General features: G+C 61.6%; 39 protein-coding genes and 3 tRNA genes (1 of these 42 only partly in view). 16 read left to right on the top strand and 26 right to left on the bottom strand.

Annotated elements, in window-relative coordinates; genetic code table 11:
* The 5 genes from QRN22_RS02540 to QRN22_RS02520 form a co-directional block, all read right to left on the bottom strand.
* A partial coding sequence (locus QRN22_RS02540) for a transposase (RefSeq protein WP_285401186.1) occupies positions 1-145 on the bottom strand: 145 nt, incomplete at its 3' end.
* An 84-nt stretch (positions 146-229) separates the two neighbouring features.
* A complete protein-coding gene (locus QRN22_RS02535; RefSeq protein WP_042554674.1) occupies positions 230-859 on the bottom strand; it encodes an ABC-type transport auxiliary lipoprotein family protein in 630 nt (209 codons plus the stop codon).
* Complete coding sequence (locus QRN22_RS02530; RefSeq protein WP_042554675.1) at positions 856-1,773, bottom strand: MlaD family protein; 918 nt, start codon at positions 1,771-1,773, stop codon at positions 856-858. Before QRN22_RS02530 ends, QRN22_RS02535 begins: the two co-directional genes overlap by 4 nt.
* Entirely contained in the window at positions 1,774-2,556 is a 783-nt protein-coding gene (locus QRN22_RS02525; protein WP_042554676.1) for an ABC transporter ATP-binding protein, read from the bottom strand. It lies immediately after the preceding gene.
* Positions 2,553-3,683: an MlaE family ABC transporter permease gene (locus QRN22_RS02520; protein WP_042554677.1), complete on the bottom strand. Its 1,131-nt coding sequence runs from the start codon at positions 3,681-3,683 to the stop codon at positions 2,553-2,555. Before QRN22_RS02520 ends, QRN22_RS02525 begins: the two co-directional genes overlap by 4 nt.
* A 265-nt stretch (positions 3,684-3,948) precedes the next feature.
* On the opposite strand from QRN22_RS02520, the gene QRN22_RS02515 reads away from it, so the two are divergent.
* Both QRN22_RS02515 and QRN22_RS02510 read left to right on the top strand, forming a co-directional pair.
* The gene (locus QRN22_RS02515) at positions 3,949-4,551 is read left to right on the top strand and encodes a nitroreductase family protein (protein WP_042554678.1); all 603 of its coding nucleotides are present in this window, start codon (positions 3,949-3,951) and stop codon (positions 4,549-4,551) included.
* Positions 4,552-4,667: 116 nt separating this feature from the next.
* Entirely contained in the window at positions 4,668-5,090 is a 423-nt protein-coding gene (locus QRN22_RS02510) for an HPF/RaiA family ribosome-associated protein (RefSeq protein ID WP_042554679.1), read from the top strand.
* Between the two features lie 110 nt (positions 5,091-5,200).
* Here the strand turns inward: QRN22_RS02510 and QRN22_RS02505 are convergent, their stop codons facing one another.
* A complete protein-coding gene (locus QRN22_RS02505) occupies positions 5,201-5,704 on the bottom strand; it encodes a hypothetical protein (RefSeq protein WP_042554680.1) in 504 nt (167 codons plus the stop codon).
* Positions 5,705-6,134: 430 nt separating this feature from the next.
* On the opposite strand from QRN22_RS02505, the gene QRN22_RS02500 reads away from it, so the two are divergent.
* Together QRN22_RS02500 and QRN22_RS02495 are read left to right on the top strand one after the other, a co-directional pair.
* Positions 6,135-7,298: an iron-containing alcohol dehydrogenase gene (locus QRN22_RS02500; protein WP_042554972.1), complete on the top strand. Its 1,164-nt coding sequence runs from the start codon at positions 6,135-6,137 to the stop codon at positions 7,296-7,298.
* 81 nt (positions 7,299-7,379) lie between these two features.
* Complete coding sequence (locus QRN22_RS02495) at positions 7,380-7,814, top strand: acyl-CoA thioesterase (protein WP_042554681.1); 435 nt, start codon at positions 7,380-7,382, stop codon at positions 7,812-7,814.
* Between the two features lie 40 nt (positions 7,815-7,854).
* On the opposite strand, the gene QRN22_RS02490 is transcribed toward QRN22_RS02495, so the two are convergent.
* The 6 genes from QRN22_RS02490 to QRN22_RS02465 all read right to left on the bottom strand — a co-directional run bounded on the left by QRN22_RS02490 (position 7,855) and on the right by QRN22_RS02465 (position 15,494).
* Positions 7,855-8,289 (bottom strand): glycine zipper domain-containing protein, encoded by a 435-nt coding sequence (locus tag QRN22_RS02490; protein ID WP_042554682.1) that lies wholly within the window; start codon positions 8,287-8,289, stop codon positions 7,855-7,857.
* A gap of 205 nt (positions 8,290-8,494) precedes the next feature.
* Positions 8,495-9,214 (bottom strand): TorF family putative porin, encoded by a 720-nt coding sequence (locus QRN22_RS02485; protein ID WP_042554683.1) that lies wholly within the window; start codon positions 9,212-9,214, stop codon positions 8,495-8,497.
* 311 nt (positions 9,215-9,525) lie between these two features.
* Positions 9,526-11,847: an FdhF/YdeP family oxidoreductase gene (locus QRN22_RS02480; RefSeq protein WP_042554684.1), complete on the bottom strand. Its 2,322-nt coding sequence runs from the start codon at positions 11,845-11,847 to the stop codon at positions 9,526-9,528.
* Entirely contained in the window at positions 11,844-12,695 is an 852-nt protein-coding gene (gene fdhD / locus QRN22_RS02475) for a formate dehydrogenase accessory sulfurtransferase FdhD (protein WP_042554685.1), read from the bottom strand. The genes QRN22_RS02480 and fdhD overlap by 4 nt, the downstream gene beginning before the upstream one ends.
* 150 nt (positions 12,696-12,845) lie before the next feature.
* Complete coding sequence (locus QRN22_RS02470; RefSeq protein WP_042554686.1) at positions 12,846-13,190, bottom strand: PilZ domain-containing protein; 345 nt, start codon at positions 13,188-13,190, stop codon at positions 12,846-12,848.
* A gap of 9 nt (positions 13,191-13,199) precedes the next feature.
* Positions 13,200-15,494, bottom strand: coding sequence for a DUF1631 domain-containing protein (locus QRN22_RS02465; protein ID WP_042554687.1), 2,295 nt, complete (start codon positions 15,492-15,494; stop codon positions 13,200-13,202).
* 209 nt (positions 15,495-15,703) lie between these two features.
* Between QRN22_RS02465 and QRN22_RS02460 the strand changes: the two genes are divergently transcribed.
* The 3 genes from QRN22_RS02460 (at position 15,704) to QRN22_RS02450 (ending at position 15,946) form a co-directional block, all read left to right on the top strand.
* Positions 15,704-15,779: transfer RNA gene (locus QRN22_RS02460), tRNA-Asn, on the top strand.
* Positions 15,780-15,788: 9 nt separating this feature from the next.
* Positions 15,789-15,865, top strand: a tRNA-Pro gene (locus QRN22_RS02455).
* Positions 15,866-15,870: 5 nt separating this feature from the next.
* Positions 15,871-15,946: transfer RNA gene (locus QRN22_RS02450), tRNA-Lys, on the top strand.
* A gap of 182 nt (positions 15,947-16,128) precedes the next feature.
* On the opposite strand, the gene QRN22_RS02445 is transcribed toward QRN22_RS02450, so the two are convergent.
* The 8 genes from QRN22_RS02445 to pilB all read right to left on the bottom strand — a co-directional run bounded on the left by QRN22_RS02445 (position 16,129) and on the right by pilB (position 23,341).
* Positions 16,129-17,427 (bottom strand): NAD(P)/FAD-dependent oxidoreductase, encoded by a 1,299-nt coding sequence (locus tag QRN22_RS02445; protein ID WP_042554688.1) that lies wholly within the window; start codon positions 17,425-17,427, stop codon positions 16,129-16,131.
* A gap of 83 nt (positions 17,428-17,510) precedes the next feature.
* On the bottom strand, positions 17,511-17,597 hold the full coding sequence (locus QRN22_RS26430; protein WP_350310361.1) for a hypothetical protein: 87 nt from the start codon (positions 17,595-17,597) through the stop codon (positions 17,511-17,513).
* Between the two features lie 85 nt (positions 17,598-17,682).
* Positions 17,683-18,189: an MOSC domain-containing protein gene (locus tag QRN22_RS02440; protein WP_042554689.1), complete on the bottom strand. Its 507-nt coding sequence runs from the start codon at positions 18,187-18,189 to the stop codon at positions 17,683-17,685.
* Positions 18,190-18,352: 163 nt separating this feature from the next.
* A complete protein-coding gene (gene yacG / locus QRN22_RS02435; RefSeq protein WP_042554690.1) occupies positions 18,353-18,553 on the bottom strand; it encodes a DNA gyrase inhibitor YacG in 201 nt (66 codons plus the stop codon).
* Positions 18,550-19,158 (bottom strand): dephospho-CoA kinase, encoded by a 609-nt coding sequence (coaE, locus tag QRN22_RS02430; protein WP_042554691.1) that lies wholly within the window; start codon positions 19,156-19,158, stop codon positions 18,550-18,552. The genes yacG and coaE overlap by 4 nt, the downstream gene beginning before the upstream one ends.
* 380 nt (positions 19,159-19,538) lie before the next feature.
* Positions 19,539-20,411, bottom strand: coding sequence for a prepilin peptidase (locus QRN22_RS02425; protein WP_042554692.1), 873 nt, complete (start codon positions 20,409-20,411; stop codon positions 19,539-19,541).
* 3 nt (positions 20,412-20,414) lie between these two features.
* Positions 20,415-21,635: a type II secretion system F family protein gene (locus tag QRN22_RS02420; protein WP_042554693.1), complete on the bottom strand. Its 1,221-nt coding sequence runs from the start codon at positions 21,633-21,635 to the stop codon at positions 20,415-20,417.
* Between the two features lie 2 nt (positions 21,636-21,637).
* Positions 21,638-23,341 carry a type IV-A pilus assembly ATPase PilB gene (pilB, locus tag QRN22_RS02415; RefSeq protein ID WP_042554694.1) on the bottom strand — a complete coding sequence of 568 codons (1,704 nt, stop codon included), beginning with the start codon at positions 23,339-23,341 and terminating at the stop codon, positions 21,638-21,640.
* 260 nt (positions 23,342-23,601) lie between these two features.
* On the opposite strand from pilB, the gene QRN22_RS02410 reads away from it, so the two are divergent.
* A complete protein-coding gene (locus QRN22_RS02410; RefSeq protein WP_042554695.1) occupies positions 23,602-24,048 on the top strand; it encodes a pilin in 447 nt (148 codons plus the stop codon).
* A gap of 161 nt (positions 24,049-24,209) precedes the next feature.
* A complete protein-coding gene (locus QRN22_RS02405) occupies positions 24,210-25,598 on the top strand; it encodes an O-antigen ligase family protein (protein ID WP_082045824.1) in 1,389 nt (462 codons plus the stop codon).
* An 830-nt stretch (positions 25,599-26,428) separates the two neighbouring features.
* Here the strand turns inward: QRN22_RS02405 and QRN22_RS02400 are convergent.
* Positions 26,429-28,012 carry a peptide chain release factor 3 gene (locus tag QRN22_RS02400; RefSeq protein ID WP_042554696.1) on the bottom strand — a complete coding sequence of 528 codons (1,584 nt, stop codon included), beginning with the start codon at positions 28,010-28,012 and terminating at the stop codon, positions 26,429-26,431.
* A 176-nt stretch (positions 28,013-28,188) separates the two neighbouring features.
* Here QRN22_RS02400 and QRN22_RS02395 point away from each other — a divergent pair, with 176 nt between their 5' ends.
* The 5 genes from QRN22_RS02395 to QRN22_RS02375 all read left to right on the top strand — a co-directional run bounded on the left by QRN22_RS02395 (position 28,189) and on the right by QRN22_RS02375 (position 31,944).
* Entirely contained in the window at positions 28,189-28,626 is a 438-nt protein-coding gene (locus tag QRN22_RS02395) for a DUF192 domain-containing protein (RefSeq protein WP_052493819.1), read from the top strand.
* Positions 28,627-29,008: 382 nt separating this feature from the next.
* A complete protein-coding gene (ribA, locus tag QRN22_RS02390) occupies positions 29,009-29,626 on the top strand; it encodes a GTP cyclohydrolase II (RefSeq protein WP_042554697.1) in 618 nt (205 codons plus the stop codon).
* Positions 29,623-30,039 carry a hypothetical protein gene (locus QRN22_RS02385; protein ID WP_042554698.1) on the top strand — a complete coding sequence of 139 codons (417 nt, stop codon included), beginning with the start codon at positions 29,623-29,625 and terminating at the stop codon, positions 30,037-30,039. Before ribA ends, QRN22_RS02385 begins: the two co-directional genes overlap by 4 nt.
* Positions 30,039-30,836 carry a helical backbone metal receptor gene (locus tag QRN22_RS02380; RefSeq protein ID WP_042554699.1) on the top strand — a complete coding sequence of 266 codons (798 nt, stop codon included), beginning with the start codon at positions 30,039-30,041 and terminating at the stop codon, positions 30,834-30,836. Before QRN22_RS02385 ends, QRN22_RS02380 begins: the two co-directional genes overlap by 1 nt.
* A 97-nt stretch (positions 30,837-30,933) precedes the next feature.
* A complete protein-coding gene (locus tag QRN22_RS02375; RefSeq protein WP_042554700.1) occupies positions 30,934-31,944 on the top strand; it encodes an AI-2E family transporter in 1,011 nt (336 codons plus the stop codon).
* 189 nt (positions 31,945-32,133) lie between these two features.
* On the opposite strand, the gene QRN22_RS26515 is transcribed toward QRN22_RS02375, so the two are convergent.
* The 4 genes from QRN22_RS26515 to QRN22_RS02355 form a co-directional block, all read right to left on the bottom strand.
* Positions 32,134-32,850: a methyl-accepting chemotaxis protein gene (locus QRN22_RS26515; RefSeq protein ID WP_231570191.1), complete on the bottom strand. Its 717-nt coding sequence runs from the start codon at positions 32,848-32,850 to the stop codon at positions 32,134-32,136.
* A 1,619-nt stretch (positions 32,851-34,469) separates the two neighbouring features.
* Positions 34,470-36,356: a 1-deoxy-D-xylulose-5-phosphate synthase gene (dxs, locus tag QRN22_RS02365; RefSeq protein ID WP_042554702.1), complete on the bottom strand. Its 1,887-nt coding sequence runs from the start codon at positions 36,354-36,356 to the stop codon at positions 34,470-34,472.
* A gap of 125 nt (positions 36,357-36,481) precedes the next feature.
* The gene (gene ispA / locus QRN22_RS02360; protein WP_042554703.1) at positions 36,482-37,369 is read right to left on the bottom strand and encodes a (2E,6E)-farnesyl diphosphate synthase; all 888 of its coding nucleotides are present in this window, start codon (positions 37,367-37,369) and stop codon (positions 36,482-36,484) included.
* Positions 37,366-37,608 carry an exodeoxyribonuclease VII small subunit gene (locus tag QRN22_RS02355; protein WP_042554704.1) on the bottom strand — a complete coding sequence of 81 codons (243 nt, stop codon included), beginning with the start codon at positions 37,606-37,608 and terminating at the stop codon, positions 37,366-37,368. The genes ispA and QRN22_RS02355 overlap by 4 nt, the downstream gene beginning before the upstream one ends.
* 140 nt (positions 37,609-37,748) lie before the next feature.
* Here QRN22_RS02355 and QRN22_RS02350 point away from each other — a divergent pair, with 140 nt between their 5' ends.
* Positions 37,749-39,701, top strand: a complete 1,953-nt coding sequence (locus tag QRN22_RS02350) for a DNA topoisomerase III (RefSeq protein WP_042554705.1) — start codon at positions 37,749-37,751, stop codon at positions 39,699-39,701.
* Positions 39,702-40,396: 695 nt separating this feature from the next.
* Positions 40,397-41,809 carry an amino acid permease gene (locus QRN22_RS02345; protein WP_042554706.1) on the top strand — a complete coding sequence of 471 codons (1,413 nt, stop codon included), beginning with the start codon at positions 40,397-40,399 and terminating at the stop codon, positions 41,807-41,809.
* Positions 41,810-41,880: 71 nt separating this feature from the next.
* Here QRN22_RS02345 and QRN22_RS02340 read toward each other — a convergent pair whose 3' ends face one another.
* Positions 41,881-42,160 carry the 3' end of a gamma-aminobutyric acid-binding protein gene (locus QRN22_RS02340; RefSeq protein WP_042554707.1) on the bottom strand. The gene runs 773 nt beyond the window's last position, so only the last 280 of its 1,053 coding nucleotides appear in the window; its start codon lies beyond the right edge, outside the window; its stop codon occupies positions 41,881-41,883.

Genomic DNA, 42,160 nt, shown 5'->3' with positions numbered 1-42,160 from the left:
GCTCCTGGCGCAACTGACTGACCCAGCGGCGAAGTGCGGTGGGCCCGATATCCAGATTGGCGCAGACCTGGGGCACTGATTGCCCTTCGTCCAGCACCATGCTGGCCGCCTTGATCTTGAAATCGTTCGAGTAGGAGTTACGCATAACAAAACACCCCCTGTTGTGGACGCCATCATAGCGCCCGATTGAGGTGTCCAGATTTATTAAGCCAGTTCAGAGCCGCTCCATTCAGGGCTTGCCGCTACCTGGCGCATTGCGCCGCCCTTGTTCCACCACCCAGTCGATGACCTGCTGCGAGAGCTGGTCGTTGGCGGCGCCGAATGTCTTCACCACCGATGGCACGGCGGTGTCGTTGGCGATATGCCGTACTTCGAAGCGGCGGCTGGCGAGGATGCGCTGATTGCCTGCCTGCACCAGGCGGGCGTCGAGCAGGATGTGCACTTCCGGCCGACCGTTGCGGTACTCGCTCTGGAAGGCGCGCAGGTCGCTACTCAGTTCAAGATCGGCCTGCAGGCGGCTGTCGTCGCTGCTGACGGCACCGATACGACCGTCATCGAGAAACGCACCAATCAGCCGATCACGAAACAGGGCGGGAGCACGATCGCTCCAGCGCGCCCCCTGGTAGGCGCTGATCAGGTCGCCGTCCGGCAGCACGGCAATTCGTGGGCTGTCGAGCAACTGGCTGCTCTGCGGTCGGTTGACCCGTAGCGACCAGTTTTCTCGCGGCACATCCGCGGCGCGTACGGGCAGATTGCTGGGCAGCAGGTAGACGCTCAGCGTCTCGCCCGCGGGAAGAATCGAGCAGGCGCTGAGCAGACCGGTCAGCAACAGAGCGCCAGCGGTGGCGAGTGCTTTCATGGTTGGAACTCCTTGATGCTGTCGCTGCGCAGCAGGTAGCCGGCGGGGTCCTCTTCCAGGCGCCGAGAGAACGAGCGCAGAGAGCCGAGCGTGTCACGCAGTTCGTTGATGGCCGGGCCCAGCTCACCGATGCCCTGCATGCCGCCGTCGAGTGCGGCACGGTTATCCTGCAGCAACTGCTCGATATTGTTGCTGGTGCGCTCGAGCGAGGTCACCAGGCGTTCGGCACTGTCCAGGGTGTTCTGCGCCGGGCCGGAGAACAGCTGGTTGGCGTTGTTCATCAGGGCTGCGGCTTCGCGTCCGGCTGCGCTCATCTGAGTCAGTGCCTCGCGCAGCTCGTCACGCTGTTCGGAAACGCTGGCAGTGATCTGCTCGAGATTGCGCAGGGTCTTGGCGATGTTCTGGGTGTTCTCGCGGGAGAACATGGCGTTGGCGCGGTCGAGCAGGCGAGTGACGCTGACCATCAGGTCTTCGCCATTGGCCATCAGCCGTGACAGCGGCGAGCGGTCGGCGATGATCACCGGCGTTGCACCATTGCCGGCTTTCAACGGCGGGCTTTCGGGTGAGCCACCATGCAGCTGGATCACCGCGCCACCGGTGATATTGGTGATGGTCAAGCGCGCGCGGGTGTCTTCCTTGATCGGTGTGGAACTGGTGATGCGGATGTTCGCGTGCACCTTGCGCGGATCCTGCGGGTCGAGGGTCAGGCTGGTGACGTCACCTACGCGAATGCCGCTGTATTGCACGGCGCTGCCCTGGGACAGGCCGCTGACCGCCTCGGTGAAGACCACTTCGTAGTAGTTGAACTGCTTGTCCGCGCTGGACTTGCCCAGCCACAGGGCGAACAGCAGGATGGCGCTGACGATCGCCACCGTGAACATGCCTATCAATACGTGGTGGGCACGCGGTTCCATTCAAACACTCCTAGGCACAGCGGCCTGCTCGGCGGCGCGTCCGCGCGGTCCGTGAAAATAGTCGTGAATCCAGGCATCGTCGGTGGCGGCGACCACTTCCAGTCTGTCAGCCACCAGCACGCGTTTCTGCGACAGCACCGCCACCCGGTCACAGAGGGTGTAGAGCGTATCCAGATCGTGGGTAACCAGAAAAACGCTGAGGCCCAGGGCATCACGCAGGGTGCGTATCAACTGGTCGAAAGCCGCGGCGCCAATCGGGTCGAGGCCCGCCGTCGGTTCATCGAGAAACAGAATGTCCGGCTCCAGTGCCAGGGCGCGGGCCAGGGCTGCACGCTTGATCATGCCGCCCGACAACTCGGTCGGGTATTTGTCGCCCGCATGGCTGGGCAGGCCAACCAGCGCCACCTTGGATTCGGCCAGGCGCTCGGCACTGGCACGGGTGAGCCCGGCATGTTCGATCAGCGGCAGGGCGATGTTCTCCAGGACGGTGAGCGAGGAAAACAGCGCGCCACGCTGATAGAGCACGCCGAAGCGCCGCTCCAGTTCGGAGCGACGTTGTGCCGACAGCGTCAGCAGGTCTTCGCCGAATACCCGCACCGTGCCCGCGTTGGGCTGACGCAGGCCGACGATGGTGCGCAGCAGCACGGACTTGCCGGTACCCGAACCGCCCACCACGCCAAGCACTTCGCCGCGGTACAGATCGAGATCCAGATGCTGGTGAACCACCTGCGGGCCGAACTGATTGGTCAGGTCGCGTACCTGGATGATCGCTCTCTCGCTCACCAGCCCATCTCCATCAGAAACAGGGCGGCCACGGCGTCCACCACGATCACCACGAAGATCGATTGCACCACGCTGGAGGTGGTGCGTTCCCCCACCGAGCGGGCGCTGCCGGTGACCTTGAAGCCCTCCAGGCAACCGATCACGGCAATCAGAAAAGCGAAGATAGGTGCCTTGAGCATGCCCACCAGGAAGTGATTGATCGGGATGTTCTCCTGCAGCAGGTAGAGGAACATCGGCGGCGAGATATCCAGCGTCAGCATGCACACCATGGCGCCACCAACCATGCCACATACCATGGCGACGAACGTCAGCAGCGGCAGGGCGATGAGCATGGCGAACACCCGCGGCAGCACCAGCAGCTCCATCGGGTTGAGACCCAAAGTGCGGATCGCGTCGATTTCCTCGTTGGCCTTCATCGAGCCGATCTGCGCGGTGAAGGCACTGGCAGTGCGGCCGGCCATGAGAATGGCGGTGAGCAGTACGCCGAATTCACGCAGGAATGAGAACGCCACGAGGTCGACCGTGTAGATGGTCGCCCCGAAGTCGGCGAGGATGGTCGCGCCGAGGAAGGCCACCACGGCGCCGACCAGAAAGGTCAGCAAGGCAACGATGGGCACCGCGTTGAGGCCGATCTGTTCCAGGTGTGAAGCCAGGGACGTCAGCCGCCAGCGGCGCGGGTTGAACAGAATCAGCAGCATGCTGCTGAGGGTGAGGCCGACGAAGCCCAGCAGGCCGACCGCCTTGTGCCAGACCCCTTCCACCACTTCACCGATATGGCCGAAGAACTCCCGGTAGGTCGAGCGGGCGGGATGCTCGGCGGCCTGCTGATCCGTCTGCATGGCGGCGGCGACGGTCTGCAGCAAGGCGCGGCGTTCGTCGCTGAGCGTTGCCGTGAGCAGTAGCTCCATCAGCCGTTCGGCACCGAGCAACTCGACCAGCAGGCTGGCGCCAGCGGTATCCAGCGCGTCCAGTTCGCTGATGTCGGCATGCAGATCATCGGTGCGCTCGCGCCTGATCGCATCCACCTGAGGGAGCAGTGCACCATAGTGTGCGAGCGTCCAGTCTCCACCCACCTTCAGCGCAGCGGCGTCGGCAGTGGCAAGGGAGATGTAGGGCGGGTTGGTCATGGTCGACAGCTTAACGCTCGAACGTTCGTGTGGGACATCCGTAATAGAGCCTCGAGGGTCCCTTGTAAACCCTGGCTTGCATGCACGATTCGCAAGGCGCGTGGCAAACCCGCGCTGGTGCGGGCTATGGGTAATCGACTGACCAGGGCGGACGGGGTTCGAATAAATCGTTGCAGGCGATGAATCGAATCGCAAAAGCCCGATGGTTTTGCCAGGCAACAGACCCTAGCATTGATTCTTTCCGTCAGCGATTCAGGAGTTTCCCATGCATATCGACGAAGCCATTCGCAGCCGCCGCGCCATCAAGGGCTACGACGCAGGGTTCACCCTCAGCAGTGAAGAGAAGAACGAGTTGCTGCAATTGGCACTGCTCGCGCCGTCAGCGTTCAACCTGCAGCATGTGCGGCTGGTCGAGGTCAGTGATCCGGCCTTGCGTCAGCAGATTCGCGAAGCTGGCTGGGGGCAGGCGCAGATGACCGATGCCTCGATGCTCGTGGTGATCTGTGCGCAGGTCGATAGCTGGGAGCAGAATGTCGGTCGAGTGTGGGAGGGGGCGCCGGTTGAAGTGCAGCAGTACATGGCGGGTGCCATCGACACCTACTACCGTGACAAGCCTCAGGTGCAGCGTGACGAGACCATGCGCAGTTGTGGCCTGATGGCGCAGACCCTGATGCTGGCCGCTCGTGGCAAGGGCCTGGACTCCTGTCCCATGGATGGTTTCGATTTCGATGCCGTGGCCAAGCTGATCAATCTGCCGGAAAATCACGTGATCGGCCTGATGGTCGCGGTGGGCAGGAAAGCTGTCGATGCCAAGCCGCGGATCGGCAAGCTGCCATTCGACGAGGTGGTGATCCGCGACCGGTTCTGATCATCCTTCGCTTTCTTGGCGCGTGCTGCGTATCTTGGCCGAGGGGGTAATCAGCAGGAACCTAGTCCTGATCCGTTGCCTCCAAGCTTGTAGACCCGTCAAAAGCGAGGAATACCATGCAAGTTCAAGTGAACAGCAACCATATCGAAGGCAGTGCCCGACTCCAGGAATGGGTCGGCGCATCGGTGGCGGATCGTCTGGAGCGTTACGAGGAGTTCCTGTCGCGTGTCGAAGTGCACATCAGCGACGAGAATGGCAGCAAGAGCGGTGCCGATGACAAGCGCTGCCAGATCGAAGCCAGGCCCAAGGGCCATCAGCCGCTTTCGGTCACTCACAAAGCCGAGTCACTGGATCAGGCGGTGGAGGGCGCTGCCGAGAAGATGCGCCACGCGCTGGAGCATCTGGTCGGCAAGCTGGAAAGCAAAGCGGTCGGTACCGGACATCTCGAGCAGGAACTGGATGTCAGCGAGCCGGAAAATTCCGATGCGCTGCTGCAAGAAGAGTTTCTGGAACGTCAGGAGGCGCTCGGCAAGGAATGATTTCTCGATGCGCTTACTCGTTCGGGTGAGCGCATGTTCCCAACTCGTGCATGAAACCGGCCGCCATGGGGCGTCGTTATCGCGACGTCCCATGGCGGCCGGTTCGTTTGTCAGGCCACCAGGCTGCGTCCGATGAAGTCCGGTGACTCGGTCTGCCGATACGTCGAGATGGCTTGCTCGGCCAATCGCGGGCTGACCTGGTAGGCATTGGTGACCGCTGGATTGGTTTCCAGTTGTACCCGCTGCCTTGCCAGGTTCTCCGCCGACAGCGGGTTGAGGTTGTCCTGACGCTGCTCCTGCAAGGTCTCCAGGCGCTGCTCACGCAATTGCTCATCGAAAGCGTTCGCCGCATCTTCACGTTCGAGACGCAACTGCAGCGCTCGCTCTTCTCTCTCCTCCTGCAAGGCGATGCGCTGCTCACGTGCCTCACGCAGCTGCTCCTGGCGATCCTGCTCTAAACGCTGACGTTCGAGCAGGCGCTCCTGCGCTTCATTGAGACGCTGAGCGGATGGCGTCACCCGCTCCAGTTGGTTGGTCTGCAGGCCATTGCCCGACGACGTAACGGGGCGGTAGCTGTACTGGCCGATATTCATGCCGTCGATAGAAAGGGGCATGAGTCACCTCATCTTTCGCTTCGATGCTTTCAGTCTAAGCCTGGTATCACGCACCCCTTAGGCGGATGTGTCATAAACCCAAGAACCGGATGGACTAGCACTTTTTCGGTGGCTGAATGTCCGGCAGTCGCGTCGATCTGCGTCATCTGCGCGCAAAGGTGCATGGTTGCTCGCCTGCGCGGTCAGAGGCCAAATGCCCGAGCGAAGCGCCTGGCGGCGGGGAAGGGCGTTGCGGAGCATGCTGTATTTCCCCAAGAACGCGACGAATGGCAGGAGTTATCGGCTTTTCCGGGCAGATGTCGTTTGACGGCCTACTATGAACAGCAGGGGCCGTTGCCTGATCGTGGTGATCTGCGAGTTCGTACGATTCGTAAAAAAGCATGGCCTGCCGCGCAATCATCCAAGCGCTCCACTGGAAGAGGAAAGCGTCATGCAGCCATTCAGTTTCGCTACGGCCGCCCATCTCATCTGCGAACCGGGAGCCGTGCAGCGGCTCGTGCCCTTGTGCCGAGCATGGGGAGCGCGTTCGGTGGTGTTGGTCACCGATGCCGGTGTCGCTCGGCTCGATTTTGTCGAAGAAGTACGGGCTGCCTTTGCTGCCGGTGATATCGCCCTGCACCTATTCGATGGGGTGACGGCGGGAGCACCGGAGAGCGTGGTAAACGCCGCGGCACACTTCGCGAAGAACGTGCAGGCCGGCCTGATCATTGGATTCGGCGGCGGAAGCTCTCTGGACGTTGCCAAGCTGGTTGCCTTGCTGGCCCACCCGCAATGCAGGCAATCGCTTGATGATCTGTATGGGCTCGACAAGGCCATGGGGCAGCGCCTGCCGTTGATTCAGGTACCGACCACTGCAGGCAGTGGCTCCGAAGTCACGCCCATTGCGGTGGTCACTACGGCTCATGCGACGCGTATCGCGGTGGTGTCGGCTCGTTTGCTGCCGGACCTGGCGCTGCTGGATGCTGATCTCACCCTGCAATTGCCAGCGCCTGTAACCGCCGCCTGCGGCATGCTCGCCATGGGCCACGCTGTCGAGGCGTACACCGGCGCGCGGCGCAAGAATCCGCTGTCCGACATGCTCGCTCGCGAGGCGTTGCGCTTGCTCGGCGCCAATCTGGACGAAGCGGTGCACAACGGCAGTAACCGCGAGGCACGTCAGGCCATGCTGCTTGGCGCCTGTCTCGCCGGTCAGGCCTATGCCAACGCGCCTCTGGCGGCAGTGCATGCCCTGGCCTATCCCCTCGGCGGGCATTGTCAGGTGCCTCACGGGGTGAGTACGGCGGTGCTGTTGCCGCATGTATTGGGCTTCAATGCAGCCGTCGCCGCACCGCTTTATGAAGAGCTGGCGCCGCTGTTGCTCGGCGAGCGTTTGCGCGCGGGCGATGCCACGGATCATACCGAGCAGTTCATCATCGAACTGGCCGACCTCAGCGAGCGTAGTGGTCTGCCTGGGCGCCTGCGTGACATCGGTGTCGACCAGGCGCTGCTGCCACGTCTGGCCACCGATGCCATGCTGCACGAGCGTCTGCTGGCCAATAATCCTCGGGAGATGACCCAGGCCCATGCGCTGGCGATCTATCAGGTCGCCTACTGATCGAACGGCTGCTCGCGGGTTGTCAGTGGTGGCGGAGGCCGGCACCATGCCGGCTTATCCTCCACGCAAGGTGTCGTCCCCATGCAGCAGCCGCAGCATCTGCGCGAGCACTACCGTCATTTCCTGCCGATCACTACGCGCTGGCATGACAACGACCTATACGGGCACGTCAATAACGTCACCTACTACAGCTATTTCGATAGTGCGGTGAATACCTATCTGATCGAGGTGGGCGGCCTGGACATCCACCGTGGCGAGGTCGTCGGCTTCGTGGTCAGCTCCAGTTGCGACTACTTCGCTTCGATTGCCTTTCCCGAGCGCATCGAAATCGGCTTGCGTGTCGGCAATCTGGGCAATAGCTCGGTGCAGTACGAGCTGGCGGTGTTCAAGGAAGGGGAGCAGCAGGCCTGTGCGGCCGGGCGCTTCGTGCATGTGTTCGTCGACCGGTCGAGCAACCGACCGGTTGCCATTCCGCAAACGCTACGACTGGCGATGGACGCGTTGCGAGTCCGTTGAACGACCAAGGGCGCTGACGGCGCCCTTGGTTGTATGGATATTAGCGATGACGATGTTTGTGATGGCGTTTGTAGTGCTTCTTGCCATGGCGATGGCCGTTATCGCGGTAGCGGGATTCGTTACGGTTGCTGTCGGCCACCTCGTTGGCCAGAGCGCCACCGGCAGCGCCACCCAGACCTGCGCCAATGGTCGATGCGGTGCTGCCACCGAACTGGCTGCCCAGTACCGACCCGCCTGCTGCACCCAGGCCGCCGCCCAATGCGGCTTCCGTTTTGTTGCGTGAGCTGATGGCGCCACCTGCTGCGCCGCCCAGGCCAGCGCCGATCGCGGCGCCTGTGCTGCCACCCAGATGCTGACCGACGATATTGCCGAGTGCGCCACCGACGCCGCTGCCAATGGCGGTCTTGGTGGTATCGGCGTTGGCCAGGGGAGAAACCAGTGCACTGAAAGCCAATGCGGTAAGGAATGTACGCATCGCGCAACCCTCGAAAAATACCCTTGCGGGCGTAGTCATGGCATGGCCATGGATCATGCGGTCGGCGGTGCTGTACCGGCGACACAAGCTTAGAGCCTGATCTGCAAGGAAATTCCCGAGAGGGGAGATTAAAGATACACGAATGAATGTATCTAAATGTGTGCGACGTTGGGCTTGCCCAGGCGGCGCGTGGCTTTGTCCGTATTCAGAACAGCGAACGGGAGGCCTTGATCAGGAACCAGCCCTCGCACTCGGTATTGTGGCCCGAATAGGCCGAACAGGCGTCGCCGCTCAGGCTGGAGTCCGAATAGGAAAAATCGAAGTCGATGCCTTTCCAGGGCCGAGACAGGCTCAGGGACCAGTCGTTGAACGAACTCACCTGGCCGCCGCCGGAAACCGTCTTGGGGTTGTCGAGCAAGTGATTGCCGTAGCGCACCACGACGGCCATGCCCAGCAAGTGGATGCGGCCCAGGTCGGCCAGAACCGTACTGTTGAAACGGCTGGGGTCATTGCTGAAGGAGAAGCCGAAGCGTCGTGTGTCATAGGTCAGGCCCGCGTAGACGTCCTGACTGTCGAGGTAGGTGTAACCCGGATGGCTGTAACGAATGGTGCCGACTTCATAGCCAAGTGAGTCGACGAATTGCTGGCGATAGCCGACATAGCTGTTGAGCTCCATGCGACTGCCTGGACTGATACCCAGATTGGGCGACCACTGTCCCAGATACCAGCCGCTTGGATGGCTCAAGTCGAGGCCACCGTGAAAGGCGCCGCCGCTCTCTGGCTTGACCAGCCCCTGCGCCATGCTGCGGCTCGGCGTAGTCCCCAGGTTGAGCTCGTAGTCACCCAGCTCGCGCTCCATGATCGCCGCCTGGGCGTGGATGCTCAGCAGAGCCGCCCCAAGCAGGACGGCAGATGAAAACCGCATGGTATTCCCTCCCGTTGCAGGCCAATGACCCAAGTGCCAGGCAGTCGGCCTGGTGGTCATTCGCACGGTTGTCGCTCGTCTGGCAGAAACCCGAAGGGCCACATCGTGGCTTGGGTTGGAAACTACGCGCTTCGGTCGAGCGCTCAAGCGGGCACGTTAACCGAGGGCGGTAACGGCAAAGGGACATCAGAGCTTATTTTTGGCGATAAGTGCCACTGTTTCCGACGAGCTGCATGCATCGGGCATGCCGTACGCAGCCAGTCACCCTCCCGCTCCAGCCATGCGCCGGAGCGGGAGGGCGGTGCCAAGGCTTACAGAATACGCGCGGTTTCCTGCGCCGCGTGCAGGCGAATGGCGACGAACTTGGAGGTCGGCGTGTGGCTGCCCAGGCCGACGCTTTCCAGCGGCACCAACGGGTTGGCTTCCGGGTAGTAGGCGGCCGCCTGGCCTGCCGGGATGTCGAATGCCAGCAGCGTGAAGCCGACGACCTTGCGCTCGATGCCATCGTCCCATAGCGACGTGATGTCGACTTTCTGGCCGTGCTTGTAGCCCAGTCGCGTCAGGTCGGCCTCGTTGACGAACAGCACGTCACGCTGACCACGGACGCCGCGGTAGCGGTCGTCGAGGCCATAGATGGTGGTGTTGTACTGATCGTGAGAGCGCATGGTCTGCAGGATCAGATCCGGCGTCTGGCCGCTGTTGCGGACCTGTGCTGGCAGCAGATCGGCGAGCAGGGCGTTGGCCTTGAAGTTGGCCTTGCCGGTGGTGGTTTTCCACTGGCGGGCCCCAGCCGAGTTACCCAGGTAGAAGCCGCCCGGGTGCTGTACGCGGTTGTTGAAGTCCTGGAAGCCGGGGATGGTGTCGGCAATCAGCTCACGGATGCGGCTGTAGTCGGCGATCATCGCATCCCAGTCCACCGGGTGATTGCCCAGGGTGGCCTTGGCGATACCGGCAACGATGGCCGGTTCGGAACGCATTTCCTTCGACAGCGGATCGAGCTGGCCGTTGGAGGCGTGGATCATGCTGAACGAATCCTCCACGGTCACCGCTTGCGGGCCGTTGGCCTGAACGTCGATGTCGGTACGGCCGAGGCACGGCAGGATCAGTGCGTCGGTACCGGTGGTCAGGTGGCTGCGGTTGAGCTTGGTGCTGATCTGCACGGTCAGCTCGCAGTTCTGCAGTGCCTGATGCGTGCGTGGGCTGTCAGGCGTGGCCTGGGCGAAGTTGCCACCCAGGGCGATGAACACCTTGGCCTGGCCATCGACCATGGCGTTGATCGCTTCCACGGTATTGTGACCGTTTTCGCGGGGCACCTTGAACTGGAAGCGCTTCTCGATGTTGTCGAGCAGCAGCACCGGTGGGCGATCATTGATGCCCATGGTGCGGTCACCCTGCACGTTGCTGTGGCCACGTACCGGGCACAGGCCCGCGCCAGGGCGGCCAAGGTTGCCGCGCAGCAGTTGCAGGTTGACGATTTCCTGGATGGTCGCCACCGAGTGCAAGTGCTGGGTGATACCCATCGCCCAGCACATGATCACCTTGTCGGCGCGGCGGTACATCAGGGCGGCCTGCTCGATGTCTTCCAGGGTCAGGCCGGACTGCTCGACCAGCGATTCCCAGGAGGTTTCATCGAGCACCGCCAGGTAGGCATCGACGCCATCGGTATGTTCGGCGATGAAGGCGTGGTCGAAGACCGGCTTGTCACCCTTGGCGACCGCTTCGCGCTCCCACTGCAGCAGGAATTTGGCGATACCCCGCAGCGCCGCCATGTCGCCGCCGAGAGCCGGGCGGAAGAATGCGGTGTTCAGCGGCTCGGAACCGTTGGTAAGCATTTCCAGGGCATGTTGTGGGTGCTGGAAACGCTCCAGGCCACGCTCTTTCAGCGGGTTGAAGGCCACCACCTGGGCGCCACGTTTCACCGCCTCACGCAGCGGCTCGAGCATGCGCGGGTGGTTGGTGCCCGGATTCTGGCCGAGCACGAAGATGGCATCGGCGTGTTCGAAGTCCGCGAAGGTCACGCTGCCCTTGCCAATGCCGACGCTCTGGATCAGCGCGACACCGCTGGCTTCGTGGCACATGTTCGAGCAGTCGGGGAAGTTGTTGGTGCCGAACGCGCGAACGAACAACTGATACAGGAACGCCGCTTCGTTGCTGGCCCGGCCGGAGGTGTAGAACTCGGCCTGGTTCGGGCTTTCGAGGTTCTTCAGGTGTTTGGCGATCAGGCTGAAAGCGTCGTCCCAGGAGGTCGGCACGTAGCGATCGGTGCTTGCGTCGTAACGCATCGGCTCGGTCAGTCGGCCCTGATACTCGAGCCAGTAGTCGCTCTGTTCACGCAACTGGCTGACGCTGTACTTGGCGAAGAACTTCGCGTCGACGCGGCGTTTGGTGGCTTCCCAGTTGACTGCCTTGGCACCGTTCTCGCAGAACTTGATGCGGCCGTCTTCCGGGGAGTCGCCCCAGGCACAGCCCGGGCAGTCGAAGCCGCCGTTCTGGTTGGTCTTGAGCAGCGCACGCAGGTTCTTGAACGGCTGTTTGCTGTCCAGCCAGAACTGGGTGACGCTGATCAGCGCACCCCAACCGGCGGCAGCGCCTTTATAGGGTTTGTAACGCGGGTTAACGGGTTGCAGGCTCATGGCTGTTCTTCTCTTGCAGGCGGCGCGGGGCTGTAGACCCGGGGCGCGCTGTGGTGGGGCAGATGGATCAGGTTGAGGTTGTGCCGGCGCGCCCACTGCACGGTGAGGGCGGTCGGTGCCGAAAGGCTGACCAGATTGCCGAGGCCGGCTCTGACCGCCTTGTGAATCAATTCCAGGCTGCAACGGCTGGTTACCACCGCAAAGCCCTGGCGAACATCGAGGTGTTCGCGCAGCAGGGCGCCGATCAGCTTGTCCAGCGCGTTGTGCCGGCCGATGTCTTCACGGCAGGCGCGTATCTCGCCACTGCCATCGACATACAGGGCGGCATGCAGGGCACCACTGCGGCGGGCCAGGTCCTGAACGGCGGCGATCCGCTCGCGCAGGTTGACCAGGTGAGCGGGGTCGGGCAGCTCGGCCTTGGCCAGGGTGGTCAATTGCGGCAGGGCCTGGTCGAGGGCTTCCACGCCGCACAGGCCGCAGCCACTGCTTCCGGCCAGCTGCCGACGCTGTTGCTTCATTGCCCAGAATGCGCGGCTGCTTATTTCTACTTCGGCATTGATCGCCGCGCCGATATGACGCAAACGAATGTCATAAATATCGTCGATGGAGTCGACCACTGCACTGCTGAGGCTGAAACCGGCGATGAAGTCCTCCACTGCTGTGGGCGACACCATCATCACGGCATAACTGATGCCGTTGTAGCTGATGGCCAGCGCACTCTCCTGAGCCAGGACGGCGCAGTCGCCGGTCTCTGGGTTGCCGAGCTCCGCGTAGGCGTAGCTCTCCGGCTGCGCGGCAGCTGGTGCGATAACGTCGGAAGTGCTGGATATCTCGGCTGACCGGGGCACGGCAAGCTCCCCTGCGGCGGATTGACACAGAGAAGCGTAGGCCCTTGGCCAGTATGCGTCTAATCGCTGTTGCCGATGTCTTGATCGATGCTGTCTATCGGTCAGGCGGGTCGGGCTCTGCAATCGGGCTTTCCGGCCCGGGTCGGAAGATCAGGTATGAGCCTGGAAGTGCCGCAGGACGGCGTTCAGCGCCTCGGTGTTGTGCTGATCGATATCGATGATGCGGTAACCCGCCCAGCATTGCTGGCCTGGCTCGCCCTCGCGGCTCCACAGGCAGTCTCCGATGAAGTGCAGCTCGCCCACGCCGTTGAGCGGCGTCTGGCACACCAGCTGGCATTCCACCAGGGTATCGGCAGGCTGAGACGTTGGGCTGCAGAGCATGAGTCCATCGCTGGAAATGTCGGCGACACGGCCGAGGTAGCGGCCGCTGTGCTGTTCGAAAACTTCAAGCAGTGACGTGGCCTGGTAACGGGCATGCTGACGACGATCATCCATACACGAACCTCATTGATTGCGGCCGGTGAGTTGCTGCAGAACGCGATAAACGGCGGTCAACGCACGATCGACCATGGGCGCCGCGCGGTCCGGTTTGCTGAGGCGTGCCGTACCCTGTTCCATTTCCAGGGCCAACTGGCTGATCGACTTGACCGCGGCACGCTGTCCGTTGAGGTCGACGAACATGTAGTTGTGGGTCGTGGGGCTGTACCAGGACAGCTTCAGCGTCTGCCGTCTATCGCCTTCGATGAATTCGAACCAGGTGCCGAACTCGATTTTTTCCAGATCACCCACCAGGCGCATGCCACCCTGCGACAGTGGTGCGTTGGCCAGGGTCGGGTCGAGGAGCGCGGCATCGTCTCCCAGCATCGCGCCTAACTGACTTGGGCTGGGCGGCAACGCAAGCCCTGAGGCGATCCCCGGTTGGCCCGCTTGCACGGCGTGCTGGCAGGCGACCAGGTCCTGCAACAGGCGGCGGATATCGTCTTCGTGATAGCCGCCCAGCAGCATCAGGCCTTTGCGTAGCGCTTCGAGCATCTCGACGCGTACCCGCTGCAGGTGGTCCCGTTGCGCCGCATCGAGTGGCGTACCGCTCCAGGCCAGTTGCTCGGCGGCTTCGCTGGCGCGCTGCCACTCGCTGCTGGTTGGGCCGTGGCGCAGTTGAATGAATACCAGCACGTCGATCCAGGTGCGTTCGAGGAAGTGGCGAATGATCGGCGGCGGCGAGCGTTTGGCCAGGCTTTGCGCGATGACCTGAGCGGCGGTGTGTCGTGCGCCAAGTAGCTTGTCGCGGCCCTTGGCGGTTTCCACGGCACGGCGTTCCTGCAGGTCGACGCGTTGCTTGAGCGTGCCCGTGAACTCGCTGAACTCGCTGAACAACTCGTCGAATAGGTGCAGGTCGCCCGTGAAGTGCTGAATCACCTGCTTCACCACCCAGTGCACCTTGGCCAGCAGGCCATGGGTTTCATCCACTGCGCCGTAGAGCACGCCAGCCTTGGCCATGGCGTTGATCAGCTTGCGCGCCGGGTGGTGCTGGCGGGTGAACAGTGCCTTGTCCAGCAATGCCACTTTCAAGTACGGCGTATGCAGGTGGGAGAGCGCGACCTTGTAGGGCTGAGGCAGATTGTCGTCATCGAGAATGAAATCGAACAGCATGCCGACCAGGTCGATGACATCGGTTTCACGATTGCCCAGGCGGTGCTGCTGCGGATCCTCGCTGTGGCTGGCCAGTTGTCGTTGCAGGTCAGCCTTCAGCCCGGCGACCTGCAGGGGGTGTTCCAGGCGCAGGGCCAGTTCGCTGGCGGAGGTCTGCTGCATGCGATTGAGCGCCGCCAGTAACTCACCCGCATCGTAGGTACGCCTCGCCCCCTCTGGCGCGAAACTGGCCATGCTGGGCGTGCCGCTGAGCAGGCTGAGTGCGCTCTGGTGCTTGCGGTACTCGGCGAGCAGGGCGCTGACACCGTCGACCAGCTGATTCAGGTCGGCAGGCGGCGCGGCATCCAGATCGGGCAGCGCGGGCTCATCGGTCACGTTGCTGCGGGTCTGCTGCCGTGCCGCCTCGGGCTGCGCAGGCGCACGAGCTGTCTGCGCCGAGCGCGTGGCGGTGTATTTCAGGTTGGGCAGCACGCCGGCATCTATGAGGCGCTGATTGAGCGCGTCATACAGCTTGTCCAGTTCGTGCATGAGTTGTTTATCGAACAGGCCATACAGCACCAGCTTTATCTGTAGCGTCAGCCCACAGGGAGCCAGTGCGCCCAGAAAAGCCTGGGCGATGGTTTTCGGCGCGATCGGGTTGCTGCCTTCCGGCAGCGGCTGGCCGTTATTGAGCAGGGCCAGGCGCTGCTCCAGCGCGAACAATGCCTGGGCGCAGCGGGCCTGAACGCGGCTGGCCATATTGGTCACCTGAAGGATCTCTTCGTAATCCTCGGTCTGTACCAGGGCCATGTCCTCGGCATGCATATCAGTGGGCGATGTCGTGGTTGCTACCCGCTTGCCGTCGAGAAAGTCGGCAATGCCCTGAGAGATGCTGAGGTGATAGTGGCGTTCGATCTGCGGGCGCAGTTTGCGGATGCTGCGCATGTTGTCGAAGAACAATGCCTGCACCTGATTGTTCTCGGCTTTCTCCGCGCACTGGAAAAGGGTGTCATCGACCTGGGCGAAGGTGCGCTGCAGATTATCCGCCAGATGATTGAGCACCATCTTGCGGCAGCTCTGCCCCAGCTCACTGAAGCGGGGTTGGATGCCTCGGCTTGCCAGTGTGCGCGAGCCGTTTGGTGGTGTCGGCGGCGTGCCCTGAGTGGTCATCTGTAATCCTGATTGAAACCTCACCGTGGTGCTTCGAACAGTGCAGGTATGCGGTGAAGGTATAGCAATTGGCCATTCTTTCGCAAAGCATTGTCATAAAAGCAATTTAGGGGGTTGACATGTGTTCGCGGAACCGTAAAATGGCGCGCCTCTGCAGCGGCAAATGGCGAAAGCCAAAAGCTAGTAACAGAGACTGAAAGAAGCATAGTTCCGCGATAGCTCAGTCGGTAGAGCAAATGACTGTTAATCATTGGGTCCCTGGTTCGAGTCCAGGTCGCGGAGCCAATCTTTCTTCGGGGTGTAGCGCAGTCCGGTAGCGCGCCTGCTTTGGGAGCAGGATGTCAGGAGTTCGAATCCCCTCACCCCGACCATTTTTGGGTCGTTAGCTCAGTTGGTAGAGCAGTTGGCTTTTAACCAATTGGTCGTAGGTTCGAATCCTACACGACCCACCATTTCAAGCACTGCTTGAGAGTAAAAAACCCGCCTAGAGCGGGTTTTTTGCTTTCTGGCGGCAGCGTCCTGCTCCCCGTATGGTGGATGGGGGCGTAGCTGACGCTTTTTCCATCCACCATTGCGCTTGCAGAGTGGTGGACGGGTCAAGCGCCGTCCACCTTACGACAGGCTGTCCTTGGAATCAGTGCAGCTTGAGTCGCGGATCGGTGCTGCGGCCGATACGGTCGCTGAGCATCAGCAGCAACGTGCGGAATGGGCCATAAAGCGCCATCTGGTGCATGCGATACAGCGACACGTAGAACATCCGCGCAAGCCACCCCTCCAGCTTCACGCTGCCCATCAGGTTACCCATCAGATTGCCGACGGCGCTAAAGCTCGACAGCGAGATCAGCGAGCCGTAATCCTTGTAGGCGTATGTCGGCAGCGGCTGATTCTGAAGGCGCAGCGCAAGCGATTTGACCAGCAACGAGGCTTGCTGGTGAGCGGCCTGCGCGCGAGGCGGTACATTGCGTTCGCTGCCATCGCCCATCGGGCAGGCTGCGCAGTCGCCGAAGGCGAAGATGTTCTCGTCGCGCGTGGTCTGCAGGGTCGATGTGACGACCAGTTGATTGATGCGATTGCTCTCCAGGCCATCCAGATCCTTGAGAAACGCTGGCGCACGGATGCCCGCTGCCCACACCTTGAGGCTGGCCGGAATCTGTTCGCCGTTGGCGGTCAGCAGGCCGTCAGCCGTGACCTCCTTCACCGCGGCATTGGTCATCACGTTCACGCCGAGCTTCTGCAGGGTACGGTGCACGGGTGCGCTGATGCGCTCCGGCAGCGCTGGCAGCACGCGTGGGCCTGCCTCGATCAGGGTGATGCGCATGTTTTCGGGGCGGATACGATCCAGGCCGTAGGCCGCCAGTTCGTGGGCAGCGTGGTGCAGCTCCGCAGCCAGTTCCACGCCGGTGGCGCCGGCGCCGACGATGGCAACGCTGATCTGGTCGTTGTCGCCATTGCCTGCATGGGCGCGCAGATAATGGCTGAGCATCTTGCGGTGGAAGCGCTCGGCCTGTTCACGGGTATCCAGGAAGATGCAGTGGTTGGCCGCTCCCTCCGTGCCGAAGTCATTGGTCGTGCTGCCTACCGCGATCACCAGCGAGTCGTAGGCGAGTTCGCGTGCGGGCACCAGTTCGCGGTTGTCTTCATCCAGAGTCGCCGCAAGCTGGATGGTCTTGCGTTCGCGATCCAGGCCGCTCATGCGGCCAAGCTGGAATTCGAAATGGTTCCATTTGGCCTGGGCAACGTAGTTGAGCTCGTTCTCCGTGGAGTTCAGCGAGCCAGCAGCCACTTCATGCAGCAGCGGTTTCCAGATGTGGGTCAGGTTGGCGTCGGCCAGCGTGATATGCGCTTTGCCACGTTTGCCGAGGGTTCTCCCCAGGCGGGTGGCGAGTTCCAGGCCGCCGGCACCACCGCCGACAATTACGATTCGATGGGTCATCGATACTTCTCACAAGGCTAAAAAATCGGTGTCGAGTCCGGGCGAGCGAAGGCTCATAGCACCAGGCGACTCGGGAGGGCGGCTCAGCAGGGCAGGTCGAGCCGACGTGCGCAGCGATGCCGAGGGGCACTCAGGTATTCATCGACTCGACGTTGATCACCAAGGTTCAATCGACAGGGCAGTCACCGCTCCCACAATGCGCTCAGTCTAGCAGGGTGCCACTGTGCACGGAGCGCGACATGGAGTGCTCTGGCGCTACTCGAATCGCTCCAGAGGCTCGACCTCGAGCGAGTCGCTCAGGCGGATGACGCCGCCCTGCAGCACTCGTGCGGTTATGCCGCCGTGGCCGCGCACTGCCTGAAACGTTCCCAGGCCCAGGCGCTCCTCGAGGCGTGCGCAGGGTTGGCACCAGCCAGTGGTTTCCAGAATGGCCTGGCCGATCCGAAAGCGGCGACCCTTGAGGCTGAACAGGTTGATGCCGCTGATGGCGATATTGCGCCGCAGATCTTCCGGTCTTATCGCGCGTTCGGGATCGCGCCCCAGCAGGGCGCTGACCACGGCCAGGTGCTCCCACTGGATCAGCGTGACCTGCCGCGCGTTACGTGGCCCGGGGCGCGCATGATCTCCGGTGAGGCCGGCTTCACGGCGCGCTTCCACTGCGTCCAGGGCGAGCATCTCGCCACGTGACTGCGGACGCACGCCGATCCAGCGCACCTGCCCTTGCTGCGGCACCGTGGCGAGGAGGGTTTGCAGAGGGCTCATGGTGTTCCCGTGGGGTTTCACTAGCGGTTTCCTCAACCGATGGGCGGGCCTCTCCGGTCGCCGCAACGATCATCGATCACGCTGACGAAAATCGCCGGCCTGGAAGTCGGACCGCCCTTCATCTGGCAGGCGGTTGCAAGTGGTCCGAAGCAATCGGCAGCTGTCAGTGCCGGCTAGGCGGCAGATCTTCGGAGAAAAGGTCATCTTCCAGTTCGTTACCCGGAATCGCGTGCTCTTCCGAGGCCCAGGCGCCGAGATCGATCAGCTTGCAGCGCTCGGAGCAGAACGGCCGGCTCGGGCTCTGCGGGCCCCATTCAACGGGGGCGGCGCAGGTCGGGCAGGCGACGAGGGTAGGTGTGCTCATGGTTGGCCTCCATTCAAGGTCAGGTAAAAGGCATGCAGGCGCTCGACTTCGCTTCGCGCCCAGGCCAGGTCGCGATCATTGGTCAGCACGTCATCGGCATGGCGCAAGCGCTCTTCGCGGGTCGCCTGAACGGCCAGAATCGCCTGCACCTGTTCAGCTGACAGCCGATCGCGGCGCATGGTGCGCTCGATCTGCAGCCGCTCGGGGACGTCGATCACCAGCACGCGTTGCGTCAGTTTGTACTGCCCGGATTCGATCAGCAGTGGCGACACCAGGATCGCATAGGGCGATTTCGCATTGGCCAGGAACTGCGCAACCTCCTCAGCGATCAACGGGTGCAGCAGACTCTCCAGCCAGCGGCGCTGCGCGGGATCCGCGAAGATCCGTGCGCGCAGGGCCGAACGGTTCAACTGGCCATCGGCCTGCAGAACCTGTGCACCAAAGTGCTCTGCAATGGCGGCCAGGGCGGGGCGGCCAGGCTCCACCACCCAGCGCGCGGCCTGGTCGGCATCGATCAGGTCCACGCCCAGTGCGACGAAATGCTCGGCAACCGCGCTCTTGCCACTGCCAATGCCGCCGGTAAGGCCGAGCGTCCAGGGTTTCATGGTGCGCGCGCGCCCCTCATTCGAAATCAGGGGCGAATTGTAAAGGAGCGACCCTGCGTGTGGCGAATCAGCACCGCGTGTTGGCAAGCGCCCCGATTGCAGGAGCGCTGCCCTTGGCGAGAAAAGATCGAAGGCTTGGCGCGCTATCCGAGACGGTATTCGCTGCGAAGCGAGGCGATTGCATCGCTGTCCGCACCATCGATTTTGCCCGTCCTATTCGCCGCAGGGGCGCGGCTCCCACAGAATCGCAACACGCCACCAGAAGTGTAGGAGCGCCGCCCTCGGCGCGAAGCGTATGAAGGTTCACCGCGCTATCGGCGATGCCAGGCCATTCACCGCAGCGGCCCGCAGCCTGGTTTGCTCGAAGCAATGCCCGGGCGTTAGTTGAAGCCTGCAAACTGCAAATAACCGTCGGTGATCTGCTTGCCCCACAGCAGCGCGATAAAGCCTGCAATGGCCAGATAGGGCCCGAATGGAATCGGCGTGCTGGTATTGGCATCACGCATTCGCAGCATGATCACGCCGAGTACCGCACCGACCACTGAGGACAGCAGGATGGTCAGCGGCAGAATCTGCCAGCCGCCCCAGGCGCCGAGCATCGCCAGCAGCTTGAAGTCGCCATAACCCATGCCTTCCTTGCCGGTGACCAGCTTGAACAGCCAGAACACCGACCAGAGGCTCAGGTAACCGGCGACCGCACCCCACAGGGCTTCTTCGAGGCTGGTGAACAAGCCGAAGTGGTTAGCGATCAGGCCCAACCACAACAGCGGCAGCACCAGCGAATCCGGCAATAGCTGGTGATCAGCATCGATCAGGCTCATCGCCAGCAGCCCCCAGGCCAGCACCAGCATGCCAGCGCCCTGCCAACCGAAGCCGAAATGCCAGGCGACATACGCCGACAACAGCCCGCAGATTAGCTCGGCCAGCGGATAGCGCAGGCTTATCTTCGCCTTGCAGCCAGAGCACTTGCCACGCAGAAAAAGGTAACTGACAACTGGGATGTTCTCCCACGGGCGGATTTCATGCTTGCAGTGCGGGCAACTGGAGTGGGGAAGTACCAGATTGTAAGTCTCACCCTCGGGCTCTGCCGGCAGCTCCAGCACCTCACGCGCCTGAATGCGCCAGTCGCGAAACATCATCTTGGGCAGGCGGTGAATCACGACGTTGAGGAAGCTGCCGACCAGCAAACCGACAACGAGCGCGCAGAAAACGAAGGCCGGCGTATTGCCGGCCAGGAAGTCGATTACGGTCATGGATTAGACAACGGAGCCCAGTTGGAAGATTGGGAGGTACATGGCGATGATCAGGCCGCCTACCAGCACGCCAAGTACAGCCATAATCATCGGCTCCATCAAAGCGGTCAGGCCATCTACGGCATTATCTACTTCTGCTTCATAATAGCTGGCCACCTTATCGAGCATCGTGTCTAGAGCTCCAGACTCTTCACCGATTGCTGTCATCTGTACAGCCATTGCAGGAAAGGTATTCGTAGAACGCATTGAGAAGTTCAGTTGCATACCGCTGGTTACATCCTGCTTTACTTTGTAGACAGCGTTGCGGAAAACCACGTTGCCAGTTGCACCTGCAACCGAGTCCAAGGCTTCAACCAGAGGTACACCTGCAGCAAAAGTAGTAGAAAGCGTACGTGCATAGCGCGCCACTGATGATTTATAGATGATATTGCCGACAATGGGCGCCTTTAGAACTGCACGGTCCAGGCCATCACGGAATTTTTCCGATCGTTGCTTAGCTTGTATAAACGCGTACCCTGCCGCGACCATCACAATCACAAATATGAACCACCATTCTTGTAGCGACTCCGATATCCCTATAACGAATAACGTGAATGCAGGTAGTTCTGCACCAAAGCTAGAGAAAACCTCCTGAAATTGCGGAACTACTTTGATAAGCAAGATGCATGTCACAATTACTGCGACCACTACTACCGCTATCGGATAGTTCATCGCCTTTTTGATTTTGGCCTTCAGGGCTTCGGTTTTTTCTTTATAGGTTGCTACTCGATCCAATAGCGTTTCGAGGGCGCCTGATTGCTCTCCTGCTTCGACCAAGTTGCAGAATAGATCATCGAAATATTGAGGTTTGGTACGCAGTGCTGAGGCAAAGCTATTACCTGCTGCTACATGTTGCTTGATTTCATCAACCAGCTTGCGCATGTTCTGGTTTTCCAGTCCGTCCGTGATGATGTCAAAGGACTGCAGCAGTGGCACACCCGCTTTCATCATGGTCGCCATCTGCCGTGCGAACAGGGCAATGTCCATGGGCTTGATTTTTTTGCCCGCGCCGAACGGCGAAATGCTTTTTTTTCGCACTTTGGTCGGGTTGATACCTTGCTTGCGCAGCTGTGCCTTGACCAGAGCGGGGTTTTGCCCGCTGAGTTCACCCTTGACCACCGCGCCCTTTCGATCCTTGCCTTCCCAGACGAATGTGCTGGTCTTCGCTGCCTTTGCTGCTGCCATGGTTAATCCTTGGTCACGCGGTTGACTTCTTCAAGGCTGGTTACGCCTTGCATGGCCTTCAGCAGTGCCGAAGTACGCAGGTCGTTGAAGCCGTCTTTTCGCATCTGTATGGAAATATCGATGGAGTTGCCTTCCTCCATGATAATCCGCTGCAGGCTTGGCGTGTTTTTAACCACTTCATAAATACCGACACGGCCTTTGTAACCGTTCTTGCAATTTTCACAGCCAACCGGGCCGTAAATCTTGAAGGTACCGAGCTTCTCCTGGGGGAAACCTTCCTCTAGCAACGCCTCGTCAGGAATCGGCATTTCCTTTTTGCAGCTATTGCAGAGCTTACGCGCCAGGCGCTGGGCAATGATCAGGTTCACCGAAGTGGCGATGTTGAAGGAGGGCACGCCCATATTGCGCAAGCGGGTCAAGGTTTCCGCTGCGCTGTTGGTGTGCAGGGTCGACATCACCATATGGCCGGTCTGCGCGGCCTTGATGGCGATTGAGGCCGTGTCCAGGTCGCGAATCTCGCCGACCATGATGATGTCGGGGTCTTGGCGCAGGAATGCACGCAGGGCCTGTGTGAAGTCCATACCCTGCTTGGGGTTGACGTTGACCTGGTTGATGCCTTCTAGGTTTATCTCCACCGGGTCTTCCGCTGTAGAAATATTCACGTCCGGGGTGTTGAGGATGTTAAGGCCGGTGTAGAGAGAGACCGTTTTGCCCGATCCCGTTGGGCCTGTCACCAGAATCATTCCCTGTGGTTGTTTGAGCGCCGCCATGTACAGATCTTTCTGGCTTTCCTCATAGCCAAGGGCATCGATTCCCATTTGCGCGCTGGAAGAATCAAGAATTCGCATCACGATCTTTTCACCCCACAGGGTGGGTAGGGTGTTGACGCGGAAGTCGATGGACTTGCTCTTGGATATCTTCATCTTGATGCGGCCATCCTGAGGCTTGCGTCGCTCGGAAATATCCAGCCCGGCCATGACTTTCAAACGTGCAGAGATACGCGGCGCCAATTGAATCGGCGGGCGTGCCGTTTCGTGCAGAATGCCGTCGGTACGAAAGCGCACGCGGTACGACTTTTCGTAAGGTTCGAAGTGCAGGTCGGACGAGCCACCTTTTATCGCATCGAGCAGCATCTTGTTGACGAAACGCACCACCGGCGCGTCGTCGGCATCCTGACCGACGCTATCGCCTTTCTTGTCATCATCGACCGACTCGGTTTCCAGGCCGTCGAGGTCAACGTCGTCCATATCTTCCAGACCGGTATGACCCGTATCGAAAAACTTATCGATGGCATCGCCCAGCTTATCGTCTTCCACCAGCAAGGCTTCGGTGGAAAGGCCGGTGCTGAACTGAATGTCCGTAACTGCCTGGTGATTGGAGGGGTCTGAGATACCAACGAATAGCTTGTTGCCTCGACGCCATAAAGGCAGGGTACGGTGTTGGCGCACCAGTTTTTCACTGACCAAGTCCTTAGGCTGGCTTTCCTTATCCAGCGCATTGAGGTCGAAGTAGGCCACGCCAAATTGATCAGCGGCGAGCTCAGCCAGATCCCGGCTTTTTACAAGTTTGTTCTGCGCCAGGTAGGTGACCAGCGACAATTTATTACGCTTGGCCTGTGCTTGCGCCTGCTGAGCGGCCTTCTCGTCCAGCAGCTCAGCGAGTACCACCTGCTTGGCTAGGCCGGAAAGGGGAATATTGTCACTCATGGGCACCTCACGCATATCGAATGGGTGCGTTATAGCGCAGATGGCAGTTGCTGCCAAATAGCCGGTATCCAAGTGACGAAAAGTGTCACAAGTTGCGGAGAATCGCGATGTGGGTACATGACATTGCTAGCGCAGGAAATTGCGCTTTGTGAGCAAATTCGCAGGTTTCACCGTGTTCTTGAGGGTTTTCTGTGTTGGCACGCCTTCTGCTTAATGACCAATAGGCTTGTCTGCCTGACACTTAATGACTGGAGAGTTACATGAAAGCTCAAATGCAAAAGGGTTTCACACTGATTGAATTGATGATTGTTGTTGCTATCATCGGTATTCTGGCGGCAATTGCTATTCCTCAGTATCAAAACTATATCGCGCGCTCTCAATTCTCTGAGGCCCACACTCTTCTCGGTGGTGCTCGCACTGCCGTTCAAGAGAAAGTTGATCAAGGGCAGGCTATTGTCGCATCAACCGGCAACCCTAATGCTACCACTAACTCCCTCGGCGTTCAGCTGACTGGTAAGTATGGTGCTGTAGTTGCGCCGGCGGCTGCCGCTAACGCAGCTAACTATACCCTGACCTATACTTTTGCGGGTGCTAATACTAACCTCAATGCCAAAACTGTTACCTACACATACACCGCTTCTACAGGTAGCTGGGCTTGTGTGACAACTGTGGCCGCTCAGTACGCCACTAACTGCACTAGCTCTTAATCTCTATGCTGTAATGGCCCCGCAAATGCGGGGCTTTTTTTATGTGACAAGTTTCGTTGAGGTGTTTGCGTTTACTGTATTTTTGGTGCCGTGTTAAATTTCTGGCGTGTGATTGATTACTGTTTAGCGCTTTTGGGTGGTGTACGAAGGGGTTAGTGCTCATGTTGTATGAGAGACGGGGGCTTTTGGAAAGCTCCTTTATTTTGTGTCTTTTTATTTTTTCAATTAGTGCGCTTTTTAATTTTGGCTTCTATGGTTGGCATGATCAGCAGCGTGTCGCACAGCTGTTTTTTTTACTTGCTATTATTCCGGCAGTGTGTTGTTCGGCTCAGCGCAGGTTGCCTGGGTATGCATTGAGTCTTATTATTGTTATTGCTGTTTTTGGCTTGATATCCTCTGCTCGTGCGAGTTGGCCAGAATGGGCGCTTAAGGAGTGGGGACGATGCCTCGCATTGTTTATTGCATTCGTTGTAATCAGTGGGCTTGCGCAGCGTAGCTCTGTCAGGGTTGCTATATTCGGTTGCATGGTGTTTGTCGGTATTGTTCAGGTTTTTCAATTCTTGGTCAGCTATGTGTCTGCCTTTATTAGCGGTATCAATATTTTGCATGCTGATGTTTTAGTTGGTGGCTTTTCGAATCCGAGATTTTTTGGTCAGTTTCAAGTTGTTCTTTTGCCTGTGTTGGCTTTTTTAATTGCACGCTTTTTTTCGCGATGCCGCTACAAAGTGGCCGCTATTCTTATGGTTGTACTAGTGCTTCACTGGTGTGTCTCTTATGTCTTAGGTGGGCGTGGTATGTGGGCGGCAACTGTATTCAGCCATATTTTTGTTTTTATTTTTTTTCGAAGATTCTGGGTGTTTTTATTGGTTCAGGCTTTTGCTGCATTATTAGGTTTTTTCGTTTTCGTAGTTCTTTTTTTTACGATCCCCTCTTGGTTCGATATAGTTCCTTGGTTACATGACGGACTGCGTGCCGGTCTGTCCAGTCGTGATTTGATTTGGATGCTTTCTTGGGAAATTGCTGTCGACAATGTGTGGCTAGGTATTGGGCCTATGCATTTTTCAGCTACATATAATCCCGTTGCAGCTCACCCTCACCAAGTTTTACTCCAATGGTTATCCGAGTGGGGCGTATTTTCAACGGTTTTAGCTTTTTTCCTAGTGGGTCGTGGGCTTTTTGCAGGGGGGCGCGTGCTGCGTAGCGAAAAATTTGAGTATGAGGACGTAGGACTATGGACTGCGCTGGTTAGTGGCCTTTTATTGGCCCAAGTGGACGGAGTCTTTGTAATGCCTTATACCGAAATGTGGCTGGCCATATTGGCAGGTGTAGCGTTCTCGCGCTGGGCCAGCCCTTTGGTGGCTGGGATTAGGCAGCGCTTTGTGCTTTCTATATTGAGCATTCCAGTAGTTATCGTTCTGGTAATGGTTCTTGTAAGGGAAGCGCCAGTACTGCCCGCAACCGAAGAGTCTTATTTGAGAGAAAATCCTGTCGGATGGGCTCCTCGATTTTGGGAGCAAGGCTGGATTCCAATGCAACGATATGGTGAGTAAATTTGTGATTGGAATGGCGAAACAATAACCTGCCATTCATTTCGTATTTGCTTTATCCGCCGTTGCAACTGAACGCCCCGCCTTGTATGGGGCGTTTTGCTGTCTGGGTTTCACGTTGCTGCGAATAATGCGGCGGATTATGCCTTCGACTAGGCTGCGCGCCCCGATACGGCCTACGTTTTGGCGGCGCGCGACATTTGCCTGATTCACTCGTCTATGCTTGGTTTTTTCATTGGGAAAGGTGGCCTGGATGCCAAGCTATCGTCGCGCCTTTGCCCCTGGGACAATATGGTTTTTTACCGTCAATCTGCTGGAGCGTCGGGGTGACGATTTGCTGGTGAGGCATATCGACCCACTCCGTGACTCGGTGCGCAAGGTCCGTCCATCAGCATCCGTTCGTAATCGATGCCTGGGGGGGATTGCTGAATCATATGCACTGCGTCTGGACGTTACCGGCCAATTATGCGATTTACCCACTGCGCTGTCTGTTGATCAAAACCTTCTTCTGTCGTGGTTTGTCGGTGAGCGAAGACCGGTTCCTGGTTTGTTTCCGCCGAGGCGAGCGGGGCATCTGGTAGCGGCGTTATTGGGGGCATCAGATTCGGGATGATGAAGACTTTCGTCGGCATGGCGGAGCACTGGTAGGACGGATTAGCCTAAGGCGTAATCCGTCGTTTGCCGGGAATCTGCCGTATTTGTTGCTGTAACTGAACGCCCCATCCTGCGTGGGCGTTCAGCTTTCTGAGCTTCGCGTCGTTACGAATTTCGCGGCGGATTACGCCTTCGGCTAATACGCTCTACACTCCGTGTATCACCGAAGGCACATCCAATCAATGATGCTCGCGTGTCGCGCGGAATTTCACATCCGGCCAGCGCTCTTCCATCAGGCTCAGGTTGACGCGAGTCGGCGCCAGGTAGGTGAGGTGGCCGCCGCCGTCGAGGGCGAGGTTTTCCACGGCCTTGTTGGAGAATTCCTCGAGCTTCTTCTTGTCGCTGCAGTCGATCCAGCGCGCAGACCAGACGGTGATCGGCTCGTAGCCGCACTCGACCTTGTATTCCTCCTTCAGGCGGCTGGCGACCACGTCGAACTGCAGCACACCGACGGCGCCGAGGATGATGTCGTTGCTGCGCTCGGGGAAGAACACCTGGGTGGCGCCTTCTTCGGCGAGCTGTTGCAGGCCCTGACGCAGTTGCTTGGACTTGAGTGGGTCCTTCAGGCGCACACGGCGAAACAGTTCCGGAGCGAAGTGCGGGATGCCGGTGAAGCCCAGTGCCTCGCCTTCGCTGAAAGTGTCGCCGATCTGGATGGTGCCGTGGTTGTGCAGGCCGATGATGTCGCCAGCCCAGGCCTCTTCGAGCATTTCCCGCTCGGAAGAGAAGAAGGTCAGGGCGTCGCCGATGCGCACGTCCTTGCCGGTACGCACGTGGCGCATCTTCATGCCTTTCTCGTACTTGCCCGAGCAGATGCGCATGAAGGCGATGCGGTCGCGGTGCTTGGGGTCCATGTTCGCCTGGATCTTGAACACGAAACCGGTGAATTTCTCTTCCACCGGCTCCACCGTGCGCTCGTGGGCGACGCGGGCCAGCGGGCGCGGCGCCCAGTCGACCACGGCGTCGAGCACATGGTCGACGCCGAAGTTGCCCAGCGCGGTACCGAAGAATACCGGGGTCAGCTGGCCGCTGAGGAACTCTTCCTGGTTGAACTCGTGACAGGCGCCCTGCACCAGTTCGAGTTGCTCGACGAAGCGATCGTACTCGTCACCCAGATGAGCGCGGGCTTCGTCGGAGTCGAGTTTTTCGATGATCTTGGTCGCGGTGCGCTCGTGGCCATGGCCCGGCGTGTAGACGATGATGTAGTCGTCGGCGAGGTGGTAAACGCCTTTGAAGTCGCGGTAGCAACCGATCGGCCAGGTAATCGGCGCAGCCTTGATCTTCAACACCGCCTCGATCTCGTCGAGCAGCTCGATCGGGTCACGGATGTCACGGTCGAGCTTGTTGATGAAGCTGACGATCGGCGTGTCGCGCAGTCGGCAGACGTCCATCAGGGCGATGGTGCGCGGCTCCACGCCTTTACCGCCGTCGAGCACCATAAGCGCCGAGTCCACCGCCGTCAGGGTACGGTAGGTGTCCTCGGAGAAGTCTTCGTGGCCGGGGGTGTCGAGCAGGTTGACCATGTGCTCGCGGTAGGGGAACTGCATCACCGAGGTGGTGATGGAAATCCCGCGCTGCTTCTCCATCTCCATCCAGTCGGAGGTCGCATGGCGGTCCGATTTACGCGACTTGACCGTACCGGCCACGGCGATTGCCTGCCCCATCAGCAGCAGCTTCTCGGTGATGGTGGTTTTACCGGCGTCGGGGTGCGAGATGATGGCGAAAGTACGGCGCTTGGCGACTTCGGCGGCCTGAGTGGTCATGGATGCGTGCCTGCTTGAAAGCGTTGGCGGGCCCGTGGGCCCGGAAAAATGCGCGATTATAGCGGTAAATGCTGCGGCGCTGGGGCATCTCCTGTCAGCCACGGATCGCCTCCCGGGTGTCGAGAGGTAGTCGTTGTCGGTAGGATCACACCCCTTGTTCAGGTTAGAGGTCTCTCATGGCCGTCTTGTTTTTGCGCAGCATCATGGTTGGCGCCCTCGTGCTTGTCTCCTCGGCGGCCCTTGCGCAGTTACCCGAGTGTCGCGTCGACTTCCCCAATGGCTCCACGCTGGGCTTGCCGCTCGCTGCCACGGCCGAGGCGCGTACGCTGGGGTTGTCCGCCCGTGACGACATCGGCAGCGGCATGCTCTTCGCCTGGCCGGAGGAAGGGATTCGCGAGCTGTGGATGAAAGACACCCGCGTGGCACTCTCGGCGGCCTTCATCGATGCTCGCGGCATGGTGCGCAGAGTGGTCGATATGCAGCCCTACAGCCTGCAGCGGCATGGCTCGAAGGAGCCGGTGCGCTACATCGTCGAGGTGGGCAAGGGCGGCTTCGATGCACTTGGTGTTGTGGTTGGGAGTCGCGTCAGGATCGACTGCGCAGATTCCGGATAAAGGCAGCCTAACGTGTAGGAGTCGCGCCCTCGCGGCGAATCGTGCGGGCAACGCCGATGTAGCGGCAAGGCTGCAATCGTTTCGCGCCGAGGGCGACGCTCCTACGTGAACGGTGCCACACGTCCATCTCGCGCTCTCAATGTTGTGGGAACCGCGCCCCCGCGGCGAATCGTGCGGGCAACGCCGATGTAGCGGCAAGGCTGCAATCGTTTCGCGCCGAGGGCGCGCTCCTGCACGGGAGGCCAATTCCATTGGGCGCCTTCGAAGGGAGGCGATCCGTGCAAGGAGCCGCGCTGATAATTCGGCTGACGGTCCCGTAGGTGCTGCTGTTACACTATCACCCCTCGCAAATCCGCATCCTTTCCGATACCAGGAGCATCCGGTGCCTGTCGTGTTCGTCGCCGCCTCCCAACTGCCGACCCCGTTCGGCGTGTTCACCATGCATGGCTTTCTCGAAGAGGCCACCGGCAAGGAGCATGTCGCTCTGACCTTCGGCGATGTGGCCGATGGCGATCCGGTGCTGGGGCGCCTGCATTCCGAGTGCCTGACCGGCGATGCGTTGTTCAGCCTGCGCTGTGATTGCGGCTTCCAGCTGGAAGGTGCGCTGCGCGCCATCTCCGAAGAGGGCCGCGGCGTGTTGCTCTACCTGCGCCAGGAAGGCCGCGGGATCGGGCTGCTCAACAAGATCCGTGCTTACGAGCTGCAGGACGCCGGCGCCGATACCGTCGAAGCCAACGAGCGTCTGGGGTTCGGCGCGGACATGCGCGACTACGCGATCTGCCTGCCGATGCTGCAGCACCTGAAGATCTCCTCGCTCAAGCTGATGACCAACAACCCGCGCAAGGTCAAGGCGCTGGGCGACATGGGCATTCCAGTGGCCAATCGCGTGCCGCTGCAACTGGGCCAGAACCCGCACAACAGCAAATATCTGGCCACCAAGGCCGGCAAGCTCGGGCATATGCTCGGCAAGCTGCACCAGGGTGAGGTCGAGCGGCCTTGACCCGTGCCGCGGTCAAACGCCGGTTGGCCCTGCTCTGGTGGCGGCAACTGGCACTGACCCTGGCTCCGCTGTTACTGATCAATCTGGTTTTCGGCGCGGGCCGCCAACCTGGCGTGCTGGCCATGCCGCTGTTCGTCGCGGGATTGGCTTCGCTGTTCGTCAGCCTGCCGCTGTTCGGTGGCTACAAGCGCGCGCTGTTCGCTGCCGCCAAGGCGCTGGACACGCCCGACGAGCCCGCGGCCTGGCTGACCCTGGCCGAGCGCCGTCGTGCCGCTTTTCTGGGCGCCGGGCTGCCGGCCTGGATCGCCGCCCTCGCGGTATTCGCAGGGCTGGAGGCCGTGCCGCTGGTATTGTTGGCGCTGGCCAGCGTGGTGCTGCTCTACCTCTATCGAATCCCCCGGCAACTGGGCTGATGCTACGTCTCTGGTTGGCGCTGCTGGTGCTGCAGATGGCGCCGCTGTCGGCTGCCGAGCGCGTGGTCAGCCTGGCGCCCTCGCTGAGTGAAATCGTCCTCGAGCTGGACTCCGCCGACCTGTTGGTCGGCGTGCTCGACGGCGGCGAGCGCCCTGCAGCACTGGAGCATCTGCCTTCCGTGGGGCGCTATGGCCAACTCGAACTGGAAACCCTGCTGGCCCTGCAACCCGATCTGCTGCTGTTGTGGCCAGGCAGTGTCAGCGCCGCGCAGCGCGCGCAACTGAAGACCTTCGGCATCCCCATGCTGGTGCTCGAGCCTCATTCGCTGGACGAACTGGCTCGGCAGTTCGTGCAGATCGGCGAGCGCCTGGGGCGGGCGGAGCAGGGGCAGCGTCTGCATCAACGCTTCGTCGCCGGGCTCGCCGAGCTGCGAGAGCGCTACCGGCGTGAGCGCCCCGTGTCAGTGTTCTATCAGGTGTGGGATGCGCCGCTGTATACCCTCGGGGGCGGGCAGATCATCAGCGATGCGCTGCAGGCCTGTGGTGCGCGCAACGTGTTTGCCGATCTGCAACTGCCGGCCCCGCAGGTGAGCGTCGAGGCCGTATTGCAGCGCGACCCGGCGTTGATCATCGCCGGCGACCGCAGGCAACTGCAGGCCTGGCAGCGCTGGCCGCAGCTCTCGGCCGTGCAGCGCGAGCAATTGCTGGTGTTGCCGGACAAAGGCCTGGAGCGCCCCAGTTTCCAGATGCTCGACGCCACGGCCAGGCTCTGCGAGCTGCTGGCCCCCACTCGGTGATGGCCGTCACAGCGCAGCGCTCGCCGGCAAGCGATGACGCTGGTAAAGCGCGCCGGCAACTGGCAGATTGGATGCCTTCCTGTTTGTTGCAGATGTTATGAAAGCCCCTGTCTCCCCCTGGTTTTCCCCCGCCAGCGCATTGATCGTTGGCGCCGCGCTACTGCTGGTCTTCCCGTTGAAACTGCTGCCGAGCCTGCTGGCCGGTCTGCTGGTGTTCGAACTGGTCAACCGTCTGGCTCGCCATATGCAGCGGCTGTTCGCCGGGCATCTCGGACGGCTGCTGGCGGTGGGCCTGCTCAGCGTGCTGGTGATCGGCGTGCTCGGCATGGTGTTCGCCGGTGGTTTTTCTCTGGTGATGCACGAGCTGAACAACCCGGGGCGGCTGATGGGCAAGTTGCTCGGAGTGATCGACCGGGCCCGTGACCAGTTGCCGGAAGCGCTGGTGGCGTATCTGCCGGCCAACGTCGACGATATCCGCATCGCGCTGCACGACTGGCTGCGCGGGCACATCAGCGAACTGCAACTGCTCGGCAAGGGCGCGGTGCACATGTTCGTCACCGTCCTGATCGGCATGATCCTGGGTGCGGTGATCGCCCTGCAGAACGTGCCCGAGCCCGGTCAACTGAGGCCGCTGGCCGGGGCGTTGCTGACCCGTGTGGGGCATTTCGTCGATGCGTTCCGCAACGTGGTGTTCGCGCAGATCAAGATCTCCCTGCTCAACACCACCTTCACCGGCATTTTCCTGATGGGCGTGCTGCCGCTGTTCGACGTGCACCTGCCGCTGACCAAGACGCTGATCCTCATCACCTTCGTGGCCGGTCTGCTGCCGGTGGTCGGCAACCTGATCTCCAATGCGGCGATCTTCGTGGTCGGCCTGTCGCTGTCGATCTGGGTGGCCCTGGGGGCACTGGCCTACCTGATCGTCATCCACAAGGTCGAATACTTCCTCAATGCCCGCATCGTCGGTGGCCAGATCAAGGCGCGTGCCTGGGAACTGCTGCTGGTCATGCTGGTGTTCGAAGCCGCATTCGGCATCGCCGGTCTGGTCGCCGCGCCGGTCTACTACGCCTACCTGAAGAGCGAGCTCAAGGCTCAGGGCTGGGTCTGATTGGCCCGTCGATGGTGCCCCGGCTCGAGCTTGGAGATATCGGGAGATAGCACCCCGGGTATCGCTTCGCACAGCCCAGGCTGCGACCTCTCGAAACGATTAGCCGGCACGTCCACTGTTCGCATGACGTTGTAGGAGCCCGCTTGCGGGCGAATCTGCGATTCGTGAGTTAGCTCGATAGCCAGAGCGCTAATGCGCAATCGCGTTGAGCGCAACCGCACCGGCCTGGCCGAGGCTCGACGCGCCGTGGGAGGCATTGCTGCCGAGGCTTTCCTGACGACTGAGGCGGCTGGCGGTCTTGTGCAGGTCGAGCACCAGCTGCGCCAGTGACTGTGCCGCCTGCAGGGTTTCGTCGGCGCTCTGGCTGCTGCGCTCTGCGGCTCCGGTGATTGCCTGAGCCTGTCCGTTGACGGCCTGCACCTGATTGAGTTGCGATTTCATGGCCTGGCTGATCTGGTCGAGGCGCCCCTGCATGCCAGCCACCTCCTGCTGAATGCGTTCGAGTGCATCCGTGGCCTCGCTCGAGCGCGTCACGCTGCGTTGCGCCGCTTCCTGGCAGCTCTGCATGGCGGCCTGAGTATCGAGCGTCTGCTGGCGCACGCTGCCTAGGGTGGTGGCGATCTCTGCGGTGGCCTGGGCGGTCCGCCTGGCCAGGTTGCGCACTTCGTCGGCAACCACCGCGAAGCCACGTCCGCTGTCGCCTGCCCGGGCCGCCTCGATGGCGGCATTGAGGGCAAGCAGGTTGGTCTGCTCGGCAATGCTGCGGATCGCTTCGGTGATGTGCTGGATTTGCTCGGTCTTCTGGCTCAGGGCCTCGAGGGCCTGGCTCGACTGTTCGATGCGGCTGGCCAGTTGCGCGACGTCCTCGGCGTTCTGTTGCACGGCCGCACCACCTTTGCGGGTCATGGCCAGCGCCTGGCGCGAGGCGCTTTCGCTGTCGACGATATGTTGAGTGGCCTCGCCGATGCTGTGGTTGACGTCGAGCATCGCGCGCGCTGTGGATACCGCCGCCGCCTGGCCCTGGGCCGCGCACAGGCTGGCGTTGGCGGAGGTTCGGGACAGCCCTGTCGAGGTCTGCTGCAGGGCGCTGCCGGCCGTGACGATGCCCTGCATGGTGTGATCCATCTTGTCGACGAAACTGTTCACCCAGCCGGCCAGCGCCCCTGCCTCGTCACTGGAAAAACGCTCCAGCGCCAGCCGGTTGCTCAGCGGTGCGCCACATTCCGCGGTATCCAGGAAGAAGTCCGAAAGCGACTGCAGCGTGCGGGTGCGGCGGCGCAGGCTGAACGCCCAGAACGCGAACAGCAGCACGCCGGCTGCCGCGAAGGTCAGCGGCGCTGCGTGCCCTGGCAGATGCCGTTCCAGCGCCCATTGCAGACCGCCCAACAGGAACAGGCCGCCGAGCAACTGGCTGGACAGCGAATAGCTCAGGCTTCGCTGACGGTAAACCTCCTCCAGATCGCCCTCGCACATCATGCCCCAGGTATCCGGTGAACCGGGCAGGCGCAGCGTCAGGCCGGCGCCGATCACCGGCACATGGCGGTAATCGGGGTAGCCCGGGTAGAGCACGAACAGATTGCTGCCATGGCGAATGGTTTCACGCACGCCGGGGTGCAGTTCGCCGCTCGCTGGCGCGGTGAAGCGCAACTCGAATTCGGTGTGCTTCTGCACCCTGACGGTGCCGAAGGGCGTGCGCACGCCCTGTTTGAGGTTCTCGCCACCGGTGAAGGCGCCATCCTCGAAGCGTGAGCGCGACAGGGCGGTCCCCGGGCTGATCTTCGGGTCATGGGTGCTCTGCACCATGAACAGGTAGTTGTCGCCGGAGTCGCGGTAGACGTGGCCCGCCTCGCGCTGAATCAGATCGCTCATCACATCGTTGGGAATCCGCGCGCACAGGCAGCCGACCACCTGGCCGCCGTGGCTGAGTGGCTGGTGAAACAGCAGCGTGACGGCATCATGGAATTTCGACGTGGTCGGCCCCAGTTGCTGGGTCAGCTCATCGATATAGGGGCCAAGCAGAAACTGCCCCTCGAGCCCGGCGGCCAGCGCCGCGCTATCGTGACGCTGGCCCTGACGCGGCGCGTGTGTCGAGGTGAGTATGCGTCCGGCGGTGTCGACCACGAACAGCTCGGACACTTCCGGCATGTGCGCCCGCGCGCGCTGCAGCGCGGCATCCGGCAAGCTCGGCCAGCCCTGGGTGAGTGCAGCGCTCAGCAGTTCGAGCTCCTGCCAGTGCTGGCGTGCCCAGTTGGTGAGCAGGTCGACGCGGGTCAGCGCCAGGCCGGAAAAGGTCTTCTCCACCCGCTCGGCCTGAGCAGCGTTGAGTAGCCATGACCAGCGCATGGCCAGCTTCCCTGCCTTGCCGAACCAGGGCAGCCAGCGACGCTCGCGGCCCTTGAAATCCATTTTATGGCTACGCAACTGCATACGAGCTCCCGGCCGCTATTGGCGGTCCACACATGCTCAATCCCAACTCGAGATTACTGCAATATATGGGCCGACGATATAGGCCGGTCGGGGGCGCGTCAGCGTGCCAGGCGTGCTCGTATGGCCGCTTCAATCCCGGCTTCGTCCAGGCCGCACTCGGCGAGCATCTGGTCGGGGCGGGCGTGCTCCACATAGCTGTCGGGCAGGCCCAGGTGCAGCATCGGCGTCAGAGCGCCGCTACCCGCGAGGAACTCGCTGACCGCACTGCCTGCGCCGCCCATCACGCTGTTTTCCTCGACGCTCACCAGCAGCTCGTGGCTGGCGGCCAGTTCGCTGATCAGTGCTTCGTCCAGTGGTTTGACGAAGCGCATGTCGACCACCGTGGCATTCAGCGTATCGCCGACGCGCAGTGCCTCGGCCAGTTGCACGCCGAACACCAGCAGGGCGACGCCGCTGCCCTGGCGACGAATCACGCCCTTGCCGATCGGCAAGGCGCTCAGTGAACGGTCGATCGTCGCGTTCGGGCCGCTGCCACGGGGGTAGCGCACCGCGGCCGGGCCTGCGAACTGGTAGCCGGTCGTCAGCATGTGGTGCAGCTCGTTCTCGTCGCTCGGCGTCATGATCAGCATGCCGGGGATGCAGCGCAGGTAGGAGAGGTCGAAGCTGCCCGCGTGGGTGGGGCCGTCTTCGCCGACCAGGCCGGCGCGGTCGATGGCGAACAGCACGTCGAGGTTCTGCACCGCGACATCATGGATCAGTTGGTCGTAGGCGCGCTGCAGGAACGTCGAGTAGATCGCCACCACCGGCTTGGCGCCTTCACAGGCCATGCCGGCGGCGAGGGTCACCGCGTGTTGCTCGGCGATGGCCACGTCGAAGTAGCGATCCCCGTGGCGTTCGCTGAACGCCACCAGGTCGGAGCCTTCCTTCATGGCCGGGGTGATCGCCATCAGGCGCTCGTCGCTGGCCGCCATGTCGCACAGCCACTGGCCGAAGACGCTGGAGTACTTCGGCCCGGACGGTTTTTTAACCTTGGCTGGCGCGTTGATCGGCTCCAGCTTGGTGATCGCGTGGTAGATGATCGGGTCGACCTCGGCAGGGGCGAAACCCTTGCCCTTCTTGGTCACCACATGAAGGAACTGCAAGCCCTCCAGATCGCGCATGTTGCGCAGGGTGGCCAGCAGGGTCGGCAGGTCATGGCCATCGATGGGGCCGATGTAGTTCCAGCCCAGCTCTTCGAACAGCGTGCCGGAGACCAGCATGCCCTTGGCGTGCTCTTCGGTCTTGCGGGCGATTTCCCAGGCGCCGGGCAACTTGGACAGCACTTTCTTGCTGCCTTCGCGCATGTTGGCGTAGGTACGGCTGGAGAGGATCTTGGCCAGGTAATTGGACAGGCCGCCGACATTCTTGGAGATCGACATGTCGTTGTCGTTGAGCACGACGAGCATGTTGGCCTTGACGTCAGCCGCGTGGTTGAGCGCTTCGAACGCCATGCCGGCAGTCAGCGCGCCGTCACCGATCACCGCGACCGACTTGCGCTTGCTGCCCTGGCGCTGGGCGGCGATGGCCATGCCCAGTGCGGCGCTGATCGAGGTGCTGGAGTGGCCGACGCCAAAGGTGTCGTACTCGCTCTCGGAGCGGCGCGGGAAAGCGGCGATGCCGTCCTTCTGGCGCAGGCTGCCCATGCGCTCGCGGCGCCCGGTGAGGATCTTGTGCGGGTAGGCCTGGTGGCCCACGTCCCACACCAGGCGGTCGTCCGGCGTGTCGAAGACGTAGTGCAGGGCGATGGTCAGCTCGATCACCCCGAGGCCGGCGCCGAAATGCCCGCCGGTCTGGCCGACCGTGTAGAGCAGGTACTGGCGCAGTTCGTCCGCCAGGGTCTCCAGCTCGGCCTCGCCAAGGCGGCGCAATTCATCCGGCGTATTGGCGCGGTCGAGCAGCGGCGTCAGCGGGCGTTCGCGGGGAATCTCGTGGAAAGTCGTCGGCATCAGGCGAGTCGTTATAAGAATTCAAAGAATGGGGCAGTCTACCTGATGCGGCTGGCCGTGCCCAAGATGGGCATGGTGCGGATCGCCGCAGCAGTCGTGTTGAATGAGACAGCGAGGCCGTGCGTTCAGTTGCGCCTTTCTACGATGTAACGTGCCAGTTCACGCAGCGGCTCGGCGGCACTGTCGAACGGACGCAACGCATGCAGGGCCTGATCGCGCAACTCGAGGGCATAACTTTTCGCCGCTTCCAGGCCCAGCAGGGCCGGGTAGGTGGGTTTGTCGTTCGCCTGATCCTTGCCCTGGGTCTTGCCCAGCGTGGCGGTATCGCTCTCCACGTCGAGGATATCGTCCTGCACCTGAAAGGCCAGGCCGATGGCCCGGGCGTAGGTGCTCAGCGCCGCCAGGGCGCGCTCGTCGGCGCGGCCACTGGCCAGGGCGCCGAGGCGCACGCTGGCTTCGATCAGCGCACCGGTCTTGTGGCGATGCATCACTTCCAGCGCCGGCTGCTGCAATTGTTGCCCCACCGAACCGAGATCGATGGCCTGGCCGCCGACCATGCCCGCTGGCCCGGCCGCGTCGGCCAGTGCACTGAACATGCTCAGGCGGATTTGCGCATCGTGCGGGTTGCGTTTTTCGTTGGCGAGCACGGCGAAAGCCAGGCTCTGCAGGCCATCGCCCGCGAGGATCGCCGTGGCCTCGTCGAAGGCCTTGTGCGTGGTCGGCTGGCCGCGACGCAAGTCATCGTCGTCCATGGCCGGCAAGTCGTCATGCACCAGGGAATACGCGTGGATCAGCTCCACCGCGCAGGCTGCGCCGTCGGCTTGCTGCGCCGTGCCACCGAGTGCTTCGCAAGCGGCGTAGGCGAGCAGCGGGCGAACGCGTTTGCCACCGTTGAACACGCTATAGCGCATGGCGGCATACAGGCGTTCGAGCTCGACACGCGGTGCCGTGAACAGCGGCTCCAGGGCGGCGTCGACCTGCTTCTGGCAGCGGGCCTGGTAGCTGGCGATCATAACGGTTCGTCCGTTTCGAACGGCGCCGCTTCCAGTTCGCCATCGCGCTCAAGAAGAATCTGTACTTTCTGCTCGGCCTGAGTCAGCGAGGCCTGGCAGTCGCGGGTCAGGCTGATACCTTGCTCGAAGGCGCTCAGCGACTCCTCCAGCGAAAGTTCGCCGTTTTCCAGGCGTTCGACGATGGTTTGCAGGTCGGTCAGGGATTGCTCGAAATCGAGCGCGGCTTTCTTACGGGCCATGGCGGGAATTCTCAGGCGGGGTTCGCGGTTCGGCGGGACACTAGCAGAGCCCCGGTTCGCGGGCAATCGACTACGGCGTAGCGTGGCTGTATCGATATACAGTATCGTGTCGGCTGTTAGCCACTTTTGTAGCCGTGCCCATGCGTCTGTTTCTCTGCGAAAAGCCCTCTCAAGCCAAGGATATCGCCAGTGTGCTCGGTGCCACGCGGCGGGGCGACGGCTGCTGGCTGGGCAATGGGGTGACGGTGACCTGGTGCATCGGCCACCTTCTGGAAACCGCGCCGCCGGATGCCTACGACGCGCGCTACAAGCGCTGGGTGCTGGACGATCTGCCCATCGTGCCGCAGCAGTGGAAGATGCGCGTCAAACCCAAGACCGCCGCGCAGTTCAAGGCGGTCAAGCGGCTGCTTGGCGAGGCCGCCGAACTGGTGATCGCCACCGACGCGGACCGTGAGGGCGAGATGATCGCCCGCGAGTTGCTTGACCATTGTCGCTACCGCGGGCCGATCCAGCGCCTGTGGTTATCGGCCCTGGATGATGCGTCGATTCGCAAGGCGCTGGCTGCGCTCAGGCCTGGCGCCAGTACCTACAACCTTTATCAGTCGGCGCTTGGCCGCTCCAGGGCCGACTGGCTGATCGGCATGAACATGAGCCGCCTGTTCACCCTGCTGGGGCGCAAATCCGGCTATCAGGGCGTGCTGCCGGTCGGTCGCGTGCAGACACCAACCCTGCGCCTTGTGGTGGATCGCGACCGCAGCATCGCCGCTTTCGTCCCCCTTCCATTCTGGGCGATCGATGTACTGCTCGACGGCAACGGCACGTCCTTCACCGCCCAATGGCGTGCCCCTGAAACGCAGTGTGACGAGCAGGGGCGCTGCCTGCGCCAGGAGGTCGCGCAGCGCGCCGCCGCGGATATTCAGGGCGCCGAGCAGGCGCTGTTGCAGCAACTGAAGACCGAGCGCATGCGCGAAGCGCCGCCACTGCTCTTCGACCTCGGCACGCTGCAGCAGGTCTGCTCGAAGAAGCTCGGCCTCGGCGCTCAGGAAACCCTGGATATCGCCCAGAAGCTCTATGAGACCGACAAGCTGATCACCTACCCACGTAGCGACTGCGGCTATCTGCCGCTGAGCCAGCACGCCGAGGCGCCAGCCATTCTGGCCGCCCTGGGGCAGGCGGATCCGGGCTTGCGTGAGGTGCTGGCGCATACCCAGGCACAACGCCGTTCACGGGCCTGGAACGATGCCAAGGTCAGCGCGCACCACGGCATCATTCCGACCCTGGCCGCTGCAGGGCTGGCGCGCTTGAGCGGTCGCCCGCGTGCCGTCTACGAGCTGATTCGCGCCCGCTACCTGGCGCAGTTTCTGCCCAACCATGAATACGACCGCACCCAGGCCGATTTCGACTGTGCCGGGCACGCTCTGCGCGCGGTCGGCAAGCAGATCGTCGAGCCCGGCTGGAAACGCGCGCTGCCCGAAGCCCTGGCGCCAGCCAAGGGGCGCGAAGCGCCGACGCCCCAGGCACTGCCGGCTCTGCGCGAAGGACAGCAGTGCGCGGTGCGCGAGGTGTCGCTGAAGGACCTGCACACCCAGCCGCCCAAGCCATTCACCGAGGGTGACCTGATCCAGGCCATGAAGAACGTGGCACGGCTGGTCGAAGACCCACGCCTCAAGCAGAAACTCAAGGACACCACCGGCATCGGCACCGAAGCCACCCGCGCCGGCATCATCCAGGGGCTGCTCGACCGCGGCTACCTGATCAAGCAGGGCAAGACCCTGGCCGCCACCTCGGCGGCCTTTGGCCTGATCGACGCAGTGCCGCGGGCTATCGCCGACCCTGGCACCACGGCCATCTGGGAGCAGGCGCTGGACATGGTGCAGAGCGGCGAGATGCCGCTGGAAGAGTTCGTCACCAAGCAGTCGACCTGGATGGGCAAGCAGATCGAGCGCTGCCTTGGCCTGCAGCTGAACATCAGCGGTCCTGCGCCCAGCAAAGGTCGCGGTGCCCCTTGGAAGAACAAGCGCAAGACCGCCGCGCGTAAAGGTGCACCTGCCAAACGGGCCGGCACGGGTACGGCAAAGGCCAAGCCGAAGTAGGCCGAATGCTGTTCACCTGATGCACTCGCAAGGGACGCGAAGCGTCCCCGCAGGCGTTACCACGCGGCGCGTGGGAACGATCTGATATTGCGGTACGGCCACCCTTCGCCCCGGGTCGGGGCTCCTACGCGCTTATGGCTCAGCCGCCGTTTTGCTGGCTCTCCGCCACAGATTCCTAATCTTTCGGTCAGCATTCCCCCGGTGCCGCCCATCCGCCCGTTGCATACGTGGAGTATTCCCAAATAGAAATTTTCCGTTACCATCCGGCGCGTTGAATTTAACGAACGGGTTTCATTTGCTTGTTCGCTCGTGCCGGAATGCCCGTCTGCGGCTTGTTTTAAAGGGTTTCAGGGGGCCTTTCGGAGCCGTGATCGACGGCGAAAGCATTGGCCAGGCGCCGGTGGTTTGCACCGGTATGTAGAGTAAAACGAACATTCAGCTCGGTGTGCCGGCGCTTTTTCAGGCAGCACCGCTGCGGTAGATGGCTCGGCGGTCACGGTGGTGACGGGGCCTTTCTCTGATTGAACCGGATGGATTTCGGCAAGGAACTGTTGCCCGAGACCGGTTCGCCGGATCCGGAAACGCTCACATGGACAGCGATCACACAGTGAAGCCTGCTGGCGCGCCGCATGGCCGTCGTGCACAGCGGCCCGGCTTCACTGTTTCCAGCAAAATCAACAAGAGGTAGTCCTTCTATGGATGCGGTATCAGCCGACAAGGCAAAGCAGGAGCACGAGAGCAAGCTCAGTGCATCATTGAAGCCCCGGCACCTCACCATGATGTCGATCGCCGGTGTCATCGGCGGCGCACTGTTCGTCGGCTCCGGCAGCGTGATTCACAGCGCTGGCCCAGCTGCCGTACTGGCCTATCTGGCCGGTGGCATTCTGGTGGTGCTGATCATGCGCATGCTCGGTGAAATGGCGACCTCCTCGCCGGACACCGGCTCCTTCTCCACCTACGCCGAGCGCGCCATCGGCCGCTGGGCCGGTTTCACCATCGGCTGGCTGTACTGGTGGTTCTGGGTGATCCTCATGGCCTGGGAGGCCTACGTGGCGGGCACCATCCTGCATGGCTGGTTCCCCGAAGTCAGCGTCAACGTCTTCGTGCTGGCCACCACGCTGCTGCTGATCAGCATCAACTTCTTCAACGTCAAGCACTACGGGGAGTTCGAGTTCTGGTTCGCGCTGATCAAGGTGGTGGCGATCATCTGCTTCCTGGTCGTGTGCAGCATGGCCGTGCTCAGCCTGTGGCCGACCGGGGAGGTGCGTGGTTTCAGCAACCTGACGGCCCAGGGCTTCATGCCCAACGGTATCGAAGCCGTGGTGGTAGCCATCCTCGGGGTGATGTTCGCCTTCCTCGGTGCGGAAATCGTCACCATCGCCGCTTCGGAGGCCAAGGACCCGTCGACGCAGATCGTCAAGGCGACCAACTCGGTGGTCTGGCGCGTGTGCCTGTTCTACATCGGCTCGATCTTCCTGATCGTCTGCCTGGTGCCATGGAACGACCCGCTGATGGCGCAATCGGGCTACGGCTCCTATCGCCGCACCCTGGAGCTGTTGGGCATCCCGTATGCCGAGCTGGTGATGAATTTCGTGGTGCTGACCTCGGTGAGCAGCTGCATGATCTCGGCGCACTACACCGCTTCGCGCATGCTGTTCTCGCTGTCCACCCGGGGGGATGCACCGCGGTTCCTGAAGATCACCCGTTCGGGGACCGGCGTACCGGTATTCGCGATCATCGCCTCCTGCTCGGTGGCCATCTTCGTGGCGCTGATCAACTTCAGCGAAACCCTGCGCCCTAAGGACGTGCTCGACACCCTGATGAACACCACCGGCATGATCGCCCTGCTGGTCTACCTGGTGATCGCCTTCTCGCAGCTCAAGATGCGCCGCAAGCTGGAAGCCGAAGGCAAGGACATCCGCCTGAAAATGTGGCTGTTCCCCTGGCTGACCTACCTGGTGATCCTGTTCATCGTCGGCTGCCTGGTGACCATGGCCTTCGTCGAGGAGTATCAGGTACTGGTCATCTCCACCGGCGCGGCTGCAGCCGTGGTCGTGGCGCTGGGCGTCATGGTCCACCTGCGCGCGGCGAAGAAACTGGCACGCTGACCACGTCGGCATGAGCGAAAAGGGGCGCACTCGTGAGAGGGCGCCCCTTTTTCATTTCTGCTGCTGGCCGATCAGCGCGCCGCCCAGCCATTGAAGCGCTCTTCGAGTTCTTCGCCGTGGTCGATCCAGAACTCGGCGTTCACCAGTTGGGCGCCGGCCATGTTGGCTTCGGCGGTTGGCAACTGCGCCTGCACATCGGCGGGCAGTTGCGGCAGGGTCTGCTTGTGTACCGGGCCGTATGGAATCTGGCTGGAGAACACCTTTTGCGTGTCCGCCTGGCTGGCGAACTTGATGAAACGCTCGGCCAGTGCCTTGTTCGGGCTGCCTTTGACGATGGCCCAGTGCTCCGGG

The organism is Pseudomonas sp. MEJ086 (assembly GCF_030209025.1).
Classification (GTDB): Bacteria; Pseudomonadota; Gammaproteobacteria; order Pseudomonadales; family Pseudomonadaceae; genus Aquipseudomonas; species Aquipseudomonas fulva_A.
The sequence above is the reverse complement of the archived record's forward strand: the minus strand, read 5'-3'. Positions and strand labels throughout refer to the sequence as shown.

Bases quoted from the DNA above. Each gene is read 5' to 3' on its own strand.
- QRN22_RS02505 (WP_042554680.1), bottom strand. From the start codon at position 5,704: ATGCCCCTTTCTATCGACGGCATGAATATCGGCCAGTACAGCTACCGC.
- ispA (WP_042554703.1), bottom strand. From the start codon at position 37,369: ATGATCGCCAGCTACCAGGCCCGCTGCCAGAAGCAGGTCGACGCCGCC.
- QRN22_RS02530 (WP_042554675.1), bottom strand. From the start codon at position 1,773: ATGGAACCGCGTGCCCACCACGTATTGATAGGCATGTTCACGGTGGCG.
- QRN22_RS02380 (WP_042554699.1), top strand. From the start codon at position 30,039: ATGCTACGTCTCTGGTTGGCGCTGCTGGTGCTGCAGATGGCGCCGCTG.
- QRN22_RS02400 (WP_042554696.1), bottom strand. From the start codon at position 28,012: ATGACCACTCAGGCCGCCGAAGTCGCCAAGCGCCGTACTTTCGCCATC.
- QRN22_RS02500 (WP_042554972.1), top strand. From the start codon at position 6,135: ATGCAGCCATTCAGTTTCGCTACGGCCGCCCATCTCATCTGCGAACCG.
- QRN22_RS02425 (WP_042554692.1), bottom strand. From the start codon at position 20,411: ATGACCGTAATCGACTTCCTGGCCGGCAATACGCCGGCCTTCGTTTTC.
- pilB (WP_042554694.1), bottom strand. From the start codon at position 23,341: ATGAGTGACAATATTCCCCTTTCCGGCCTAGCCAAGCAGGTGGTACTC.
- QRN22_RS02480 (WP_042554684.1), bottom strand. From the start codon at position 11,847: ATGAGCCTGCAACCCGTTAACCCGCGTTACAAACCCTATAAAGGCGCT.
- QRN22_RS02510 (WP_042554679.1), top strand. From the start codon at position 4,668: ATGCAAGTTCAAGTGAACAGCAACCATATCGAAGGCAGTGCCCGACTC.
- QRN22_RS02485 (WP_042554683.1), bottom strand. From the start codon at position 9,214: ATGCGGTTTTCATCTGCCGTCCTGCTTGGGGCGGCTCTGCTGAGCATC.
- QRN22_RS02490 (WP_042554682.1), bottom strand. From the start codon at position 8,289: ATGCGTACATTCCTTACCGCATTGGCTTTCAGTGCACTGGTTTCTCCC.
- QRN22_RS02495 (WP_042554681.1), top strand. From the start codon at position 7,380: ATGCAGCAGCCGCAGCATCTGCGCGAGCACTACCGTCATTTCCTGCCG.
- QRN22_RS02350 (WP_042554705.1), top strand. From the start codon at position 37,749: ATGCGTCTGTTTCTCTGCGAAAAGCCCTCTCAAGCCAAGGATATCGCC.
- QRN22_RS02345 (WP_042554706.1), top strand. From the start codon at position 40,397: ATGGATGCGGTATCAGCCGACAAGGCAAAGCAGGAGCACGAGAGCAAG.
- QRN22_RS02465 (WP_042554687.1), bottom strand. From the start codon at position 15,494: ATGACCACTCAGGGCACGCCGCCGACACCACCAAACGGCTCGCGCACA.
- QRN22_RS02355 (WP_042554704.1), bottom strand. From the start codon at position 37,608: ATGGCCCGTAAGAAAGCCGCGCTCGATTTCGAGCAATCCCTGACCGAC.
- QRN22_RS02395 (WP_052493819.1), top strand. From the start codon at position 28,189: ATGGCCGTCTTGTTTTTGCGCAGCATCATGGTTGGCGCCCTCGTGCTT.
- QRN22_RS02420 (WP_042554693.1), bottom strand. From the start codon at position 21,635: ATGGCAGCAGCAAAGGCAGCGAAGACCAGCACATTCGTCTGGGAAGGC.
- QRN22_RS26515 (WP_231570191.1), bottom strand. From the start codon at position 32,850: ATGACCCGCAAAGGTGGTGCGGCCGTGCAACAGAACGCCGAGGACGTC.
- dxs (WP_042554702.1), bottom strand. From the start codon at position 36,356: ATGCCGACGACTTTCCACGAGATTCCCCGCGAACGCCCGCTGACGCCG.
- QRN22_RS02405 (WP_082045824.1), top strand. From the start codon at position 24,210: ATGTTGTATGAGAGACGGGGGCTTTTGGAAAGCTCCTTTATTTTGTGT.
- QRN22_RS02445 (WP_042554688.1), bottom strand. From the start codon at position 17,427: ATGACCCATCGAATCGTAATTGTCGGCGGTGGTGCCGGCGGCCTGGAA.
- QRN22_RS02410 (WP_042554695.1), top strand. From the start codon at position 23,602: ATGAAAGCTCAAATGCAAAAGGGTTTCACACTGATTGAATTGATGATT.
- QRN22_RS02535 (WP_042554674.1), bottom strand. From the start codon at position 859: ATGAAAGCACTCGCCACCGCTGGCGCTCTGTTGCTGACCGGTCTGCTC.
- QRN22_RS02440 (WP_042554689.1), bottom strand. From the start codon at position 18,189: ATGAGCCCTCTGCAAACCCTCCTCGCCACGGTGCCGCAGCAAGGGCAG.
- yacG (WP_042554690.1), bottom strand. From the start codon at position 18,553: ATGAGCACACCTACCCTCGTCGCCTGCCCGACCTGCGCCGCCCCCGTT.
- QRN22_RS02470 (WP_042554686.1), bottom strand. From the start codon at position 13,190: ATGGATGATCGTCGTCAGCATGCCCGTTACCAGGCCACGTCACTGCTT.
- coaE (WP_042554691.1), bottom strand. From the start codon at position 19,158: ATGAAACCCTGGACGCTCGGCCTTACCGGCGGCATTGGCAGTGGCAAG.
- QRN22_RS02375 (WP_042554700.1), top strand. From the start codon at position 30,934: ATGAAAGCCCCTGTCTCCCCCTGGTTTTCCCCCGCCAGCGCATTGATC.
- QRN22_RS02515 (WP_042554678.1), top strand. From the start codon at position 3,949: ATGCATATCGACGAAGCCATTCGCAGCCGCCGCGCCATCAAGGGCTAC.
- QRN22_RS02520 (WP_042554677.1), bottom strand. From the start codon at position 3,683: ATGACCAACCCGCCCTACATCTCCCTTGCCACTGCCGACGCCGCTGCG.